This is a genomic window from Winogradskyella sp. 3972H.M.0a.05 (assembly GCF_040493455.1).
Classification (GTDB): Bacteria; Bacteroidota; Bacteroidia; order Flavobacteriales; family Flavobacteriaceae; genus Microcosmobacter.
In genome coordinates, this window is sequence record NZ_JANFDA010000008.1 from 57,672 (window position 1) to 115,342 (window position 57,671).

At 35.4% G+C, this 57,671-nt stretch carries 46 protein-coding genes (2 of these 46 cut by a window edge); 17 read left to right on the top strand and 29 right to left on the bottom strand.

Going from position 1 to position 57,671, the window contains the following annotated elements:
- The 3 genes in view from NCE97_RS14270 to NCE97_RS14280 are tightly spaced (at most 45 nt apart) and all read right to left on the bottom strand, a layout consistent with a single transcriptional unit that may run on beyond the window.
- Positions 1-264, bottom strand: partial view of a DUF7935 family protein gene (locus NCE97_RS14270; protein WP_353779959.1) — the 5' portion only. Its footprint begins 258 nt before the window's first position; 264 of the gene's 522 nt are visible here — the first part of the coding sequence; its start codon is at positions 262-264; its stop codon lies beyond the left edge, outside the window.
- Between the two features lie 45 nt (positions 265-309).
- Positions 310-1,875 carry an FMN-binding glutamate synthase family protein gene (locus NCE97_RS14275; protein WP_353779960.1) on the bottom strand — a complete coding sequence of 522 codons (1,566 nt, stop codon included), beginning with the start codon at positions 1,873-1,875 and terminating at the stop codon, positions 310-312.
- 3 nt (positions 1,876-1,878) lie between these two features.
- A complete protein-coding gene (locus NCE97_RS14280) occupies positions 1,879-3,147 on the bottom strand; it encodes an amidohydrolase (RefSeq protein WP_353779961.1) in 1,269 nt (422 codons plus the stop codon).
- 148 nt (positions 3,148-3,295) lie between these two features.
- Here NCE97_RS14280 and NCE97_RS14285 point away from each other — a divergent pair, with 148 nt between their 5' ends.
- Genes NCE97_RS14285 through NCE97_RS14310 form a run of 6 tightly spaced genes read left to right on the top strand, consistent with a single transcriptional unit; the run spans position 3,296 to position 9,345 of the window.
- Positions 3,296-5,614: an ATP-dependent helicase gene (locus NCE97_RS14285; protein ID WP_353779962.1), complete on the top strand. Its 2,319-nt coding sequence runs from the start codon at positions 3,296-3,298 to the stop codon at positions 5,612-5,614.
- Positions 5,615-5,625: 11 nt separating this feature from the next.
- Positions 5,626-6,354, top strand: a complete 729-nt coding sequence (kdsB, locus tag NCE97_RS14290; protein ID WP_353779963.1) for a 3-deoxy-manno-octulosonate cytidylyltransferase — start codon at positions 5,626-5,628, stop codon at positions 6,352-6,354.
- Positions 6,345-7,055: an HAD family hydrolase gene (locus NCE97_RS14295; protein WP_353779964.1), complete on the top strand. Its 711-nt coding sequence runs from the start codon at positions 6,345-6,347 to the stop codon at positions 7,053-7,055. Before kdsB ends, NCE97_RS14295 begins: the two co-directional genes overlap by 10 nt.
- The gene (locus NCE97_RS14300; RefSeq protein WP_353779965.1) at positions 7,052-7,675 is read left to right on the top strand and encodes a CatA-like O-acetyltransferase; all 624 of its coding nucleotides are present in this window, start codon (positions 7,052-7,054) and stop codon (positions 7,673-7,675) included. The genes NCE97_RS14295 and NCE97_RS14300 overlap by 4 nt, the downstream gene beginning before the upstream one ends.
- Before the next feature lie 39 nt (positions 7,676-7,714).
- Positions 7,715-8,797, top strand: a complete 1,083-nt coding sequence (locus tag NCE97_RS14305) for an iron-containing alcohol dehydrogenase family protein (protein WP_353779966.1) — start codon at positions 7,715-7,717, stop codon at positions 8,795-8,797.
- Positions 8,797-9,345, top strand: a complete 549-nt coding sequence (locus NCE97_RS14310) for a 1-acyl-sn-glycerol-3-phosphate acyltransferase (protein WP_353779967.1) — start codon at positions 8,797-8,799, stop codon at positions 9,343-9,345. The genes NCE97_RS14305 and NCE97_RS14310 overlap by 1 nt, the downstream gene beginning before the upstream one ends.
- On the opposite strand, the gene NCE97_RS14315 is transcribed toward NCE97_RS14310, so the two are convergent.
- The 5 genes from NCE97_RS14315 to NCE97_RS14335 form a co-directional block, all read right to left on the bottom strand.
- A complete protein-coding gene (locus NCE97_RS14315; RefSeq protein ID WP_353779968.1) occupies positions 9,342-9,947 on the bottom strand; it encodes a peroxidase-related enzyme in 606 nt (201 codons plus the stop codon). The two genes, NCE97_RS14310 and NCE97_RS14315, sit on opposite strands and share 4 nt — an antisense overlap.
- A complete protein-coding gene (locus NCE97_RS14320) occupies positions 9,947-10,363 on the bottom strand; it encodes a DUF3052 domain-containing protein (RefSeq protein WP_353779969.1) in 417 nt (138 codons plus the stop codon). Before NCE97_RS14320 ends, NCE97_RS14315 begins: the two co-directional genes overlap by 1 nt.
- 217 nt (positions 10,364-10,580) lie before the next feature.
- Complete coding sequence (locus NCE97_RS14325) at positions 10,581-11,081, bottom strand: hypothetical protein (RefSeq protein ID WP_353779970.1); 501 nt, start codon at positions 11,079-11,081, stop codon at positions 10,581-10,583.
- Between the two features lie 105 nt (positions 11,082-11,186).
- Positions 11,187-13,787 (bottom strand): zinc-dependent metalloprotease, encoded by a 2,601-nt coding sequence (locus NCE97_RS14330; RefSeq protein WP_353779971.1) that lies wholly within the window; start codon positions 13,785-13,787, stop codon positions 11,187-11,189.
- Between the two features lie 130 nt (positions 13,788-13,917).
- Entirely contained in the window at positions 13,918-14,388 is a 471-nt protein-coding gene (locus tag NCE97_RS14335; RefSeq protein WP_353779972.1) for a nuclear transport factor 2 family protein, read from the bottom strand.
- Between the two features lie 41 nt (positions 14,389-14,429).
- On the opposite strand from NCE97_RS14335, the gene NCE97_RS14340 reads away from it, so the two are divergent.
- A complete protein-coding gene (locus NCE97_RS14340; protein ID WP_353779973.1) occupies positions 14,430-15,104 on the top strand; it encodes a uracil-DNA glycosylase in 675 nt (224 codons plus the stop codon).
- 242 nt (positions 15,105-15,346) lie between these two features.
- Here the strand turns inward: NCE97_RS14340 and NCE97_RS14345 are convergent, their stop codons facing one another.
- From NCE97_RS14345 to NCE97_RS14365, 5 genes are read right to left on the bottom strand one after another with little or no spacing between them, the layout of a single operon-like run.
- Positions 15,347-16,204, bottom strand: coding sequence for a substrate-binding domain-containing protein (locus NCE97_RS14345; RefSeq protein ID WP_353779974.1), 858 nt, complete (start codon positions 16,202-16,204; stop codon positions 15,347-15,349).
- Between the two features lie 3 nt (positions 16,205-16,207).
- Positions 16,208-17,080, bottom strand: a complete 873-nt coding sequence (locus tag NCE97_RS14350) for a nucleoside phosphorylase (protein WP_353779975.1) — start codon at positions 17,078-17,080, stop codon at positions 16,208-16,210.
- Positions 17,070-18,014, bottom strand: a complete 945-nt coding sequence (locus NCE97_RS14355; RefSeq protein WP_353779976.1) for a DUF1835 domain-containing protein — start codon at positions 18,012-18,014, stop codon at positions 17,070-17,072. The genes NCE97_RS14350 and NCE97_RS14355 overlap by 11 nt, the downstream gene beginning before the upstream one ends.
- Positions 18,011-18,340, bottom strand: a complete 330-nt coding sequence (locus NCE97_RS14360; RefSeq protein WP_353779977.1) for a translation initiation factor — start codon at positions 18,338-18,340, stop codon at positions 18,011-18,013. Before NCE97_RS14360 ends, NCE97_RS14355 begins: the two co-directional genes overlap by 4 nt.
- Positions 18,340-19,290 carry an isopenicillin N synthase family dioxygenase gene (locus tag NCE97_RS14365; protein WP_353779978.1) on the bottom strand — a complete coding sequence of 317 codons (951 nt, stop codon included), beginning with the start codon at positions 19,288-19,290 and terminating at the stop codon, positions 18,340-18,342. Before NCE97_RS14365 ends, NCE97_RS14360 begins: the two co-directional genes overlap by 1 nt.
- Positions 19,291-19,409: 119 nt before the next feature.
- On the opposite strand from NCE97_RS14365, the gene NCE97_RS14370 reads away from it, so the two are divergent.
- Positions 19,410-21,410, top strand: a complete 2,001-nt coding sequence (locus NCE97_RS14370) for an alpha-ketoacid dehydrogenase subunit alpha/beta (protein WP_353780042.1) — start codon at positions 19,410-19,412, stop codon at positions 21,408-21,410.
- A 366-nt stretch (positions 21,411-21,776) separates the two neighbouring features.
- Here the strand turns inward: NCE97_RS14370 and NCE97_RS14375 are convergent, their stop codons facing one another.
- On the bottom strand, positions 21,777-22,337 hold the full coding sequence (locus NCE97_RS14375) for an ExbD/TolR family protein (RefSeq protein WP_353779979.1): 561 nt from the start codon (positions 22,335-22,337) through the stop codon (positions 21,777-21,779).
- Positions 22,338-22,482: 145 nt separating this feature from the next.
- On the opposite strand from NCE97_RS14375, the gene NCE97_RS14380 reads away from it, so the two are divergent.
- The 4 genes from NCE97_RS14380 to NCE97_RS14395 all read left to right on the top strand — a co-directional run bounded on the left by NCE97_RS14380 (position 22,483) and on the right by NCE97_RS14395 (position 33,906).
- Positions 22,483-23,997, top strand: coding sequence for a DEAD/DEAH box helicase (locus tag NCE97_RS14380; protein WP_353779980.1), 1,515 nt, complete (start codon positions 22,483-22,485; stop codon positions 23,995-23,997).
- Positions 23,998-24,114: 117 nt separating this feature from the next.
- Positions 24,115-24,810 carry a hypothetical protein gene (locus NCE97_RS14385; RefSeq protein ID WP_353779981.1) on the top strand — a complete coding sequence of 232 codons (696 nt, stop codon included), beginning with the start codon at positions 24,115-24,117 and terminating at the stop codon, positions 24,808-24,810.
- Positions 24,811-25,164: 354 nt separating this feature from the next.
- Positions 25,165-33,003 carry an HYR domain-containing protein gene (locus NCE97_RS14390; protein WP_353779982.1) on the top strand — a complete coding sequence of 2,613 codons (7,839 nt, stop codon included), beginning with the start codon at positions 25,165-25,167 and terminating at the stop codon, positions 33,001-33,003.
- 96 nt (positions 33,004-33,099) lie between these two features.
- The gene (locus NCE97_RS14395) at positions 33,100-33,906 is read left to right on the top strand and encodes a hypothetical protein (RefSeq protein WP_353779983.1); all 807 of its coding nucleotides are present in this window, start codon (positions 33,100-33,102) and stop codon (positions 33,904-33,906) included.
- A gap of 455 nt (positions 33,907-34,361) precedes the next feature.
- On the opposite strand, the gene NCE97_RS14400 is transcribed toward NCE97_RS14395, so the two are convergent.
- Positions 34,362-37,409: an Eco57I restriction-modification methylase domain-containing protein gene (locus NCE97_RS14400; RefSeq protein WP_353779984.1), complete on the bottom strand. Its 3,048-nt coding sequence runs from the start codon at positions 37,407-37,409 to the stop codon at positions 34,362-34,364.
- A 139-nt stretch (positions 37,410-37,548) separates the two neighbouring features.
- Here NCE97_RS14400 and NCE97_RS14405 point away from each other — a divergent pair, with 139 nt between their 5' ends.
- Together NCE97_RS14405 and NCE97_RS14410 are read left to right on the top strand one after the other, a co-directional pair.
- Positions 37,549-38,547: a hypothetical protein gene (locus NCE97_RS14405; protein WP_353779985.1), complete on the top strand. Its 999-nt coding sequence runs from the start codon at positions 37,549-37,551 to the stop codon at positions 38,545-38,547.
- Between the two features lie 160 nt (positions 38,548-38,707).
- The gene (locus NCE97_RS14410) at positions 38,708-41,965 is read left to right on the top strand and encodes a VPS10 domain-containing protein (RefSeq protein WP_353779986.1); all 3,258 of its coding nucleotides are present in this window, start codon (positions 38,708-38,710) and stop codon (positions 41,963-41,965) included.
- On the opposite strand, the gene NCE97_RS14415 is transcribed toward NCE97_RS14410, so the two are convergent.
- The 7 genes from NCE97_RS14415 to NCE97_RS14445 form a co-directional block, all read right to left on the bottom strand.
- On the bottom strand, positions 41,962-43,098 hold the full coding sequence (locus tag NCE97_RS14415; RefSeq protein ID WP_353779987.1) for a hypothetical protein: 1,137 nt from the start codon (positions 43,096-43,098) through the stop codon (positions 41,962-41,964). The genes NCE97_RS14410 and NCE97_RS14415 overlap by 4 nt on opposite strands.
- A 188-nt stretch (positions 43,099-43,286) precedes the next feature.
- Positions 43,287-45,503, bottom strand: coding sequence for a DUF5916 domain-containing protein (locus NCE97_RS14420; RefSeq protein ID WP_353779988.1), 2,217 nt, complete (start codon positions 45,501-45,503; stop codon positions 43,287-43,289).
- A gap of 85 nt (positions 45,504-45,588) precedes the next feature.
- Positions 45,589-46,371: a LytR/AlgR family response regulator transcription factor gene (locus NCE97_RS14425; protein WP_353779989.1), complete on the bottom strand. Its 783-nt coding sequence runs from the start codon at positions 46,369-46,371 to the stop codon at positions 45,589-45,591.
- 162 nt (positions 46,372-46,533) lie between these two features.
- Entirely contained in the window at positions 46,534-47,559 is a 1,026-nt protein-coding gene (locus NCE97_RS14430) for a hypothetical protein (RefSeq protein WP_353779990.1), read from the bottom strand.
- 45 nt (positions 47,560-47,604) lie between these two features.
- Complete coding sequence (locus NCE97_RS14435) at positions 47,605-49,164, bottom strand: FAD-binding protein (RefSeq protein WP_353779991.1); 1,560 nt, start codon at positions 49,162-49,164, stop codon at positions 47,605-47,607.
- 6 nt (positions 49,165-49,170) lie between these two features.
- On the bottom strand, positions 49,171-49,518 hold the full coding sequence (locus NCE97_RS14440; RefSeq protein WP_353779992.1) for a hypothetical protein: 348 nt from the start codon (positions 49,516-49,518) through the stop codon (positions 49,171-49,173).
- Positions 49,519-49,733: 215 nt separating this feature from the next.
- A complete protein-coding gene (locus NCE97_RS14445) occupies positions 49,734-49,964 on the bottom strand; it encodes a hypothetical protein (RefSeq protein ID WP_353779993.1) in 231 nt (76 codons plus the stop codon).
- Positions 49,965-50,103: 139 nt separating this feature from the next.
- On the opposite strand from NCE97_RS14445, the gene NCE97_RS14450 reads away from it, so the two are divergent.
- Positions 50,104-50,919 carry an AraC family transcriptional regulator gene (locus NCE97_RS14450; RefSeq protein ID WP_353779994.1) on the top strand — a complete coding sequence of 272 codons (816 nt, stop codon included), beginning with the start codon at positions 50,104-50,106 and terminating at the stop codon, positions 50,917-50,919.
- 63 nt (positions 50,920-50,982) lie between these two features.
- Positions 50,983-51,390, top strand: a complete 408-nt coding sequence (locus tag NCE97_RS14455; protein ID WP_353779995.1) for a DUF1761 domain-containing protein — start codon at positions 50,983-50,985, stop codon at positions 51,388-51,390.
- 77 nt (positions 51,391-51,467) lie between these two features.
- Here NCE97_RS14455 and NCE97_RS14460 read toward each other — a convergent pair whose 3' ends face one another.
- The 7 genes from NCE97_RS14460 to NCE97_RS14490 form a co-directional block, all read right to left on the bottom strand.
- A complete protein-coding gene (locus NCE97_RS14460; RefSeq protein ID WP_353779996.1) occupies positions 51,468-53,252 on the bottom strand; it encodes an adenylate/guanylate cyclase domain-containing protein in 1,785 nt (594 codons plus the stop codon).
- A gap of 85 nt (positions 53,253-53,337) precedes the next feature.
- Entirely contained in the window at positions 53,338-53,772 is a 435-nt protein-coding gene (locus NCE97_RS14465; RefSeq protein WP_353779997.1) for a hypothetical protein, read from the bottom strand.
- Between the two features lie 19 nt (positions 53,773-53,791).
- Positions 53,792-54,226: a hypothetical protein gene (locus tag NCE97_RS14470; RefSeq protein WP_353779998.1), complete on the bottom strand. Its 435-nt coding sequence runs from the start codon at positions 54,224-54,226 to the stop codon at positions 53,792-53,794.
- Positions 54,227-54,243: 17 nt separating this feature from the next.
- On the bottom strand, positions 54,244-54,654 hold the full coding sequence (locus tag NCE97_RS14475) for a DUF8788 domain-containing protein (RefSeq protein ID WP_353779999.1): 411 nt from the start codon (positions 54,652-54,654) through the stop codon (positions 54,244-54,246).
- A 28-nt stretch (positions 54,655-54,682) separates the two neighbouring features.
- Complete coding sequence (locus NCE97_RS14480) at positions 54,683-55,195, bottom strand: hypothetical protein (RefSeq protein ID WP_353780000.1); 513 nt, start codon at positions 55,193-55,195, stop codon at positions 54,683-54,685.
- Between the two features lie 245 nt (positions 55,196-55,440).
- A complete protein-coding gene (locus NCE97_RS14485; protein WP_353780001.1) occupies positions 55,441-55,956 on the bottom strand; it encodes a hypothetical protein in 516 nt (171 codons plus the stop codon).
- Positions 55,957-56,102: 146 nt separating this feature from the next.
- Positions 56,103-56,963 (bottom strand): winged helix-turn-helix domain-containing protein, encoded by an 861-nt coding sequence (locus NCE97_RS14490; protein WP_353780002.1) that lies wholly within the window; start codon positions 56,961-56,963, stop codon positions 56,103-56,105.
- A gap of 128 nt (positions 56,964-57,091) precedes the next feature.
- On the opposite strand from NCE97_RS14490, the gene NCE97_RS14495 reads away from it, so the two are divergent.
- Positions 57,092-57,671, top strand: partial view of a YceI family protein gene (locus NCE97_RS14495; RefSeq protein WP_353780003.1) — the 5' portion only. It continues 5 nt past the right edge of the window; the window shows 580 of its 585 coding nt (coding positions 1-580); it begins with the start codon at positions 57,092-57,094; its stop codon lies off the right edge, out of view.

Sequence of the window (57,671 nt, forward strand, 5' to 3'; positions counted from 1 at the left end):
TTCATAATCATCTTTATTAGAGGAGTTTGGCTTAACTCTTATTAATAGCTTGGCAGGAGTAATTCGCTCTAAAAATAACGCCATACGTTCATAGGCCTGAAGCCTCAATGGTAACGCTTCTTTTTGCATATCGCGTTGTAACATGAAGCGTCTTCTATTGAATTCATTTTGAATATGTTCTTTGAAGAAATAGTACGCGATTCCACCAGTTATCAAAGCAGGTATCGCATAAAAAAAGAGTTCAGCTATTTTTGCAGCATCCATATAAGTAGTATTAGTTCTTAGTAAACAAACTTAAATTGTTTTTACTTATTGTACAACTTTTGTTTTTCCGCCAAGATGTTGACAATCGTATAACGTTTGCATAGACTCAAAAGGTACCTTAGACTTATTATACATGTAGGTTCTAGCCAATTCTTTGGATAAGTTATGATCATCAACATTGACTTCGACATCTTTCATTGTAAACTGACATGGATGTTCATAACCAGCAGCATGAGTAATCTCTAAAAGCTCTTTTTTGAATGTCTTAAAATATTGCGCCAAACGCACAGATTTTAATGTAGGATCAATACCATTCTGTAACCATTTGCTCTGAGTTGCTACACCACTTGGGCATCTGTTTGTATGACATATCTGCGCCTGAATACAGCCAATACTGAGCATTGCTTCACGAGCCACATTGATACAATCTGCTCCCATGGCAAAGGCCATAGCTGCTTTAGCTGGGAAACCTAACTTCCCACTACCAATCCAAACAACACGATCAGCAAGTCCTTTATTTTGAAATAACTTATACAAATCACTAAAACCATACACCCAAGGCAAGGACACATGGTCGGCAAAGCTTGGAGGAGCAGCTCCGGTTCCACCTTCACCACCATCAACAGTTATGAAATCTGGGCCTTTATTCGTTTTTAGCATGATGTCGGCTAGCTCTTGCCATTGATCTAGTTTTCCTATTGCAGCTTTAATTCCGACAGGTAGCCCAGTTTCTTCTGCAATAGCTTCAATAAAATCAACCAATTCAGGAACGTTAGAAAACGCCTTATGGTTAGGAGGAGAGAGCACATCTTTACCAACTTCAACACCACGTATTTTAGCAATTTCTGGAGTAATTTTCTTTCCAGGTAAGACACCACCTTTTCCGGGTTTTGCACCTTGTGATAGTTTCACTTCAATAGCTCTTATAAATGGATTCTCTTTTACTAATGCCTTCATTTTTTCCATAGAAAATCCGCCATCATCAGCTCTCACACCAAAGTATCCAGTTCCAAAATGAAATACAACATCGCCACCATAGCTGTGATACGGCGACAAACCACCTTCTCCTGTATTGTGATAAGCGTCTGCCATATGCACGCCTTTATTGAGTGATTCTACTGCTTTTGCAGATAAAGAGCCAAAACTCATAGCAGAAATATTAATCACAGATGCAGGTCTATATGGTCGACGTCGCTTATTATAATCACCAATAACCTTAGCACAAGGTAGAAAAGACATGTCCTTAGTGTTTGGATGCGCTTTCCCAATTTGATAAGGCATCATAGCATTATTGATAAAAATATGCTGATGCGCATAGATATCTCTATCTGTACCAAACCCTTCGTAATTGTTTTCTTTCTTAGCTGAAGCATATATCCAACCACGTTCAATTCTATTGAAAGGCAATTCCTCTCGGTTATTGGCAACAAAATATTGTCGTATCTCTGGACCAATACTCTCAAATAAATATCTGATATGTCCAATAATAGGGAAGTTGTGCGTTATAGTGTGCTTTCTCTGTATAACATCTCTTAGCGCCAAAATAGCTAAAGCTATAAGTATCCACATCCACCAGGATATTTGGCCTAAAACATCTAGTACTGCATCCATTAATTAATTGTTTAAGAAATCGAAAGTAATTTGTGTCATTGCTTTTACACCAAGTAACATGCCTTTATCATCTATTTTGAAATCTGGTGTATGGTGCGGATAAGGTTCAGTGTTTCCTGGTGTCATTCCACCTAAAAAGAAAAAGAACCCTGGAACAATTTCCTGATAATACGAAAAATCCTCACCACCTGTAGTTGCTTTCCTTAGCCTTACATTTTTAGCGCCAGCAACCTTTTGAAGACTCGGAAGCATTTGGTCCACTAAGTCATGATCATTGTATGTGATTGTTGTATTATTTTGAAACTCAATAGTAGCTTCACCACCATAAGCCTTAGCAATAGTTTTGGTCATTTCGGTCATTCTACGAATAATCAAGGCTTTCATATCAGGATCCAAAGTCCGAACAGTACCGATCAATTCAGCACTTTCAGGAATAACATTAAATCGTGTTCCAGCAGTGATTTTTCCAACAGTAATTACTGCAGCCTCGTCTACTAATTTAGACTCTCTGCTCACTATGGTTTGTAAACCATCAATAATTTTTGCTGAAATCAAAATAGGATCAACACCAAGCCAAGGTCTTCCACCATGAGTCTGCTTACCCTTCACGTTAATCACAAAACGTTCTACAGAAGCCATAATGCCACCTTTTTTATAGTAGATAGTACCAACGTCGTAATTCGATCTTATATGAAGTCCAAATATTGCATCAGGCTTAGGATTTTCTAAAACACCTTCTTTGATCATCAATTTAGCGCCACCTTCTTCTCCAGGAGGAGGGCCTTCCTCAGCAGGTTGAAAAATAAACTTTACAGTCCCTTTAATTTTATCCTTGTGCTTAGATAATACTTCAGCAACACCCATCAATATTGCAGTATGCGTATCGTGTCCACAAGCATGCATAACGCCAGTTTCTGTATTCAAAAAAGTAGTCCTTACTTCAGATTTAAAAGGTAAATCATTACGTTCAGTTACTGGTAAAGCATCAATGTCTGCTCTAAGTGCTATCACTTTTCCAGGCTGATCTCCTCTGAGTATTGCAACAACACCAGTTTTAGCAATACCAGTTTGCACTTCTAAATCTAAGCTTCTTAAGTGCTCCGCTATTTTCTCAGCAGTTTTGTATTCTCTATTGGAAAGCTCAGGATATTGGTGAAAATGATGTCGCCATTCTATCACTTTTTGTTCTATATCAATAATATCTTGCTCAACACTGGTTTGAGAATAACAAAGCGTTGAGATAAAAACCAAAGGCAGAAGTAAAGATTTCATGATGAATAAATAAGCGTTGAAAAATTCAGCTAAAGATAACCAAATTTGAGTATCAAAAAAGGTTTCTAATTGTTTATAAATATTCAAAAATCTGAACCCTAAAACAATTAACATTAGTTATTTTTAAGCCTTCAAAATTTATTACGACTTGGAAAAGTACTTAAGCCAACTAAATGACGCACAATTAGCTCCAACTTTACAAAAGGATGGGCCTATGATTGTGATCGCAGGTGCAGGATCTGGAAAAACTAGAGTGCTTACCTACAGAATTGCTTATTTAATGAGTCAAGGTGTAGATGCATTCAATATTTTGGCACTAACATTTACTAACAAAGCAGCTCGCGAAATGAAAGAGCGTATTGCTCAAATTGTTGGTGATGGTGAAGCAAAAAACCTGTGGATGGGAACATTCCACTCTGTGTTTGCTAAAATCCTTCGTTTTGAAGCAGATCGTTTGGGTTATCCAAGCAATTTTACCATTTACGATACTCAAGATTCTGATCGACTTATATCTTCCATTATCAAGGAAATGAACCTAGATAAAGATGTATATAAGTATAAACAAATTCGATCTAGAATCTCTTCATATAAGAATAGCTTAATAACTGTTAAGGCCTATTTCAATAATCCAGAGCTTATAGAAGCAGATACTGCTGCGCGTCGTCCTCAGATGGGGAACATCTATAAAAACTATGTGGATCGATGCTTTAAAGCTGGAGCAATGGATTTTGATGATTTACTTTTGAAAACCAATGAGCTTCTGACACGCTTTCCAGATGTGTTAGCAAAATATCAAGATAAGTTTAGATACATTTTGGTTGATGAGTATCAAGATACCAATCACTCTCAGTATTTAATTGTAAGAGCTTTGTCGGATCGTTTCCAAAACATTTGTGTTGTTGGAGATGATGCACAAAGTATTTATGCATTTAGAGGTGCGAATATTAATAACATCCTGAATTTCCAACGCGATTATGACGACGTGAAAGTCTTTAGACTGGAACAAAACTATCGTTCCACCAAAAACATTGTCAAAGCTGCTAATTCAGTCATAGATAAAAACCAAACCAAGCTTGATAAAGTAGTTTGGACTGCAAATGAAATAGGAGAGAAGATCAAAGTACATCGTTCTCCAACCGATGGTGATGAAGGGCGTTATGTCGCAAGTACAATTTTTGAAGCTAAGATGCAAAAGCAACTCAAGAATAGTGATTTCGCAGTGCTTTACAGAACTAATGCGCAATCGAGAGCTATAGAAGATGCACTTAGAAAACGTGACATTAAGTATAGAATTTATGGAGGATTGTCTTTCTACCAAAGGAAGGAAATCAAAGATGTATTATCATATCTAAGATTGATTATCAATTCTGCTGATGAAGAAGCTCTAAAACGTGTTATTAATTTCCCTGCTAGAGGTATAGGACAAACGACTATCGATAGGCTTGTTGTTGCTGCAAATGGTTACAATCGCTCCATTTATGAAGTGATGCAGAACATCGATAAAATTGATATCAAAATCAATTCTGGAACTAAAGCAAAACTTCAGGACTTTGTAACGATGATAGAAAGTTTCAAAGTGATGAACCAATCTGCTAATGCTTTTGAACTGGCAGAGCATGTTACTAAAGTGTCTGGTTTGATTAAAGAGTTTGGTAAAGATGGAACTCCTGAAGGTATTACCCGAATGGAGAACATCGAAGAACTACTCAATGGTATCAAGGATTTCGTAGAAGGACAGATAGAAATAGCTGATGCCGAAGGCTCACTCACAGAATTCTTAGAAGACGTAGCTTTAGCAACAGACTTAGACAATGAAAAAGGAGATCCAAACCATGTGGCTTTAATGACTATACATTTAGCAAAAGGATTGGAGTTCCCTTATGTATTCATAGTTGGATTAGAGGAAGATTTGTTCCCAAGTGCAATGAGTATGAATACCAGAAGCGAGTTAGAAGAAGAGCGACGCTTATTCTATGTAGCGCTAACCAGAGCTGAAAAACAAGCTTATCTCACATACACACTGTCTCGTTATCGCTGGGGAAAACTTATTGATGCTGAACCAAGTCGCTTTATAGAAGAAATAGATGATGAATTTTTAGATATCATCACACCAATTGAAGAACGTCGTTTCAATCCGATGCTCGATGCAGATATTTTCGGAGATGTCGAACCCAATAAAGTAAGGTTCAAAAAACCTACACCTCGCAATACAGCTAAACAGCGTGCTGAAAAGTTTAAAATAAGCACACCTAAGAATCTTAAGAAGATTTCAGATACGAAAACAAACACTAACCTATTTGATAGCAAGTTAACAGTAGGTAATGTTGTTAACCATCAGCGATTTGGTAGAGGAGAGGTAATTAAGATTGAAGGTAAAGGTTCGGATATTAAAGCCGAGATAAAATTTGAAAACGGAGGAAATAAAAAGCTACTGCTTCGATTTGCAAAACTTGAAGTGATTAGCTAAACAATAATGATATGAAAGTTATTTCGATGATACCTGCACGTTACAGTGCATCTCGCTTCCCGGGCAAATTAATGCAAAACTTGGCAGGTAAGTCTGTGATCTTACGTACTTATGAAGCGACTGTAGCGACCAATCTTTTTAGTGAAGTCTATGTGGTTACTGATAGTAATATCATCTATGATGAGATTGTAAATAATGGAGGTAAAGCCATTATGAGTATTAAAGAGCATGAGTCTGGTAGTGATCGAATAGCTGAAGCAGTTGCAACTATTGATTGTGATATCGTAGTCAATGTACAGGGTGATGAGCCATTTACAGAACGTGAAAGCCTAGAGAAAGTACTCAGTGTCTTTCATGATGATCCCAATAAGGATATAGATTTAGCTTCTTTAATGGTTCAAATTACGGATTGGGATGAAATCAAGAATCCAAATACGGTTAAGGTTATCGTAGATCAAGAAAACTTTGCGCTATATTTCTCTAGGAACCCAATTCCATACCCAAGAGATGAAAATGCTAATGCAAAATATTTCAAGCATAAAGGCATATATGCTTTCAGAAAAGAAGCTTTATTAGAGTTTACAGAATTACCAATGCAGTTTTTAGAAGCTAGTGAAAAGATTGAATGCCTACGCTATCTAGAATATGGTAAGCGTATAAAAATGGTAGAAACCAACGTACAAGGTGTAGAAATTGATACTCCTGAAGATTTGGAACGCGCTAAAAAATTATGGAAGTAATGAGTGATTTCAATAACATAAAAGTCATAGGATTTGATGCTGATGATACGCTTTGGGTCAATGAAACCTATTTCAGAGATGCTGAAGTAGAATTCGCCAAGTTATTGTCATCTTATGAGACCATGAACAAAATCGATCAGGAATTGTTCAAGATGGAAATGAAAAACCTTCCATTATATGGTTATGGTGTAAAAGGGTTTATGCTATCCATGGTAGAAATGGCCATAGAATTATCTAATGGCAACGTTTCAAACTCAACCATAGAAGCGATTCTAAATATTGGTAAAGACATGATCAATAAGCCTGTAGAATTGCTTGATGGCGTTACGGAAGTTTTAGAAACATTGCATGGAAAATATAGACTTATAGTGGCTACAAAAGGTGATTTACTGGATCAGGAACGTAAGTTAGATAAATCCAACCTCGACAAATATTTTCATCATATAGAAGTCCTTAGCGATAAGAAAGAGGATAATTACGAGAAGTTATTAAAGCATTTAGATATAAAGCCGTCCGAGTTTTTGATGATAGGAAACTCCTTAAAGAGTGATATTTTACCATTGATTAATATAGGCGCTAGCGCTATTCATGTTCCGTTTCATACCACATGGGCACATGAAACTGTAGATGAAGATGCGATTAAGGACAAGGGTTATAAGACTGTAAAACAAATAAAAGAGATTCTACCACTTTTAGTATGAAAGTTTTAGATATAGATAACTGGAGTAGAAAACAGCTTTACGAGCACTTTACACGTTTAGCAGATCCTACATTTGCTGTTACAGTGAAAGTAGATGTTACTGCTGCTTACGATTATGCCAAGGCTAAGAAGGTTAGCTTTTTTGGTAAATATTTGCACGATTGCATAAAAGCGATAAATGCTGTTGAAAATTTAAGGTATCGAATTATAGATGATAAAGTTGTTTTGTATGATACTATTCATGCTTCAGCGACAATCATGAGAGAAGACAAAACATTTGGCTTTTCATTTATAAATTATGATGAGGATTTATTAGTCTTTTTAAATAACCTTAAGCTTGAAAAAGAGCGCATCCTATCAACAACGGACTTATATCCGCCAGTAAATAGCTTAGATTGCATACATTGCTCTGCAATACCTTGGATAGCATTTACGGGACATAAAGAACCTAGGTCTGGACAAGTAGAATCTGTACCAGAATTGGCATTCTCTAAAGTAGAATTAGTCGATGGAAAGCGAATGATGAATGTCGCAATTAGTGTAAACCATGCATTAGTAGATGGTTATCATGTTGGGTTATTTTTTGAAAAGTTTCAAAATAATCTTAATTCATTAGAATAAAAGAACGAAGTTTTTATTTTTGTTAAAGAAATAATTTAGATGACGTATAAAAATTATCCTATGGTGTCCAGAGTTGTTTTTGGACGCGGAAGTTTTAATCAGCTTGGAGATATTTTAGAACCTAAGCGATTAAATGAAAGGGCACCATTTATTTTCCTGGTGGATGATGTTTTTAAAGGCAACTCTTGGCTAACGTCTCGTATCCCATTAGCATATGATGATCAGATTCTATATATCTCTGCAGATGAGGAACCTAAGACGTCTCAAGTAGATGAATTGGTAGAACAAATTATTTTATCTCACAAAGACAGACCTTCTGGAATTATAGGCATAGGAGGAGGGACTATTTTAGACTTAGCCAAAGCTATTTCTATAATGCTCACTAACGAAGGTGAAGCTAAAGACTACCAAGGGTGGGATTTAGTAAAGTATCCTGCTGTTTATCATGTTGGAGTACCAACAATATCTGGTACTGGCGCTGAAGTATCAAGGACGACTGTACTTACTGGGCCAGAAAAGAAATTAGGTATCAATTCTGATTATACGCCTTTCGATCAGGTGATTTTAGATCCAGAACTGACTAAGGATGTTCCAAAAGACCAATGGTTCTACACAGGAATGGATTGCTATATCCATTGTATAGAATCACTAAATGGAACTTACTTAAACGCCTTTAGTCAAAGTTATGGAGAGAAAGCTTTCCAATTGTGTAAAGAGATTTTCATGGATAATGATTTATCCGAAAAGGAAATGCAGGATAAATTAATGATGGCCTCTTGGCATGGTGGAATGAGTATTGCTTATTCTCAGGTTGGTGTAGCTCACGCTATGAGCTATGGACTATCGTACTTATTGGGTACCAAGCATGGTATTGGTAATTGTATCGTTTTTGATCATTTAGAAGAATTTTATCCTGAAGGTGTAAAGCTTTTCAAAGTCATGAAAGCCAAACACAATATTCAACTTCCACAAGGTATTTGTAATGAACTTGATGATAATGAATTTGATATCATGATTGATATTGCATTGAGTTTAGAGCCACTTTGGGAAAATGCACTTGGTAAAGGATGGAAACAAAAAATTAGTCGCGAAAAGCTATTATCTTTATATAAAAAGATGTAATGCGTTGGCTGGCTAAATTTATCTACTACAAACTTCTTGGCTGGAAAATTACGGGGAATTCAAATTTCTCAAAAGATACTATAAAAAAATGTGTCATCATTGCCGTGCCTCATACGAGCTGGCACGACTTCTATATTGGAGTTTTATTGCGAAAAGTAGTTGGCGTTAAAACGAATTTTATTGCCAAGAAAGAATTATTTGTGTGGCCATTGGGCTGGTACTTCAGAGCTATTGGTGGCGCATCAATCGACAGAACTTCTGGACAGAATAAAGTTGAAACTATAGCTAATCTTTTTCGCGATAAAGAGGAGTTTAGATTAGCTTTAGCTCCCGAAGGTACTCGCAAGAAAGTGGAGCAGTGGAAGACAGGATTCTATTATATCGCTAAGGCTGCTAAGGTTCCTATTATTATGTTCACTTTAGATTTTCAAAATAAGCAAAACCACATCTCAGAGCCGTTTTATCCAACTGATAATACAGAGGAAGATTTTGAGTTTATGCATGCTTTCTATAAAGGTGTAAAAGGAAAAGTCCCTGAATATTCTTAATGATGACTCCAGGAATCTTCATCATCTTTGTTCATGGGAGATAGTCCCAATATTTCATTATCAGTATTCACTCCCAATCCTAACACAGTTCTATTTGCATAATTAAAATAGGAGACGACTTGATTTACTTCTAATATTTCCCCATCAGAAATTCCCTTTTCCTTGAGTAAGTCAATATCACTTTTATTTATTTCTGAAGCTTGTAATGTGAGCTTTTTTGCATAATTGCTTAAGGCTAGTTGTTTATCATCTAATACCTTATGAAGCGTATCTTGTTCTATACATTGCTGAATTTGTGCTGCTTTGGAATCATTTTGTAAAAAACGTTTCATTCCTGAAAAATGATGTAAATAGCAATAGTCACACTTATTAATATAACTGGTATAAGTTCCCAAAAGCTCTAAGAACCAATTGGGGAATGTATTATTCGCATGATGTAAAGTATTCTTATAAATACTCATATGCCCAGTAAGTGTATGAGGTCTAAGACTGTGAATGCTTAGTACATTATCTATTTGTCCATTTGGACCTTTAATTTTCTCATAAATCGTTCTTAGCTTACCTGTAGCTTCTTCAAAAGGAATTACTTTAATCCAACTCATTATGTTCTGTCTTTTAAACGATAAACAAACTTTAATCCGCTCCAGTCTTCATCTACAGCAGCAACTTTTATATCTACTAATCCTATAGATAATAAATGTTCTCTAACGGGTTCTCGCTTTAAGTCTGTAACGATTTTAGAGCTTCCTTTTGGCCAGCTTATCCATAATGCTCCATTTTGCTTTAGAGAAGATTTATATGTTTCTGCTATGCTTGTTAACTCTTCTTTTGTTTTGCAAAATATGTGAATGAAATCAGCAGATTCTGGTGTTAACTCATCCAATTCTACCAGATTTTCTGGAATAATGCTAAACAAGTTAAAATAATGCTTTGGTGCATTATACAGTAGTATTTTGAAATCAGGTTTTATGCCCAACTTTTTTTCTAATGGAGTTCCAGAGTATCCAGGGTTTGTCATAGGTGAAGAGCTTTCGCCTAAGGTACAATTTTTTCGTTATAGCGCTTTATCCTTAAAGGGTTATGGCATAGATATTGTATATAATATAATGAGTAAATGTAGAATGAAACATAAAGTAAACTATAATAGTCCCTAAAAAGAAACATTCACACTTGCTATTAATCAAGAGCTACTCCTTACGTCAGTATTTGAGTAGCTTTTTGATTTGATGAAGGTGTCAAAACTTTCGCTTTTCAAATTTATCTTTTTCATCATCTTCGTCATCTTCGCTTAAATTACCTGGAAAAACTAAAGAGGTACTTGCAAACGTGGTTCCGAAGTTGACATTAGCATAGTACACTTGACTTATTGCGTCTTGTACTTGTTCTTCAGTCAACTCCCGTAAAGGATGAATAAATGTCGACCATAGAATGTTATCCGAAATCGCATACTTTACATCTAATGCAGTATGAAAATTTGCGACCAAAGCCGCTTGCATTAAATCTTTATCTAGACGTTCAATTTCTATAATTGGAGAAATGATTCGCATTCTATTGTTTGTAGAATCTGTTAACGATATCATGGTTACATCTTTAATCTTTAACTGCCAAGCGCCAGGTTGCCCTTGGATAGTATCGCTTACTGAGCTAAAAATCTCATTTAGTTTTTCATTTGTCATATTTTGAGAAGTAATAATTGGTGTTACAAACAGGCTAAGGATGAAGAGAACTTTTTTCATAATTATCAGATTTATATGTTAAGTCGATAGTATTAACCATACTTACAAAAAAAGAGCTGCTAATGTTATATTAACAGCTCTTAGTATATCACTTAGAAAGAAATATTATTTTACTTCTTTTAATGCATTGTCAATTAAAGTTCTTAAGTGTTGTTTATGCGCTTTTGAAGCTACATTCCCTGAAGGTGCAGCCATAGCTCTAACTCGCTTAAGATTGTATAATGCCATAGACTTAGCATTATTAGTATATCTAGCACTCTGTCTTCCGGTTAGCATTCCGATTAACATATTCGTGTATTCTAACTGTAAATTTTGTCTAAATGAATTTACATTTCCATAAATATCGGCATTGAAGATAGCTGCATTTAAATCAGACATATACTGAGATAGCGTATATTCATTTCCATAAAGCTCTGAATCTGTGATACGCTGCAGTGTATTATTATGTAAGATGTGTCTAAGGACATTTCTCTGGTACGATAATACTTGAGCATGAATTTTTGGATCTTCTGGAGCTCTAAAGAAATTGTAGCCTCTACGTTGTAGTGCTAAATAATTATAAAGATCACTTGGAGCACTATACGCATCTGGAGCAAAACAATACTTCGCTAAAGCGTTCATAGCACGTTTTTGATCTTCACGACTAACAGGAGTATAAGGTTGTTTTCCGCCTGGTTGTCCAACCATAGCTCTATCAACATAAACACCTCCAATAAATCTTGAAATAACACCTGTTGCAATACTACGCTGTCCACTCAAAATGTAGTAAGCTCTTCTTAGCTCTTGGTAAGACTCACCAGATTTAGAGAATTTATTTTTGACGTCACCCATCAATTCATTAACCATTTCTATGCGATCGATAGAATAACCAATTTGATCATTAGATAAATCACCTATCATTACTCTTGGGTCAATAGCTTTACCTGGAGCTCTCATATCATCAGCATCATTTCCAAAAATAAGTTCTGGCTGTGTTGACTTGCTTAGTAAAGCATTACGTTCAGCATTTGTTCTAAAAGGCGTATATCCGAACTGTATCGCCCAAACATCGTAAGGTCCAACAGAAGTATCATAAAACTGTCCTTGTTTGCTTCTGTCCTTAGTTAAGTTAATACCTGCATAATCCATTACTGAACCTGTAAGGCACTTTCCTTCAATCAAGTTAGCATTGGCTAACTCTTCAGGAGACCAAAGCTGACTAGCTTTCATATTATGGTTTAATCCAAGTGTATGTCCAACTTCATGCATGATTAAAGCTAACATAGCTTCTTTTTTCATACGCTCCATTTCTAAGTCATCTGCATTGGCAGCCGCTAATACAGCTTGACCAAACATAGTATTTTCGTGCATTACTTCACCAGCAGAACAGAATAATGTATTATTTCTTAAGTAATCATCAGGGTTGAACTCTTTAGCATCTGCTGATAAATCGAATAGTTTATCATACATTACACGATTAGTAAAGTGAACATATTCTAACATGATATCAGCTCCCAGTATTTGTCCAGTTCTTGGGTTAACAAAACTTGGACCATAGCCACCAAATGGAGGGTTAGGAGAAGACGTCCATCTCAATACATTGTAACGAATATCTCCAGCGTCCCAATCTGCATCATCTGGTTGCATTTTTACAACCATGGCATTTCTGAATCCAGCTTTTTCAAAAGCTTTATTCCATTCTAGTACACCTTGTCTTATCGTTTCTCTCCATTCAACAGGTGTAGAGTTTTCCATCCACCAAACTATTGGTTCTACAGGCTCTGAAATTGCTGCGCTTGGGTCTTTTTTCTTTAAATGCCAGCGGTGTACTAAATCTCTGTAAGGTACAGAGCCCGTTGCAGTTTGGTCTGTAACTTGAGTCATAAAGTACCCAACTCTAGGGTCATCCAAACGAATTTCATAATCGTTATCTGGCATTGCAATTAAACTATGGTAAACTGTTACACTTACATTTCTACCATCTGTAACAGCAGCTGAACCACCATTGAGTACAGAAGGCTTAGAGTATACATAATCTACAGCTAAATCTGTATTCTCAGGGTAGTTTCTAATATTATTAACCTTTGTCTTAAACTTGTCTAAATTTCCTAATGTAAAAGATACTGGAGATTGCCCAGGAAAGCGAGGAGGCTTAACTTGAGATAATGTCTCTTTTAAAAAGATACCATCTGCCTTTATCAGATACAATCCTTTCTCTTTATCATGAGCTTCTATTTTGGCACTTGCCATGATGCCCTCAGAAATATTAGCATCTTTAGATTTTGAAATCGCATTATCTGGGTCAAAATAAAATGACGTATTCTGTGTAGCAAATTCTATCTTATCGAAATACTTCTTCACTTTGAAGACTTTCGATCCTCTATACGAACCTCTAAATGCGCCAGCATCTACAACACCATTGGCAATTTGGCTAAAGTGTATAAACTCTTTACCTAATTGGTCTTCGGAAATGACCATTTGAAGACTTCCATTAACAGTATCTTGGTAAATCGTGAATAACCCTTCAATTTTTTTGCTCTTTTTAACTAGATCGGCTATGCTTTTGCCTTTATTCTTCTTTGGAGGAGGAGCGGGAGCTTCAGTCTTAGCGTCTTTTTTTCTTTTCTTCTTTTTCCTTTGGGCTTCAGCTTGTTGTGGCATCATAAAGGCGCACAATAATAGCATTAAAAAGATTTGCCTCAAAGCAATCATTCGTTTGGTTTTCATAGTAAAAAAATTATTTAGTAGTACTTTAAATCTTAGCTTGTAAGTTAGGAAATAGTATAGGAGCAATATCACTAAAAAATGTTAAATATAGTTTTAGAACTCTAGAGCCAGAGTTTTATTGCAAAAAGATCTAAGAATTAGATTCAAATTTATCTAATAAATGATTGGTTTGTTGTTGCAATTTGGATTTAAAAAAAGAAGTGCCGCCAAGTAACCAGCCTTTAAAACCTATGGCTTGACTTGCCCATTTATGCAGACTGAAGGTATCTATATGCTTTACTATCTTTCCATCTTTGAAAGTAAAAACAGCATCTATCTTGTTATGAACTTTTCGCCCTGTTTTGCTGAAATTATAATGGGCTTCCCAATGTGCAGAAGCTATATTACCATCTTCAGTAATATCTGAAACTTCTATTTTGAAAGGCTTTCCTTTTTGTGCATTAGACAACATCCTCCACATATTCTTTGCGCGCTCTCCATGTAAAGTCCCAAAAGCTGGATCTTCAAAAACTATATCATCATGATAGAAAGACACCATAGTATCAGCATCTCTATCATTAAAAGCCTTGTAAAAATTTTCTATAACTGTTTTCATTGTCATAAATATAATGTTTTGTCTTTATAATTGATATTTTTGGGTTCATGAATGTAGATATCGATCAAAGCTGGAAACTTCATTTACAAGAAGAATTTGATAAACCTTATTTTGAGGAACTAGTCAGTTTCGTAAAATCAGAATATACAAGCACAAAATGTTTTCCTCCTGGAAAGCAAATTTTTAATGCATTTAATCATGCTCAATTCGACAATGTTAAAGTAGTTATTATAGGGCAGGATCCATATCATGGTTATGGACAGGCTAATGGTTTATGCTTTTCAGTAGCGGATGGTATAGCACATCCTCCTTCACTAATTAATATACTAAAAGAGCTGGAATATGATTTAGGCCATGCATATCCAAAAAGCGGTAATCTAGAATCATGGGCAAAACAAGGCGTATTATTGCTAAATGCTACACTAACTGTTCGAGCCCATCAAGCGGGAAGTCACCAAGGTAAAGGATGGGAACGCTTTACGGATTCTGTAATACGGACAATATCTGAGAAAAAACAGAATGTAGTTTTTGTACTTTGGGGTGGTTTTGCCAAAAAGAAAAAACAATTAATAGATACTAATAAGCATTCTATTTTAGAATCTGGACATCCATCTCCATTAAGTGCAAACAGAGGGTATTGGTTTGGAAACAAACATTTTAGTAAGATTAACTACCAGTTGGAGCAAGCTGGCTTGACGCCAATTGCCTGGAAGCTAGAGTAGCCTTCTTTGTTCTTACTACATGAGGTTTCTTCGTAGGTCTTTTAGTCGTTTTGTTGCAACTAAATATAAGGAGTAAGAAATTTAGGGCAACTAAAGACGCTAAGATTAGAGTAATTGTCATTATCATATTAGCACATTTATTAGAGTAAAACTCTTACATTGGGTTATAACAAATGTAACTAAATTTTTGACATATAGAAATTTAAGCTAAAAAATAATCGTTTGGTAATGAATGGTTAAGGCTAAATTAACTTATGAACAAGGTCTGAGAATTCTGCTTTTTTTGGGATAATATTTAACTCAAATAATGTCTTTTGAACATTTTTAATTGTGGTTTTATCAATATTCGATTGAGACCATTCTGTAATAGAAAGCCACTCCTGTACATCTTCTAATTCTTGGTCATAGCGATTAGCAATAGTACGGTCAATGCTAGGAATACTCTTAAACTCAGACGTTGTGTTATTTATAATATCTAAGATGATTTTTAAATCTTCTGGTTGATTTTCAATAAACTCGTTTCTCACCGCTATTACAAAACATGGCCATGGGGTAGGACATTCATCAATTCGTCTAAAGACGCCATCATCTACGATAGGTTTTGTGGTGAATTTTTCCCACATAAAATAATCAGCTTTTCCATTGGTAAGCCCTTCTACAGCACCATTTAGGTTCTTAATAACTTCAAAATTCAGGTCTTTTTCTAAATTCCAAGCATGGTTTTCTGCATTGATATAAGCCATTAAATGAGACCCGGAACCATATCGGCTTATAGCTGCTTTCTTTCCTTTAACGTCATTAATAGTTTTATAATCGGAATCTGCAGCAACATGAATGCCCCAAATTAGAGGGGATTGTACAAATGTCTGTACTATTTTACTAGGGTTACCATCTATAATATCTTTGATAATACCCTCTGTAAGAATAACAGCGAGGTCAATTTCACCGCTTCTTAAAGCTTTGCACATCGCTCCAGTTCCACCATAGTAATCTTTCCATCGCAAATTGATGCCTTCATCTTTGTACTCACCATTCTTTAATGTCAAATACCAAGCTAGATTAAAATGTTCTGGAACGCCTCCAATGTTTACAATCTTCATGTGCTAATTCTCCAATATTTTTTCAAGTGTATATTCTATAAGCTTGTCTACAGCATCTTTAGGGTTACTGCTAAATTCTCCTAAAGCTCTATTAGCAATAATGGCATTCATTGATAATGCATTATGTCCTAAAAGCTTAGATAAGCCATAAATCCCAGCAGTTTCCATTTCAAGATTAGTAATGGACAAATCATTGTAATTAAAACTAGCAAGTTTGTCGTTAAAATCAGAATCCTTTACATCTAAACGCAAAACTCTACTTTGAGGACCATAAAAGCCAACGTTCGTAGCTGTAAAACCTGTTATGGTCCTATCTGAACTAATTTGCTGTAGAAGATTGTGTCCACAAGACACCACATAAGGATCGGACTTCTTAACATCCCAATCAAGATGTGTTTTGAGCGCATTAGATATCTCAAATTGTTGTACATGATTACTTTGGTAGAAATGAAGTAAACTATCAAAACCACAACCATATTCACTAATCAAAAATGAATCTAGTGGAATGGAATCTTGAATAGCTCCAGAGGTTCCAATCCTGATTATATCCAATGCGGTAAGATTATCTTTTATTTCTCTTCGTTCTAAGTCAATGTTGACAAGAGCATCCAACTCATTCAAAACGATATCGATATTATCGGTACCAATTCCAGTTGAAATTACAGTTAGTCTCTTATTTCCAATGGTTCCAGTCTGTGTATGAAACTCTCGCTTTTTGATCTTTAATTCAATAGTATCAAAATGCTTAGTGACAGAATCTACACGATCTGGGTCACCAACAGTAATTATGGTATTAGAAATATGTTCTGGTCGTAAATTGAGATGATAGACACTTCCATCTTCATTTAAGATTAACTCGGAAGCTTTAATAGGCATTTATAACGGTTTTTATAAGCTTGTTTTCAGATTTACTAAACTGGTAGTCTAATCGTTGAATACCTCCATAGTAAAGATTATTATTTACTTCTGAAGTAACATTGTAATGCGATAACAGGGCTTCATGACCTTTTCTATTCAGTGTTATAGCACCTTCATTCTCATCAAAGAAAATAGATACTTTGTTGATGATACGATCGAGTTGAAGGTCTCCATAGCCATAATAGCCTTGATAGTTAAGGATATAGCCCAACAAATGATGCCTAGACTTCACCTCATTATCTCTTAGAATAGCCAGAATATTTGCTTCGATACTTCCTAAACCACTTGCCGAATCTGGAAAACGCTTGAGGTGCGCTTTCAAGCAATTACTAAGATATTTAAAGGATGAGTTTTTAGTAATATAAGGTCGTAGAAGATTATGGTCTTTACCACAATAAATCCTCCAAATGGTAACTGCCAAATCTACATCATCGGCACTTAGTAAAGCTTTTTGCTTGTAATGTTCTAATAATTGTTCTGGAGTCAATTCAGCAAGTCCTTTTAAATCTTTTTCACCTTCAATTCTTCCGCTACACACCAAGTACAATGGAAGTTCAACTCTTTTCGATTTCAATAGACTAAGAACTCCAATGAGGTTGATGTGACAAAATAAGTCATATTCAAACCATAACACTATTTCTGAATAGTCTTCAATATTATTGAGTTTTTCAAGCTCACTATCATATTCATCTCTATCAATTTCAATATCATAGTATGTGTTGAAAAATGACTTTCGTATATCAAAAAAGGCCTCAGAATCAATATTTGAAATTGTAGGCCCTTCACAAAGCATTTCTTGCCAAGTAATAAAATCTCCCTGAATATCTAACTCAGTTAAATAATCTGTAAGGCTATTGCCATTAGTAATATGAAGTGATTTTTTGGTATTCATCCTCCAACGCGTTTTACATTAAACCCTTTTTCTTTTAAAATAGTCATGATTTGATCTCTATAATCCCCTTGGATTATGATCTTTTCGTCCTTGAAACTACCTCCAACACTGAGTTTAGTCTTTAACTCTTTAGCTAAAGCCTTAAAGTCTTCTGTAGCTCCATTATAACCTTCAAGAATAGTAGTAGGCTTACCTTTACGCTTTTCGTATTTACAAATGATAGGCTCATCTTGTAACCAAACGTTAGAAGAATTTGGGATATTGTTAGTGTCTTCTGATTCTACATGATCAGGAAACAAGTTTTTGAGCTGATCTTTTAAATCCATTATTTCTTAATAAGACCTAATTCTACAAGTCTCTCATTCAAAAACTCTCCTGCAGTGATATCTTCATAAAGTTTTGGATTGTCTTCATCCACGCAGCTATCTAAAACATCTAATTTCATACTGCTAATTGGATGCATGAAAAATGGTATTGAATATCTGGAAGTTCCCCAAAGTTCGCGCGGTGGATTTATTACTCTATGTATCGTAGATTTTAGTTTGTTATTGGTATGTCTAGATAACATATCTCCAACATTAATCATAAGCTCATCTGGCTCAGCAATAGCATCTATCCAGTCTCCTTGATGGTTTTGCACCTGTAGTCCTCTTCCTTGAGCCCCCATTAATAATGTAATAAGGTTGATGTCGCCATGAGCAGCAGCTCTAACAGCGTTTTTTGGTTCTTCTATAATAGGTGGATAATGAATTGGTCTAAGTATAGAATTACCATTATGAATGTATTCATCAAAATAAGTTTCTTCTAAACCTACGTATAGTGCTAAAGCTCTTAAAACATATCTAGCAGTTTTTTCGAGCATTCTATACGTTTCTTTACCAACTTTATTAAACTCTGGTAATTCTTCAACTGCAACATTATCAGGATACTCAGCTTCTAATTCAGGGTTGTTTTCTACATATTGTCCAAAATGCCAGAACTCTTTTAAATCACCTTCTTTCTTTCCTTTTGCACTTTCTTTCCCAAAGGAAACATAGCCACGCTGACCTCCAATACCAGGAATCTCATATTTGCGCTTTACATCAACTGGGAGCTTAAAAAAGTTTCTTACCTCTCCATAAAGCCTATCAACTAAATCATCATCTAAAAAGTGTCCTTTTAGTGCTACAAAGCCAATTTCTTCATAGGCTTTACCAATATCATTTATAAATTTTTGTTTTCTATTGTCGTCTCCAGATAAGAAGTCTCGAAGATCGACACTTGGTATTCTGTCCATTATGATTCGAATTATTAGGTGTAAGGATTACAAATGTACAAAAGTTTACTTATGTGCATAAAGCTTATGGTAATCCTATTTTTTAATTACATTTGAAGCGTAAAATGAATAACCCTTATATGGTGGCATCAACCAAGAATAATATAACCTACGATAAAAGAAGCCTAAGCAATAAAGTTTTGCTCAAACTTTATGAAAACATGCTTAAACCTCGCTTGATTGAAGAGAAAATGCTTGTCCTTCTTAGACAAGGAAAAATCTCTAAGTGGTTTTCAGGTATTGGACAAGAAGCTATTTCTGTTGGCGTGACAATGGCGCTCAAAGACGATGAGTACATTTTACCAATGCACAGAAATTTAGGTGTATTTACTACCCGAAAGATTCCTTTAAATAGATTGTTTGCGCAATGGCAAGGCAAAGCCAGTGGATTTACTAACGGAAGAGATCGATCGTTTCACTTTGGAACTCAAGAGTATAATATCGTGGGGATGATTTCTCACCTTGGACCTCAACTAGGTGTTGCAGACGGTATTGCCTTAGCTAACGTTCTACAAGGAAATAAAAGTGTAACTGCTGTTTTTACAGGAGAAGGAGGGACTAGTGAAGGTGACTTTCATGAAGCCTTAAATGTAGCTTCTGTATGGCAATTGCCTGTTATTTTTTGTATTGAAAACAATGGCTATGGCTTGTCTACGCCAACTTCAGAACAATATAACTGTAAGCATTTGGCAGATAGAGGTAAAGGTTATGGTATTGAATCCTTCATCCTAGATGGTAATAATATTATTGAGGTATACCATAAGGTGAAAAAACTAGCCGAAAGCATAAGAAAGCGTCCAAGACCAATACTTATTGAGTTCAAAACCTTTAGGCGTCGCGGACATGAAGAGGCTAGTGGAACTAAATATGTTCCTGCTGAACTGATGAAAGCCTGGGAAGCAAAAGATCCTATTGAAAACTACAAGCAATACCTCTTTGAGCATAAAATCTTATCTGAGTCGGAAAATCAAGAATTAGAGAAGAAGATTAAGGAGGAAATTAATGATAACTTGAAGAAAGCATTTAATGAAGAGGAAATCACACCAGATTTGACTAAAGAATTAAATGATGTGTTCAAAGAGTTTGATTATAAAGAAGTTAAACCAAAACAGAAAGATCAAGAAGTAAGATTGATCGATGCTATTTCTGATAGTTTACGCTTGTCCATGAAGCGCCATAAAGACCTTGTAATTATGGGGCAAGATATTGCTGAATATGGAGGTGTTTTTAAGATTACTGAAGGTTTTGTAGAACAATTTGGGAGAGAGCGTGTACGTAATACACCTATTTGCGAATCTGCTATTGTAGAGGCAGGTATGGGCTTATCTATAGCTGGAATGAAAGCTGTGGTTGAGATGCAATTTGCGGACTTTGTAAGTTCTGGTTTTAATCCAATAGTAAATTATTTAGCCAAATCATATTATCGCTGGCAACAGAATGCTGACGTGGTGGTAAGAATGCCTTGTGGTGCTGGTGTTGCTGCTGGTCCATTTCATTCGCAAACCAACGAAGCTTGGTTTACCAAAACTCCAGGTTTAAAAGTTGTCTATCCTGCATTTCCTTATGATGCAAAAGGATTATTAGCTACCGCGATTAATGACCCTAATCCTGTATTGTTCTTTGAGCACAAAGCTCTGTATAGAAGCATACGACAAGAGGTGCCGTTAGATTACTATACATTGCCTTTCGGAAAAGCTGCTACGCTGAGAGAAGGCAATGATATTACGATCATCACTTATGGTGCTGGAGTACATTGGGCTTTAGAGGTATTGGACAAGAATAATAATATTAGTGCAGATCTTATTGACCTTAGAACCCTACAACCATTAGATAAAGAAGCGATACTAAATTCTACCAAGAAAACAGGAAAAGTAATTATTCTACAAGAAGATTCTTTGTTTGGCGGTATAGCTTCAGATATTTCTGCAATGCTTATGGAAGAATGTTTTCAGTTCCTTGATGCTCCAGTAAAACGAGTAGGAAGTTTGGAAACACCAATACCATTTGCTAAACAATTAGAAGATCAATATTTATCTAAAAGTAGATTTGAGGAGGCCTTATTGGAATTAGCGGCATATTAAAAAAGCCAACACATATCTGTATTGGCTTAATCAAGATAATTTTAATTCGAACCTCATAACTTAATGGTTTCTAAATCGTCTTCCATACTGTTGGAAGAATCGATAATTTTGGATAACGCTTTCATAATATTCGTTTTTTGATTGATGATATTATTACCTATAGCGTCTTTTACTGTTCCAAGAATAAGTTCTAGTTCCTTGACTTGTGCTCGATAATTGATTGTTGTCTAAAGTTCTCATAATTTGTTGTTTTTTAATTGATTTACACTTGATAGACGACAGAAAAAAGAAAATGTTACAGTACTATGCAAAACATAGTAGTAATTTAACTTTTTTTAACACAAATCACATAGGAGAGAGGCTAAATTATCTTGTTTTTGCTTCAGATAGTATAAAGGGATACGCAGCTTTTATCTGTTTCATTTCTTCCTTAGTTAACTCTGAAGGCGCTTTATTAAACACTTTATTGGCATAGTCCTCCCTAAGCTCATAATAAGCTTTAGTAATTTCATCTTGTACATTTATAAAAATCTCATATCGCAATTCTGAAGCATGCTGTAAAGACACAACAGCTTTTTTAGGATTATCGGAATAGTCCGCTTTAGAAATACCATTACAGTAAGTACAGCTTTTATCTCCGTTATTATCAATAAAGTCCTTAATGATGTCTTTTATATCATTAATAGCAACTAGATTATCTTCTATCATAATCTCTTCTTTATGATTAATATAAACCCTCAGAATGTTACGTTCTCGTATTTCTGTTTCACATGTTTGTCCATCTGGGCATGGAGCAGGAAGCTTTCGTAGAATTCCCTTATCGGTTGAAATGGTTGTTGTCACTAAAAAAAAGATTAGTAATAAAAAGGCAATGTCTGCCATAGAGCCTGTGTTTACAGAGACTCTGTGAATGCGATTTTTTCTCATAATATTAAAGTTTTATAATGGCCTATACTAATTGTCACAAAAACGGTACCAAGAACAAAAAATAAATTAGTTGTTAATTCTTGTTAACAATATTGCCGAAATACTTCTATGATGTGTTAATTTTGCAGAGTTTTTATAACTGCATATGTCTGAAAGAATAGTAACTACTGTACAAGAAGATTCGAGAAAGCGACTCTATAATTATCAGCTGGCTGATTTAAAGCGCATTTTCGATGTATTGGAAAGTGCTCCAGACAATTATAATCTGCTTTATCAATTACCAACAGGAGGAGGGAAAACGGTTATTTTCTCTGAGATAGTTAGAAGGTATATAAAGTATTATAAGAAGAAAGTCGTTATTCTTACCCATAGAATAGAGCTTTGTAAGCAAACGTCTAAGATGCTTTCTGGGTTTGGCGTTAATAATAAAGTCATTAACAGTAAAGTAAAAGACTTACCAGACCAGGATGATTATGAGTGCTTTGTAGCTATGGTTGAAACACTCAACAATAGACTTAATGATGATCAATTAGAACTAAATAATATTGGTCTAGTTATTATTGATGAAGCCCATTACAATTCTTTTAGAAAGCTGTTTAAGTTTTTTGATCACTGTTTTATTCTTGGCGTTACTGCAACACCTTTGAGTTCTAACATAAAGCTGCCTATGCACGATAACTACAAGAAGCTTATCGTAGGTGATGATATTTCTACATTAATAAAAAATGGATTTTTGGCTAAGGCCGAAACGTTTAGCTATGATGTAGAATTGAACACATTAAAGGTTGGTATCAATGGTGATTATACAGTAAAGTCTTCAGAAGCATTATACACAAACTCATTAATGATAAGTAAGCTTCTTTTTGCTTATGAAGAAGTTTCAAAAGGTAAAAAGACATTAATCTTTAACAACGGTATCAATACCTCTAAGGAAGTATACTATTCATTTAAAAAGGCAGGCTATAACGTTAAGCATTTAGACAATACAGCTACAAAACAGGAACGAAAAGATACCTTAAAGTGGTTTAAAGAAACGCCAGACGGGATTTTAACCTCTGTGAGTATCTTGACTACAGGTTTCGATGAACCTACGGTAGAATCCATTATTCTCAATAGAGCAACCCGATCTTTAACACTATACTTTCAGATGATCGGTCGTGGTTCCAGAATACTTGAAGACAAATCTAGTTTCCAGGTAGTAGATCTTGGAAATAACATAGCACGATTTGGACCTTGGGATCAGCACGTAGATTGGCAACATATCTTTAGATATCCAGATATGTATCTTGAAAACCTTAGAGATGATGAAGCTATTGAAAGAGAGTTTGTTTATAAAATGCCGGATGTCCTTAAAGAACAATTCAATAAATCAGACTCCTTAGATTTTGATGTTCGTGCAAACTATAAAGAAGTTATAGCTTCTGGTCAAAAGTCTATGGTTGTTATTGAACGTTCCATAGCACAGCACTCCAAGATTTGTATTGAAAATAGTGAAGACATCTATGATGCAAGAGCTCTAGCCAAACTATTGCGTGATGAAATAAGATACAGAGTAAAACAATACTCTTATTGCATCATGAATAGTACAGAAAACTACAGAGATTGGTTGTTTGAAGAATACAATCGTAGGCTTAGAGTAAGTTTTAATGGTAAGTTTTAACGTTTCTTTTCTACTACTTCATTAAAAAATACGTTTTCTTTGATTTAGGTACGGTTTTTGAAACTATGAATCATAAAAAATCGTATCTTTAATAATGATTGTAAGTCGTTGATTGCTATGAGATTTATATTCACATTTTTCATATTCACTATATTTTGCTTTGGTCTTAATGCGCAAATAGACAAGAGTGAAAAGAAATCTATACGCATACCAGCAATCGAGAGTAAAGAGAAAAAAGACTCCACAAAATCCAACCTTAATAAAGAGATCAAATCTAAAACAGGTCTTGACAAAGGAAAAAATAAAATTACTGGTTTGTCTGTAAAGCGAACCAATATTGATTTCTCTAAACCTAAGAAAGAGTTTTCAATGTTCGATGATAACAAACTCAAACACTCTGGGGAGATTTACGAAAAGCGTTGGAATAAACAAGCAGTCGAAGTAGGTATCAAACAACCTTCAATGTCTGATCAGTTTCTTGGAGAATTCAATGTCAAAGTCGAATTTGTAAATATTATTTGTCGCGACCATGAGTACCCAGACGGAGATTTAGTTAGGATATACATCAATGAAGACATTATTGTTCCAAGCTTATTGTTAACAAATGGTTACAGACGAGTTAAAGTAGACTTAGCCGATGGTCTCAATAAATTAGACTTTGAAGCCCTAAATCAAGGGGAGTCTGGACCAAACACGGCACAGTTCCTGGTCTACGACGATAAAGGAAATCTTATATCCTCCAAAGAATGGAATTTACTTACAGGAGTTAAAGCTACCGTGGTTTTCCTAAATGAAAAACCTGACACGAATTAATCATTTTCTTACATTAATCCTATTATTTTAACAGTATTATTAATGACTTATTAATTTACGACAACGTTTTCGTAAAATACTCAACCTTCATTTATCTATTTTTTCTTGCAGATTATCGAAAAACACTGTTGATAACTATTTTTTAATCTTGGAAACTTAACCGTTGGTAGATTTTATCATTATTTTTATTACGCTATTAATTAACGAAATAACTGTCCGTTAATTCCCAGAATTTACAATAAACAAAAAAATTAATTTGAAAATTTGAACAGATTTTCTGCTCAAGTTTAATGGTTAGTTGTGGCCTTTATGTGTGGTTAACTAAGAAACTAATTATAACCAATAACCACTAACATGAAGAAAAAATCCTTTTTTCTAGCGTCCCTTTTTCTATTAGTGTTTCTGTTTTCATCATCCCTCTCAGCTCAAAACTCTGGGATATTTGACAGTTTCATTATTTTCGATCAAGATAATACTGGTAATCAGTATTATGACCTACAATCTAGTACTGGTAACCCAGATTTTGACAATGCGTATTTTGGTAACTTAACCTGTTCTAATAGCCTTGTGCTCAATGGTGGCCAGAATAAAACATTCAAATGCCCTCCAGATGATATATTTGATGGCATACTCGCTTACAGAGTCTATGAAACTGGCACTACACCTGGAGCCTTCATAGACATAAATCTTCCTTTTTTAAGTGAAAACGATATACCCTGCGGAGGAAAAGATCAAGTTTGGGAACAAGCTGGTGCAGGAGTAGATATACTCGCTGGTTTGAGTTCTGGGAATTATACCATAGAAGTATTCTCAAGAGCAAACTTTAACTTCGGAACACATTTCAGTAGTAATTTTGGAGCGAACTTCAAAGCAACTTTCGACTATACAGATAACGCACCAACTGCAGTTTGCCAGGATATCACAGTTCAATTAGATGCTAATGGTATGGCAACTATTAATGCTGCAGATGTAGATGGAGGCTCTAGTGATGACTGTGGATCTGTAATTCTAAGTGTAGATATAAATACATTTGACTGTGATGATGTTTCCACAGGTGGTGGAGGGCCAACTATATCTGAATTGTTCATTTCAGAATATATAGAAGGCTCTAGTAATAATAAGTGTATAGAAATCTACAACGGAACTGGAAGTAGCGTAGACCTTTCAGGTTATTCTCTAGAGCGTTATAGCAATGGAGGTACTTCAGGAACTGTAATTGCCTTATCTGGAACCGTTGCAGATGGCGATGTATTTGTAATCTGTAATCCTAGTTCAGCTGCTGGATTCTTAGCAGAAGCAGATGCTACTTCTAGTAATATAAACTTTAATGGTGATGATGCAGTAGCCCTATTTAACGGAAGTACTGCGATAGACGTTTTTGGAAAAATAGGAGAGGATCCAGGCACTGATTGGAGTGTTGGAGGAAATGATACATCTAATCAAACCTTAATCAGAAATGCAGACATATTATCTGGAAATACGGACGATGCAGCAGGCTTTCCTTCTTTGGGAACAGAATGGACAGAACTCTCTCAAGATGATGTTTCCAATCTAGGTTCACATACAGTAAATTCAGGTTCTGGTAGCAGTGGCGTACCTGTAATGCTTACAGTAACTGATACTAATGGTAATAGCTCTACATGTAATGCTAAAGTGACCGTAGAAGATAACTTAGCACCAACTGCAGTCTGTCAGGACATGACAGTTCAGCTAGACGCTAATGGACAAGCTACAATAACAGCTGCGGATGTCGATGGTGGTTCTACAGACAATTGTGGTAGTGTAGAATTAAGCATTAATAAAGATAGTTTTGATTGTTCCCATATAGGACCAAATACAGTGACACTAACTGTAACAGATGCTAGTGGCAACACATCTACTTGTGATGCGACTGTAACTGTTGAGGATAATGAAGATCCAAATGCTGTTTGTCAAGATATTGAAGTGCAATTAGATGCAAATGGTCAAGCAACGATTACAGCGGCCGATGTTGATGGTGGTTCTACAGATAACTGTGGTTCAGTGACATTGAGTATAGACCAAGACACTTTCGACTGTGATGATGTTTCAACAGGTGGAGGAGCGACTATATCAGAATTGTTCATTTCAGAATATATAGAAGGTTCTAGTAATAATAAGTGCATTGAAATCTACAATGGGACCGGAAGTAGCGTAGACCTTTCAGGTTATTCTCTAGAGCGTTATAGCAATGGAGGTACTTCAGGAACTGTAATTGCCTTATCTGGAACCGTTGCAGATGGCGATGTATTTGTAATCTGTAATCCTAGTTCAGCTGCTGGATTCTTAGCAGAAGCAGATGCTACTTCTAGTAATATAAACTTTAATGGTGATGATGCAGTAGCCCTATTTAACGGAAGTACTGCGATAGACGTTTTTGGAAAAATAGGAGAGGATCCAGGCACTGATTGGAGTGTTGGAGGAAATGATACATCTAATCAAACCTTAATCAGAAATGCAGACATATTATCTGGAAATACGGACGATGCAGCAGGCTTTCCTTCTTTGGGAACAGAATGGACAGAACTCTCTCAAGATGATGTTTCCAATCTAGGTTCACATACAGTAAATTCAGGTTCTGGTAGTAGCGGCGTAGACGTTACATTAACGGTCACTGACACTAGTGGTAATAGCTCTACATGCACTGCAACAGTAACAGTAATAGATACTATAGATCCAACTGCAGTCTGTCAAGATATTACTGTTCAACTAGATGGTAGTGGTCAAGCTACAATAACAGCCGCTGATGTTGATGGTGGTTCAACAGATAATTGTGGTAGTGTAGAATTAAGCATTAATAACGATAGTTTTGATTGTACTAATATTGGTCCAAATACAGTAACATTAACTGCTACAGATGCTAGTGGTAATACGTCTACTTGTGATGCTACAGTTACTGTCGAAGATAATATAGCTCCTATAGCATTGTGTCAAGATCTTATCGTTGAATTAGATGCAACAGGAACTGGAACAATTACAGCTTCAGATGTAGATAATGGATCTAATGATCTTTGCGGAGATGTGACTCTTAGTATTGATATTGACACATTCACTTGTGATGATATCAGTGAAGGTGTAACACCAGCTGATCAAGTGTGGATTAATGAATTTCACTATGACAATGATGGTAGTGATACAGGTGAATTTGTAGAAGTCGCAGGAACAGCTGGAGTAGATTTAACTGGCTATAGTGTAGTATTATATAATGGAAGTAATGGCACATCCTATGGGACGATAAACTTATCTGGAATTTTGCCTAATGAAAGTAATGGATTTGGAGCTGCATCGTTTTCTGAATCAGGTATCCAGAACGGAGCACCAGATGGACTAGCTTTAGTAGATCCTTCAAATACTGTGATAGAATTCTTAAGCTACGAAGGTAGTTTTGCAGCTACGAATGGTCCAGCCAATGGATTAACGTCTACAGATATTGGAATTTTTGAAGCAGGAAATACTGATATTGGTGATTCTGTGCAACTTACAGGATCTGGTTCGGAAAGTGCAGATTTTACATGGTCTGGACCTTCTGCTGAATCACCAGGATCATTAAATGTTGGACAAACTTTAGAAGGATCGGGCTCAGGATCTCAAGTTACTTTAACAGTTACAGATGAAAGTGGTAATACCGCAACATGTACAGCAAACATAACGGTTATAGATACTGCTGCACCAACTGCACTGTGTCAGGATATAGAAGTACAACTTGATGAAAATGGTCAAGCAACAATTACAGCTTCAGATGTAGACGGAGGGTCTAATGATGCTTGTGGTGATGTAACCCTAAGTATCGATAGAGATAGTTTCTCTTGTGCTGACATCAGTTCAGGAGAGACACCAGAAGATCAAGTTTGGATCAATGAATTGCATTACGACAATGATGGTGGCGATACAGGTGAGTTTATTGAAGTCGCTGGAACCGCTGGTGTAGATCTTTCAGGATATAGTTTAATACTATATAACGGAAGCGGAGGGGCTGCATACAATACTATTGCACTTTCGGGCGTCATCGATGATGAATCTAACGGTTTTGGAGCAGTTGATTTTCAGTTGGCTGCAAATGGTGTTCAAAATGGATCACCAGATGGTGTAGCTTTAGCTGGACCAGGAGGATTAATTGAATTCCTTAGCTATGAAGGTTCGTTTACCGCTAGTGGTGGAGCTGCTGATGGTGTAACCTCTACAGATATTGGTGTCGCTGAAACAGCAAGCACACCGATTGGTGAATCAGTTCAACTTAAGGGTACTGGTTCAGAAAGTGCCAATTTCTCTTGGACTGCGCCAAGTGCAGAATCTCCAGGTGATCTTAATGATGGTCAGACATTAAATGCAGTAGGCTCTGGAACACAAGTAGTGTTAACAGTAACAGACGAAAGCGGAAATACTGCTACATGTACAGCCAATGTCACTGTTGTAGATACTGCTGCACCAATAGCCTTATGTCAAGATATTGAAGTTGTGTTAGATGAAAACGGACAAGCTTCAATCACAGCTGCAGATGTAGACAATGGTTCAAGTGATGCTTGTAGTAATGTTACGCTAAGTATAGATCAAGACACGTTCGATTGTACTGATACAACAGCTGAAACTATTTTAGAAATCAATGAATTATTCATTTCAGAATATATTGAAGGAAGTTCAAATAATAAATGTATAGAAATCTATAATGGCACAGGTGCAGATGTAGATTTAGCATCAGAAGCCTACAGTATTTTTGTATCTAGAAATGGGGGCTCTTCTACTAGTACCATAAATCTTAGTGGTACGCTTGCAGATGGTGATGTTTATGTAATCTGTAATCCAAGTGCAGGATCTGACTTCCTTGCTGAGGCAGATGACACTTCAGGAAATATCAATTTCAACGGAGATGATGCCTTAGTGTTACAACGCAATGGCAATGCAATAGATATTTTTGGAAAAGTAGGAGAGGACCCAGGTGCTTTATGGAGCGCTGGTGGTAATAACACTCAGAACCAAACCTTAGTAAGAGCAGAAAATGTCATCGCTGGTAATACAGATGATGCATCAGGATTCCCTTCATTAGCAACAGAATGGGTTCAATCTGATGTTGATACAGTATCTAGCTTAGGAGTACACTCAGTAACAACGACGCTTACTGGAGTAGAAGTAACGCTAACCGTTACTGATGAAGCAGGAAATAGTGCAACATGCACAGCCTTTGTATCTGTTAAGGATGAAACGGCTCCAACTGTAACCTGCCCAGAAGATGCTGAGTTAGAATCTGATCCAGGGCTTTGTGGAGCAGTCTTTACATTTGATGTGCCTTTCGATGATAACTGCGATGGAGCTACAATAGAGCAAACAGAAGGTTTACCATCTGGCTCGTTATTCCCAATAGGAGAGACTGAAGTTGTTTTTGTAGCCACTGATGCTTCAGGAAATACTACAGAATGTGCATTCTCAGTTATTGTTGAAGACACTGAAGATCCGACAGTGGCTTGTCCTGCAGATACAGCAATTGATAATGATCCAGGTTCTTGTGGTGCGGTTTTCACTTATGATGTACCATTTGATGATAATTGTGAAGGGACTTCAATATCGCAAACAGCAGGCTTACCTTCAGGAGCAATGTTCCCATTGGGTGATACTATAAATACATTTGAAGTAACAGATGCAGCCGGAAACACAAGCTCTTGTAGCTTTACAGTGACTGTTAATGATACAGAAGATCCGACATTAACGTGTCCAGTCGATGTCACTCTAAATAATGATACAGGAAACTGTTCTGCAATTGTAATATACACTGTTCCGTTTGCAGATAATTGCCCAGGTGTAACACTGGAGCAAACAGCTGGTTTGCCTTCTGGAGACCCATTCCCAATAGGTACAACGACAAACACGTTTGTAGCAACGGATGCTTCAGGAAATACTACCGAATGTAGTTTTACGGTGACTGTTATTGATACTGAAATGCCAGTGCTTAACTGTCCAGAAGATATCGAATTAACCAATGCAGGAGGTTCTTGTGATGCAATAGTAGAGTATGAGGTTCAAACATCAGATAACTGTCCTGGTTCTGTAGTAACACAATTAGAAGGACTACCTTCAGGATCGTCATTCCCAGTAGGAGAAACGGTCAATACTTTTATGGTTACTGATGCTTCAGGAAACAGTCAAACATGTAGTTTCTTAGTTACGGTTACAGATGAAGAAAAACCAGAATTGGAGTGTCCAGCAGATATCACTGTAAATAATGATCCTGGAAATTGTTCAGCAATCGTTAACTATGCAATTGTAGCTTCAGATAACTGTCCAGGAGACGTCTTAACACAAACAGCAGGATTACCATCTGGAGCAGCATTCCCAATAGGAGAGACCCTTGTATCCTACACATTGACAGATGCAGCAGGACTCACAGCACATTGTAGTTTTATAGTTACTGTAATTGATTCAGAATTACCACAGATTACCTGTCCAGGAGATATTTCAGTTGGTACTGATGATGCACTTTGTGGAGCAGTAGTAGATTTCGATATTATTGCTTCTGATAATTGTCCAGATTTTGAAGTGATTCAACATACTGGATTACCATCAGGTAGTGAATTCCCAGTAGGAGAGACCTACATCATTTTTGAAGTCTTAGATGCTTCAGGTAATAGCGTGATGTGTGATTTCTTCGTAACTGTTGAAGATACTGATGCTCCAGAAATTACTGGTTGTCCAGAAGATGTGTCACTCTGTGGTGCACAAACTGTAGACTGGACACCACCAACGGTTACTGACTCTTGTCCTACCACAGTGACAAGTAGTCATAATCCAGGTGATTTCTTTGACGTTGGAACCACAACGGTAGTATATACTGCTACAGATGACTCTGGTAATACTTCGGAATGTAGCTTTGATGTTACTATCTATGGCGAACCACAAATTGAAATTGTAGAGTCTGCTTTAGATGATTTCTGTCAAGGTTTAGCAGAGCTCACTGTTGTCATCAGTAATGAGTCAGACTTGGATGAGCCTGTTACGATTAATTGGTCTACAGGTAGTACTGAAGATTCAATCATTGTAACGCACAATGATACATTTACAGTTACAGTATCAACTGCTACTGGCTGCGAAGCTGAAGCGAGTTATACTACAAATATAGATGCTACTGATGTCCTTTCTGGATATACCATGATTGGTAAACGCGGTGTGAATCTCTACGGAACTTATGTAAGTGGAGGCGTAGGCGTATTAGATCCAAACAAGCTAGCCTTTATCGGCGCATTTAGCTATATAAATGGCTTTGTGAAGTCCGATTATATCTGGGGAACATGGTGGAGCTATGTGGCTAATCCTATATACGATAATGCGGATGTTACCTTACCGACATTCTATGAGAATAATGCAGATGACGATTGTGGTAATAATGTTACTGTGCATCCATATCAAACGGTGACCATTACTGGCGAAATCTATGACAATATCAAAGTTAAGTATGGTGGTACCTTAATTATTGATTCACCAGAGGTATACATCGATAAACTATCTACAGAATCTAATGCAAAGATTGAGTTTAATCAGCCGTCGGCAGTAATGATTGATGAGACCATGAAAATAGGTCGAAACAATACTATTGCTAGCAATGGAAACAACTCTGTATTCTATGTTGAAAAAGATGTACGTATTAGCGCTAGAGCTGATGTTAACGTAAATATTTATACGAAACGTAACCTTATTGTAAGAGCTTCTAGCTGGTGGAAACACACAAGAATGAAAGGATTGTTCATTGCTTTAGATGAAGTCTATTCGTCTTGGAATGTAAAATGGTTACCAGGAAAAACTTGTGGAAGTATTCCAACACCAGATGGACCACCAGCAGGTTGTGAAGATAACGATGATGATGATTATGCATGGAATTGGGGATGGGATGATGACGATAAAGCAGCAAATCCTGCTTCTTTAGAAGTCACAAAAGATGATGTAAAACTGTATCCAGTGCCAACAAGACATACACTGAATGTAGACTTTACAAGTCCAATAGCCACAGATGTAGCGTATAGTATCGTTTCTATAAAAGGAGATATGCCAATTCGCAATAAGTGGACTGTATCCGAAGGTAAAAATACGACGAAGGTAGATGTCTCTAGACTGGCCGAAGGGCAGTATTACTTAATCTTTGAATATGGCGATCAATCGATAAGTAAACAATTTATTATTGTCTCAGGACGATAACATTTGATTTATTTTAAATGTGAAAAGCAGCTCAATTCTGGGCTGCTTTTTTTATTATGCATATCTTTATATAGCTAACAATCAATCACATCACTCATGAAAAAGCTATTAACCCTCGTTTTCATTTTACCTTTTTTTGTATGTAGCCAGAATGTAGAAACTATGTTTCTCGGGTTTTACGAAACAGGAGCAACCCTCGAAAATTATAATATAGAGGATCAGCTCAGAACTGAATTCTCTAAACAGAAAGCACGCTACATAGGCACTTATGTAAAGCTTTATAACAATGATTATAATGTTAAGGATCAAAACTTCAAGATAAAACTGAGCTATTTTGATAGTGCTGTAAAGAAGTTTGGAGAAACTGAAATAAATGTATCGCTTAGCAAAAACACAAAAATGAAAGGTTTTTATAGAGGTTTTGGATATAAAGATCCGAATCTATGGAAAGCAGATACGTTTTCTGTTGTAGCTACCATAGATGGTAAGGTCGTTGGTAGCAGTAGTTTTAAGATTGTAAATCGATCGACTAGTATCTCTAAAGTTATTAGCATGAAATTTTTTGAGTGGAGCGGAACAGGAACACCACCAAAAGATCGTACACATTCACAACGTTTTAAATCCGATACAGCACGTTTTATTTATACTGATGTGAATATCGATAATCCCAATTATAATAAGTTTGAATGGCGTGCTAAGATGACATTGAAATATTATTATCCTGATGGATCTTTATTACTAGCACCAGAAATCGACATGAAGATTCCAATAACTTATAAAGGCGCAATACTGTATCATGGTGCTAGTGTTGCCAAAGATTATACGTGGCCAAAAGGAAACTATAGAGTTGAAGCCTGGCACGATGGTAAACTCATGTCAACCAATTTCTTTACTATGGAGTAGTACCAATTTGTTTGTATCATGAATAACTAAAATATTCTATTTTACATAATATAAATTATAGTGCATTTATAATCAATGGCGTATAGCTATGCTATTTGATATAATATCAGATATAACTTCGTATAAGCGAATTATATCGTTAGATATTATGTCAAAGCCATTTTACGATTAATCTGTGCTTACGTTTCTTTTTAATATTCTGTACTTAGCTCAAGAAAATTTCAAATACGCGATTTTCACGGCTTGCCACTAGAGTATAAAATTTCTCTGGGAGCAAATTTTTATACACTTGTTGTATGTAGAAAGAACTTCTATTATTTTTTTTAGAGATCCTAATATTATGTAAAATAGAATTGTTGAGAATGCTTATTGGTAAATCCCTAAGATATTGCCGTACACTCACATATTGTTTTGACCAAAATTTTTATGAGGCCGAAATTAAACTCATAGATTATTTACACAATTTCAATTACTGCAATTTCATCTTCATTTAAATCATATAAATTATAAACAGAAGTATTTATTTGGCTCTCTAAATTTTTAATTTTCCTATCATAAAAATCTTCATCTGATGATGTAGTTGATTCTTGTCGAAGTTTAACAGTTTCAATTATTTTTTTAACCAAATCTTCAAGCTCTTTAACTTTAAGTTTATCATCTGCATTTCTTAATTTAAGATTTGGTATTGGAAATTGTCTAAATACTTTTACTCCAATATCAACTCCTATTCCACGCTTTTTACCAAAAATATTAAACCAATATTCTGCAAATTTTGAGTTCATTAAACCAAGTAAAAATTCTAAAGAATATTTTTTGTTTTTCTGAATGATAGTCGAAAATGAAAAACCACAATAAATTTTGGATTTGTCTAAATGAAATTCTGGTTTCAGAAACATTCCTTTGCAAATTAGTTTTGGTTCTTCAAAAAATATTTCTTTCCGCGGTCTATGTATTCCATAAGGTTTATTAGATGAACTAATATAATTTGCCAACTTATCTAAATGTACTTTTAGATTAGGATAATTATTATCAGCAATTTTATCTTTGGCAATTTTATCTGCGTAAATTAAATATTCATTAATTTCTTTAATACCATATTTTATAACATCAGTTGAGCTTACATAAGGCTTTACAATCTTTAGCTCTTCTTCTGCTAAATTTAGTTTATCTAACTCTTCTTTTGTTAATACAAAAACACCTGTATTTACAGGAAATGCTGTTGGGAATTTTTCAAATTGTTTTTTTGAAACTTTGTCTGTAGACTCTTGAACACCAACTGAAGTATCATAAAAATCATCTAAAACTTGATATTTTCTAAAATTAATGGAACTCTTTACGGTTTTAATTTTATCATTTGAATCGAATAAATCCTTTACAGATATTTTAAACTTTTCAAATTCCTCAATTGCTTCAGGATGCTTTATATCTATAATTTTGGAAATTTCAGTTTTATATTCTTTGGTTCTACCTTTTTTAAAAATGCTTATATTATGTTTTCCGCTGACATCTTTAAACACTTTTGCATTTTCAAAATCTACTAAATTAACAACTTGTAAATCTTCTTTTATATGCTTTCGCAATAAAGATGCTCCATCGCTTCGCATCCAATAGCTATTTGTTATATAAGCTACATACCCTTTTTCTTTTACAATATTTGCAGCTTTGTGTACAAAATAATACCAAAAGTCCATTTTGCCTTTGTGATATTTTTTACCAATTTCGGATTTTTCAACTGGTGCAAAAACTTCTTGGTTTCCAAGCTCTTTTAAGTAAGGTGGATTGCCAACAATGGCATCAAAACCGCCATTTTTAAACACTTTTGGAAATGAGGTTTTATAATCAAAAGGGTTTATTTCTTTTTGTTGTTCGAGTGTGTAACTATCATCTTCTGTAATATCCCAACCAACTAATGAATTTCCTGAACGTATATTTTGGGTTAAATCAGGTAACACCTTACTAAAGGCAGTTATTTGACCCGATTTTGTAGTTGTTCCAAAATTTTCGTCTTCTAACAACTTTAAAAACAATGATAATTGTGATACTTCAACTGCTTGATTATCAATATCAACACCAAAAACATTATTTAATAGAATTTCTTGTTTTCTTTTTAGTGTTAAAACCCAAGCACCATCAACAAACATAGCATTACCATCATCATCACTTCTACCATCAATTTCAGTTTTATCTTGTAACTTATCTTGATAATAGTTTTTATGATAATCTATTAAATACTCGTAAACACCTATTAAAAAACTACCACTACCACAGGAAATATCTGCAAAAGAAAATTCATTAATTTCTTTTGGTGTTTTGCCCTTAATAAGTTTTCCAACTGAATTTTTAATTATATAATCTACGACATATTTTGGTGTGTAAAATACACCTCCAGCTTTTCTTACTTCAGGCTTAAATTCTATATCTACAATTCCATTATTTACTGTTACTATTTTACCCAAAAAACGTTCATAAATACTACCTAAAATATGTACAGGAATGACATTAAAATTATACGGTGATTCTTTTGAAGAAATATCTTGACATAAATCATAAAAAATATCATCATCTGCGCCTTTAAAATTAGGCTTGTCAATTATACTTTCCTTAAATACAATTCCATTGTATTTTCCGTCAAATGTATGTGATAATTGCACAAAACTTTTCCAATCTTTTAACTCATTGATATAATCTTCAAACTCAATTTGTTTGTCTTCTAAAAAACGAATAAAAACTAATCTATCAATAGTTTTTTGAGTTGCTTCAGTAAGTTGTTTTGGTGTTAATCCTGGATTGTTATTATAAAATGCTCTTGCAAGTTCTAAACGTAATTGGTCTATGTACTCAAGAAAATCATCATCAACAGCTTTATAACCGCCACCAAAAAGTTTTAGCTGTCGTTCTTTTAATTTTCTTTTAGGTATTTGAGTTTCTACAAAATGATTTATACTATCATCATCAACAGCTTCTCTTGAAAATAGATAGTAAATTTCTCTAAAAACTTCTTCATCTTTATAATCTCTAAAATTATAAGATTTTATTGCGGCATTAGCAGAATACTTTGGATGTGGTTTTGCTCTACAATCAATTACTATAAACTCCTCAAAATCGGTTAAAATAGATAATGGTGTTTGGGAGTTCCAACCATATTTATGGGTTTGCAAATAGTACTGTGTATTATCTTGAAGTAAAACAGCAGGTTTTTTTGCTTCAACAAAAAATACTGGATTTTTATAATCTGGATTTAAGTAAAAAGCGTAATCAGCAAACTTTTTTCCTTTTGAACCTTCTTGCTTTTGTGTTTTTTCAACTTTTACTTCCTGTTTATAAGGATTTTTTTGGTACTCGTGATTAACATCCCAACCTAAAGCAATTAAAAAAGGGTCTAAAAAGTCCTTTCTAACTTCTGCTTCTTGGTACTTCGGACTTTTATAGTAAGTGTAATTATTTTCAAAATTATCAACTAACTTTTTTACATTTTCAAATGCTTCATTAAAAGATGTTTGCATAAATTATTCTATCACTTTTGTTTAAAAGATTTGGAATTTTAAAAATAGAACTTATAATTAAATAATGTCAAATTTTACTATTAATATTTGAATTGTAATTTCTTATAATTTTAATATATTTCTAAATAATTTTATTTCTATGACTTTAGAACAATACAATGCCATTCAAGCAACTACAATTGCTGATTTACCTTTTAAAGAGGCAGATATATTTAATCCAGAAGGAAGTCCTATGCTTGAAGAGATTTTAAAGTCATTTGATTTTTACCATAAAACTTTGATTAATGAATGTGGCCATTATGGTATTGCACAACATTACATTTTATTTTCTTCTGGAACTACCAAAAATGCTGCCGCAGGAACTATAGATGGAAAATATGTAATCCTATTGAATATAGGTTTAATAAACTGGTTGATTTCTAATTTTCAATTAGGTCATAATATTAATGTAAATTCGGATTTAGAGGCTTTGAATAAACTTCAAAATAAGTTAGATATAAGCATTAATGAATTTTACTATCAATTAGCTTCACATTTTACTTTTTATCATGAGCTTGGGCACTTAATACAAAAGTCTGATTTTCTTAATGATAGAATTCAAGAAAGCTCTTTAAATAACCATGGTGGTTTCAATTTTGAAAAGCACATACTTGAATTTGACGCAGATTGTTACAGTTCTCTTTGTCTTGCAAATCACGTTGTAGATTATTATGAACGTCTATTTGTAGATGATTTTGATAAAGAAGTAATAGAAGCTCTTACAATTCTGTCAGGAACAGCAATTTGCCAGTATATATTAACCTTTGTTAACGATATTGAAGATCTTTATTTTAAGGATCGTTCTCACCCACATCCAGCAATACGTTTATTATATTCTCTAATGACTTTTTGTACTTATCTTAAAGATACATGGAGTAATAAGGGAGTAAATATTCATTTTGAAACTGTTTTCATGAATATTTTTTATGAATCTATTAACCTTGAAAAAGATTTTTTAGGAAGTGACAATACTGCAAAACTTTTGGAAATTATTAAAAAAGAAAGACCCTCTTTGTTAAGATATATTGCTGAATTACAATCAGAAGCTTCAGGGCGTGAAGATTTAGCTGTATATAAACGCAATCAAACTTTATTGTAATCTCATTATATTGCCATTCCACACACATTCCCCTTCCCTCCCACACTTCGACTCCGCTCAATGCAAGCTCGTGTAAAAAAGCACTAAAAATAGTCAGACTTACTTCATTTAAAAATTAACCAGATTTTGGTTAACTTTATAAGCTAACAACCACTTAAAAATGAAAACATTTTCCCGCATTTTTTGCACCCTTATTCTTGCACTCCTAATAACGTTTACTACTACAGCTCAAGAAGAGAAAGATTCTAAAAAGAATCCTTTTAATGGTCTTGAACTTCGTAGTATTGGCCCTGCCTTTATGAGCGGACGAATTGCTGATATTGCCATTCATCCTCATAATGAAAACATTTGGTATGTTGCTGTAGGTTCAGGTGGCGTCTGGAAAACCATAAATTCTGGGACTACCTGGACACCATTATTCGATAAACAAAGCTCCTACTCTATCGGAACCGTATCTATAGATCCAAACAATCCGGAAACCATTTGGGTTGGTACAGGTGAAGATGTTGGTGGACGCCATGTTGGATTTGGTGATGGTGTGTATCGTAGTGATAATGGAGGGAAAACATGGACTAATATGGGGCTGAAAGACACACAGCATATTTCGCGTGTGATTGTTCATCCAGAAAATAGTAATATCGTTTGGGTAACTGCACAAGGACCACTTTGGAATAAAGGTGGTCAGCGTGGTTTGTACAAAACTATAGATGGTGGTAAAACCTGGAAAAAAACACTAGGTGACGATGCTTGGACAGGTGTAACTGAGTTAGTATATGACCCAACTAATCCTAATCGTATGTATGCTGCCACATGGCAGCGTCACAGAACTGTTGCGGCATATATAGGCAACGGTCCAGGTACAGCCTTATACCGTAGTGATGATGCTGGTGATACTTGGGAAAAACTGACTAATGGTTTGCCTAAAACATCAATGGGTAAAACTGGCTTAGCGATTTCTCCACATAACCCAAATGTGTTATATGCTGCTATTGAATTAGATCGTAGAAAAGGAGCTGTATACCGTAGTGATGATGGTGGAAGTTCTTGGTCTAAACAATCGAATACCATTACTGGCGGAACTGGGCCACACTACTATCAGGAATTATTTGCATCGCCACACCAAAAGGATCGATTATATCTTATGGATAATACGATGCAAATTTCTGAAGATGGTGGAAAAACCTTCTACAGGATGAATAGAAAAAATAAACATGGCGATAATCATGCGATAGCATTCAGAAAACATGATCCTAATTATTTACTTGTAGGTACAGATGGTGGATTGTATGAGTCTTTTGATTTAACAAAAACTTGGAAATATATTGAGAATTTACCTGTAACTCAGTTTTATAAATTAGCTGTAGACGATGCAGAACCTTTTTATAATATCTATGGTGGAACTCAAGATAATAGTACGGAAAGAGGTCCATCACGTACAGATAATCTTCATGGGATTCAAAATAGTGATTGGAGTGTAGTTCTTAATTGGGATGGCCACCAACCAGCCACAGAACCAGGAAATCCAAATATTGTATATGCAGAACGCCAAGAAGGTACATTGTCACGTTTGGATATGAAAACGGGAGAAGCTGTTGATATACAACCACAGCCCGCTGTAGGTGACGATATTGAACGTTTTAATTGGGATGCACCAATCTTAGTGAGCCCACATAAGCCATCTACAATTTACTTTGCATCACAACGCGTTTGGAAATCTGAAAATCGTGGTGACTCATGGACCGCAATATCTAAAGACTTAACAAAAAATGAGGAACGTATTACATTACCTATTATGGGCAGACAGCAATCGTGGGACAATGCTTGGGATGTGTATGCTATGTCTAATTACAATACGATTACATCGCTTTCAGAATCTCCTAAACAAGAAGGCCTACTCTATGTAGGAACTGATGATGGTTTAATTAATGTTACTGAAGATGGTGGAGCCAATTGGAGGAAAATTAAAGTGAGTCAATTGCCTGGTGTACCAGCAACAGCATTTGTTAATGATATTAAAGCTGATTTACATGATGTCAATACCGTTTATGTAGCTTTAGATAATCATAAATATGGTGATTTTAAGCCTTATTTATATAAGAGCACCAATAAAGGGCAATCTTGGGAATCTCTAACTAAATCTATTCCAGCAAATCATTTGGTTTGGCGTATAGTACAAGATCATGTATCCCCTTACCTATTATTTATAGGTACTGAGTTTGGATTGTTCTTTTCGGTTAATGGTGGAAAGCAATGGACCGCTTTAAAAGGAAATGTACCAACGATATCGTTTAGAGATTTAGCCATACAGAAGCGTGAAAACGATTTGGTAGCAGCATCTTTTGGTCGTGGATTTTATGTGCTCGATGACTATTCTGCTCTAAGAGAAGCCTCTTCTGAGGATTTGAATGCAGAAGCAAAGTTATTTCCTGTACGTGATGCTTGGTGGTATATACAGCGATCTCAATTAAGTTTTGAAGCCAATAAAGGAAGTCAGGGAGATTCGCATTTTGTAGCGCCTAATCCAGACTTTGGAGCTGTATTTACACATTATCTAAAGGCAGTTCCAGAAATGCAAAAAGAACTGCGTAAAACAAAAGAAAAGAATCTAAAAAATCAGAACATTCCTTTCCCTGGATGGACAGCTTTAGAAGATGAAAAGTTAGAGGAAAAGCCACAATTAGTTTTTGTAGTGAAGAACCAAGCTGGTGAAGTGATACGCAATATTTTTAAAGATGCTAAAGCTGGAGTTAATAGAACATCTTGGGATTTGCGTTATCCAAATCCGAGCCCAATTGCTCTAGGCGAAACCAAAGTCTCAGGTGGTTTTGGAGGCACTAAAGGGCTATTAGCTCCACCAGGAACCTATAGTGTAACAATGTATTTATCGAATAACGGCTCTATAAAACAACTAGATGCTCCAGTAGAATTCAAAGTTAAGCCGCTTTACGAAAGCACGCTTAAAGGACCTTCATTAGAAATTGCTTCGGATTTTTGGCGTAGTTATGAGGAGGCTTCTCGTACATCATCTAAAATTGATAAATCCATAGTAAAGGCTGATAAAAAAGTAGTGGCATTGCACAAAGCATTGATGAACAGCACAGCAAATTCAGAATCTGGATTGAGGCAACTAAAGGCAATAAAAGATCAAATCAATACTTTAAAATCTGATTACTATGGCAATCAGGCTAGATCAGAAATTGGTGAAAAGAATCCTCCATCTGTAAGTGATAAATTGTTCACTATTTATTTGAGTTTAGAACGTTCTACTTACGGTCCAACTGAGACTAACAAAACTCAAATGCAGGTAATTAATAACATGCTTAATAAAGCTGAAAACAAATTAAAAGCTATTGAAAGTGCTATGAACCAATTTGAAGCCTTATTGAAAGCTTCTGGCGCGCCATATATTGATGATTAGTTAATTTCTACAATATAAAAAGGTGCTTGATGTGGAAGCCTTTTGATATTAGTATTACCTGTGGAAATTGTTTTTGATTCACGGTCATCATCACAAATAATGAAAATAGTGTTGTCATCTATAAAAGTGAATCCCTCCGCTTTGTTGTCTAATAATAAAGGGGTTCCGTCTTTACCTGTTACTAGTGATGGTGGTTTGTTGCTTAAAAATGATTTATAAGGTAATTTCCATATGTATGCTCCCAATTCTATATTAGAATTATTCTCGTATTCAAAAGATGTAATTATATAAAAAGCTTCATTAGTGTGATTATACTCTATACTGGAGATTCCTATGTTTTTCTTTGGAAGTTTAGCGTCATCTATGTTATATTCATAAGCATGTGAGAAATTTTCATCTAAAAGGAATTTTTTCTCCATATAAGCATAATTTGTAGAAATCAACAAGAGCTTAAATTCTGGAGTTTTATAACTATTGCCTATCTCCCTTGCTCCAAAAATTATAGTGTTATTTGGAGCTGTTGTCATTCCTTCTATTTTATAATAAGATGGCCCATTAGGATAACTAGTAGACTTAAGAGTCTTTTTAAAGTATGGCCTCAAACCTTTAGAGCTCTTAATACCTTTATTGTCAGATTTTAATACATATTTTACCCAATCCTTATTACGGTTCCAATAGAGTAAAGAATTAAATCCATCAAAATCATTTGAACCACTTTTTATACGATCGAAAGCTGTAGAAACCAATATTAAATCACTATCTAATGATTTAGTGAATGCCTCTATTTTCTCAACATTTCTAAATGGTGCCTTATCTATATAGCTGATAGATTTTGTATCAATAACTGAGGGAAATTGTTTTGGTTTTTTAAATTCAAAAACTGATGATCTATTTTTCCCTGGTATATCTTTATCACTAGCAATAATTAACATTCCGTTATGGTAAATAACTCCAGAAGCTTCACAAAAAACTGGTTTTCCATCTTTGTCTAATAAACCGTTTTCAAAACACTCAATGATTCCTTTTTTAACAACTTTTCCAATGGTCTTAGACTGCCTATTGTTATTATTATTTGACGTCTTACAAGATGAAACAAGAAGTAATAGTATTAACAGTGTAAATGTTTTTTTCATTATTGAATAGTGTTTTTAAAAAATGACAAGAATATAAAGATAAGAAAGCACTATTAAACGAAGGAAATACTTTTAAAGCCCATATCAAAACTATGAAGAAAATAGTTTTAGAATTATGCTGCCAAATACGGCTATACCTATTATAAAACCAGTCTAAATGATGATTTAAAAAGGTCAGAATTGTACTATTACTTAGAAAATGTATACAGATATTTTACAGTAATAATCTGGTTGTTATATCGAGGTAATTGTGGTGTGAAAAGATGTGCATCCAAATTATAATCCTGGTTATACACCAAGTATAAATCATGTCCATCTTTGAAGTTGTAACGCAATCGTGCACTCGTTAATATTTGGTCACTTAGTGAGTTGTACTGCCCTATGATGCTTCCAGATAAATGTAAGTTATAAGCCAAGTTAAACTTCGTTTGAGCGATGTGAATCCATTCCTTTTGGTTGCGCCTCTTGAAACGGATTCTATTCGCTCTGTAAGACGATTGTATCGTGAGATGTTTTCCAAAATTGAATTCTGGGTTCAGGTTGAATCGAAAGTTGGTACCATCAAAATAGCTGCCATATTCTATACCAATTGGGATTTTAACCTTATGCTGAACCGCTGGTGAGTAGGATGCTCCGAAATAATAAAAATCGTATTGGCCTTCGGGTACAAATAAGTTTGTATCTAAAGTGATTTCAGAATTTACATTCTCATACTGCGCTTGTGCAAATAGTATAAAGGAATCGCCACTAAACAAACGTCCACGCCAAAAGCTTCGATTGTACCAGGTAATGACTTTAGAGAAATCCGTATCAGTATAGGTATCAGAATTGAACAGAGTAAAGCGCTGATATTGAAATATGTGCTTGGTCTTATCTGTATTGAATGTTCCATACGTTAACGCACCATACATATTGTGATGTCGCTCTCGTAATAAGAAGCCCATAGCTGGATTATAGTCCTCTCCAGAAAACTCGTAAGCCGCTCTATAGTACCAACCACTCTCCTTTCGTTTATCCAAATACACAGAAAATCTAGAGTTATCAATGAAGCTGTAATCTGGATTATCCTTGTCTATAGAGGTTGACGCTGAAGACACTAAAAACACATCATTAGGCAGACTAATCACATTATCAAAACCTATTGCTGTATTGTAATAGCCTTTTCGCAAGCGATTTGTAGCCATAAACCCGATAAAGGATTTGTTATTGATGATGGATCTACGCAAACGCAGCACACTAAAATTTTCAGAAGCTATGCTATTGGTTTCACTTAGCCTGATGCCTTCTGTTTGCAATGACAATAATCCGATATCAGTGTTGCCGACTTGTCCTGTTAAGCGGACGCCACCAAGTATTGGTGTTAGTTGTCCATTATTAATGCCTATTTGCCTGCTGTAGAATAATTGCGAGAATATCCCAGCATTAAAATCGAACAAGCCTGCTTGCTCTTGAAAGAACTTGCGTTTTTCTGGGAGGAAGATATTAACGCGATCATTGACATTAACGATTTGGTCATCAATTTCAACCTGTGAGAAATCCGTATTCACTGTGACATCCAGAGTAAGGCTTGGCGAAATACCATAACGTATATCCAGTCCTGCATCGAGTTCATCAGTATTTGTTTTTGTATAACTGGTTTCTTCGGAATTTAAAGCGTATCTGTTGCCTAGAGATGCTGTGACGTAAGGTGTGATTTGCAATTGCTTTTTTGGTGTTAACTCCTGAAAGATTACAGGATACTTCAAGGACGGTTTTTCAATGGCATTGGTAACCTCTTGAGGCACTTCGGGAAATGTGGTACTCTTCCCTAGATAGTTTTGACTCCGTAAACCTGAAATCGCCGCAATGATATTGCCATCACTATCTCGTTTGAATCGCAAATTTGAAATCGGAATCTTGAGTTCTGCACTCCAACCTTCTTCGTCGCGATGCACTTTGGCATCCCAAATCATGTCGTAGGACACATTAAAGGTTGAATTCCCCAAAGGCACAGCATCATTAGAGACTGCCATATCAAAACGACTGCCTGGTGGATATACGGAAAACACAAATCCGTTTTGGTCTGTGTCATTTGGGTCTATATGAAAAGAGACATAGTCATCACCATACCATTTGTCTCGCAACAAGCAGCGTGAAATGATTTGGTCTGGAGCTGCATCCTTAGCGATAAAACCGATAATGAGGTTATCGGTATCATAGGTCACGTACATGGTCGTTAAGCTATCGGTCACGCCTGCATTGGGTCTGTATTCAGAAAATCGTAAGGGTTCTATTTCAAACCAAAAGGGTTCTGTTAATTGTCCATCCAAAACCAAAGTGCCATTCGTTTTGGGGATAACAATTGGGTTTTGTGCATGGAGATGATAACAAAGGATCACTACTAAACCGATAACAACTGTGCGCATACTTTTTTCAGCAAACAAAGCGTATTCACAGAGGTATTAAAAATAAAGCAGTGTAAGTTGCGGAAAACAAATGGTAAGTCGCGGCTTAGTTTAGCAACTGATCTTTAAAGCTTCTACTAAATTTTAGTTTGCTTTGGTCATTGAGATACACATAGCCATCGCCACTCGTATTTTTTTGTATGCTCTCTATGCAATCGGAATTCACCGCATAGGAACGATGAATACGTTTGAACTGTGGTAAGTTATGCTCTGACAAAAAGGATTTTAGACTTTGGTACTTTACAAACTTACCTTTGGTGGTATTAAAGATGATGCAATTATTAGACACCTCAATAAAACTAATGTCAACCGTATTGACAATGTTTTGTCTGTTGTGAGACGATAAGACTAAAGACGTTGTTGGTTGCTCAACTGGCGCCATAGTATCGTTTGTAGCACTAGTCTGGGTTCTATGTGACTCTACAAGCATTAAGATTAACAAGGCATAGCAAAACAGATTGAGGGCGAGATTATTGGTTAAACTCGCATTGAGGAATGTAAAACTTGGTGAGGATGTACAGTTATACACATAGATCATCGCAAAGATGATCGCCACCTGAGAAATAAGGATGTTGATTCCCGTTACCGAAATCCCCAAGCCTGCTTGGATGAGCATGTTCTTTTTGCTTTGCAGTGGATTCCATTGTTTAGAAGCACGCTCTAGTATGGGTTTGATGGCATAGAAAAACAAAAAGCTGGTACCACCAATAATTAAGAGTTCGGACTGGCAGACAAGTTCTAAGCTTTCTTGAAACAGTCGTCCAATAAGAATATTGGCCAACACAAATGCCAAAACGATGTATACATATTTGGATTTCAATCTGCTCACAAGACTAGACTATAGAATACCCAAATATCGTAAAATCCTTATGAACTTGTTTGTAAAGGATTCTTAATTTTTTGGTGATTAATCATATTCCTAAGATTGAAATAAAGTAGAACAGGAATGGAAAACACTTTCTAGAAAAAGTTCAAAACCCCTATTTAAAATTTATCTACTACATCCACCTGCTTCAGATATAATCACCTCAGCTCTTCTATTTAAATATTCACTAGTTTCGTCTTGTTGTTGTTTCTCTGTAGCTCCTTCTAAGTTTGTTTCTTTAAATATTCGTGCCTTTACCATTTCATCATATTCAAGCAAACTCCATTGATGCACTTCTATTTTTATTTTAGCGAGATGTGGCAAATGCTTTTCTTTCTCACTTTTGAATGCCTCTATTTTATTAGCAATTACGCTAGCTCTCTTATTAGCTAACTTTATATCTTCATGCTTTTTATCAATATCATTTTGATATTCACTAGCAAAACCTATTATTTTTAATTCCACTAAGTCTTTAGGAGATTGTAAACAGCCTTTTAACGCTTTCAATAAATTTATCAAAGTTTCACTTTCATCTTTACCGAAAGCATCAATATTTGTCTTTTCATGTTCAAAACTAAATATCAACTTAAAATCGCTTGGATTACCTTCCCAAACTGGAGGATTTTTTTCGATTGAATGATTAAAAAAGTAATAGTAATTACTGGGCTTACTGGAAGTAGCGATATTCTTTTTATCAGCAAAGGCAAGATAAGCTAGCCATCCTGCTAAAGATATAATAATGAAATAGATGGAAATCCTGAAAGCATACCTATGCATTACGTTTTGATCAATAAATCTATTAATCTCTCTTCCTCTACTTTTTTTCGTTAAAAACACCCACTTAGATTCAGAAAAATCATTCGGTGAAATATCATCAGTTAACAAATACTCAATGAGATCATCTGCTTTTCCAGAAAGAATGTTTTTGAAAGCCATAATTGCAAAAGTGGATATTGTGCCATATTCTAATACATGGACAATATCTGCTAAATTTTCCCATAACTTTTCTTTTAAATCTATTTCAACAAAGTACACTATCAGAAAAACTAAGATTGCTGAAATAACTAAAAAAATTAATAAATGTGCTAAGCGAGAAATTGCAACCAAAAGCCTTATTGAATTTGATCCAATTCTATATTTTTTTTCATCCATATCTATCATTTATATAATATCACAATGGGCTTACTGAAATACCAATTACCCCAACCCAACCGTCTTTAAAAATTTATTAGAAAACAGGGTTTGCATGGCAGGTGATAATAGCTGTGTACGTTGTGTTTTCCAATCGTTGGCTTTAGTGCCAAACATGTGGTCAACCAAGCCTGGGAATTCCCAATCGCTGTTTTTACCCCAATGCAAGGTAAACGGGATATTGTTTTGCTGTAGCACTTCAATCATACGCCTAGAGTATTCCGTAAGGCTCATAATCTTTCGGGTCTTCTTCCAAAGCACACCATCAATTTCTATCATACAAGTAATAGGAAACTTAGTAAAGCCAAGCGTCGCTTTGGTCTGCTTTACAAAGCGTAAGGCAAAGATGCCTGGGATTGGGCCTTCGTCGCGTGTAAGCTTACCCAATAAGTTCATCGCTTGTTCAGAATGGCTATGATCAATCCCAAATGAGCAAGCAAAGGCTGGACCTTGGTATGGTGCGTCCCAAAAAATTTCTTTCAGCATACCAGTCGTTTCTTCATTGACTTCAGGCAAAATGGTATTGCGTAGCCGTTTCACGAGCCATGGAATACTCTTTGGGAACTTCTCAGCGAGCTTTACAAAGAGATAGATCAAATCCCTATAAATGGATTCCTTTATCACAGGAAACGGATCTGGATAAGGCTCTTGATAGGGTTTCTTGTACATCACTTCCACAATACAATTGGGATCATCGCTATACTGATTGATGAATATCTTATAATGAAATGGTGTATTGCCTTTACCCTGTGCATCAGTTTCCCCAGGAATGGTAAAGCTAGAGTTCTTAAAATCCATCGTATTCGCTAACTCAAACGCCAAGGACTTTTTAATCTTTTTGACATAGCGGTTGATTAAAAATATAGGTTCTGCCTCGATGACCACACCGTGTATAAATCCAAAGCCACCTAGTCCTACTAAAGCCGCATAAAACATATCGTCGTCTCTAATGACTCTAGAGTTTAAGGTACTTATAAAGGCATCGCTCAGGGCTGGTTTGGATTGGGGTTCTATATAGACGATATCATTGGGGTCTGGACCGATAATAAGATTGAGCCCGACGACATAATCTTGTACGGAGCCAATATCGAGTCCTGCACCATGTACGCCTGTAGAGATACAGCCTGCAATGGTTTGGCCATTACTGGCGCCACTGGTTTTGAGTGATTTTCCGTTTTCGGCTAAGGTTTCGGAAACTTCTTTGATGGTATTCCCACATTGAAACAGAAATAGGTTTGTGGGATCGTAGGCATTATTTTGATGGCATTCACTAGGATGAATTGGCATAGATAAGTTCATAGGGCCGTTGTGGTGCATGCGGTCTTTATGGCTTGCGATATTGTTCATGGACCATGCTGAACCGTAGGCACGAAACCCCTCGCCTGCTTGTTGGGTTTCTTTAATAAGCCGTTGTATTTCTTTGGCAGCATCGTTGTAGCGGTCAATCTTTTTGGGCATGAGGCGTTCGCCTTCAAGTTTGGTTTGGTATAGGAGCTTCAATGGGAATGGACCGTTGTTATGTAGCGTGTCCCATTGGCTTAAGAGTTTGGATTTTGTTGTTGCCATAGCGTTTTAGTTTCGAGGTTTTTCACAGACGTACTTGATTTTCACTTTACGTTTTCTTCCAAACGTTACAGCACTGAGCAGTACACTGCCAAAGGTGTTTCGATATTCTACCATATTCAACTTACCAGATTCGCAGAGTTCTTCTTCTTTAATGAGATAGGTGAAATCCTTGGAAGTCAGTTTCATGTTGATGACAGTGTCTTTTTCAACCACAGCCATACCACGATAATAATCATCTCTATCGGAAAATGGATCGAGTTGTGGCGCGCCATTGACGTTTCGCAATCGCACCGAATAACAGGACGTAAGCATACTTACAAGGAGTGTAAGCACTAACAATTTGAGCAGTTTCATAACCGTTGTCTTTAAGGTTTCGTTTTATTAGGTATTAAAGGATTGGTACTGTAACGCACATCGATTGTGAGCACATGAGTTATCTCAAATACAGTACTTATGGGGATTAATTAAAAAAGCGATTTTTAATTCTAAGGAGAACTTAAATATACGAAATATATAAAGGACAAACACTAAGTACTTTAAATAATCCTTTTAGTGTTCGCCCTTAAATCTTAAGCACACAATGAGTCAAGTGCACTGATAAGAACCTTTAAAGCATCTCTCCATTTTTTTGGGATCAAAGGAATATTAGCAATTAATCTAACGATACTGCTTATCTTTTTCCATATTTCACATATTTTGGACGTTACGTCTAAGGCTTCCCGCTTTGAATATAGTTCTAATTCATTAAGGTCTAAAGCTTCAATTTCCTTGTTTACTGATTCAAAAGTTAATTCTGACATTTTTAATGATTTTAAGGTTAATATGTGGATCAAAGTATAAATCGTTATTAGTCAGAACAATACCGTATACAGGGTATATTTATTAATTCTAGTGTACAAATAATTTAACTACTTTTGAATATCACTCAAACACGCTTCCTTGATCCATTTAGCCCATACACCCAAAGACAATTTATCGAAATATCTCGTGACTATCGTTTACAATAAGGATTATTACCCTGAACACGAGATCGATAAATACTTGCCCGATGGAACCATCAATATTATTTTTGAGCTGACTGGCAATCCAAAGTACATACATGATAATATCACTCACGAAAAGACAATTGAATACAAAGATGTTTGGCTTTCTGGTGTGCTTACGGATTACATTACCATAACTGCACATTGCGAGGAGATGATGGTCGTGGTCTTTAAGCCTGGTGCTGGTTATCCACTGACTCATAAACCTGCACATACGTTTACTAATACTGTAGTCCCAGCTAAAGACGTTTTTGGAGATTCTGTATTGAAGCTCCTAGAGCAATTGAAAGAACCTACGACACCAGAAGAAAAATTTCAGGAGATAGAACACTGGTTAGAGAATCAATTTAAGAAAGATGATTTCTACACAGATATTATTGAGTATGCGATTCATGAAATTCAAACCTCGTCGTCACAAATCAATATTTCTAAGTTAGCCGAACGTTCAGGATATTCTCAAAAGCAGTTTATTGAATTGTTTAAAAAATATGTTGGCATTACACCTAAGCAATTTCATCGTATTACCAGATTCAATGAAATACTAGCTGCTGTTGAAAACAAAGAAAAAATCTCTTGGGCACGCATAGCTTCGGAATGTGGTTATTTTGATCAGGCACACTTTATAAAGGACTTTCAGTCGTTCTCTGGTTTGAATCCTTCAAAATACTTGAGTGATATTGGAGACTATCCCAACTTCTTCCCTGTAAAGTAAATTTTTTACAATTTTTCTCTTCTGCAAACGCGTTAATTTGTTCTCATAACATTTAAAGAGATTATGGAACAAGTAATAATCAATCATTGGGCGGTTTTAGCATGTGCAATTTTCAATATGGTTTTAGGTGCCATATGGTATTCTCCTGCATTATTTTACAAAGCTTGGAAAAGAGAAAACAACTTAACCGACGAACAGTTGAAAGCAGCTAGTCCCATGAAAACTTATGGCATCAGTTTTTTATTGGCTTATCTAATGGCTTATAACATGGCCTTCTTCTTAGGCGATAATAGTACTGATGTTGTTTGGGGACTTACTGCTGGGTTCTTAACAGGTTTTGGATGGGCAGCTGCAATCTTCACAGTAATAGGGCTTTTTGAACAAAAAAGTTGGTCCTATATCTTTATAAATAGCGGTTACATTATCATCTTTTTTACTGTGATTGGTGCCATTCTAGGCGCTTGGAGATAATTTCATGGAGAATATAGTTTGGTAGTAAAAGATGCACAGGCGAATACAGCTAGTGCATCTTTTTATGTTGTTAGTTGCTATGCATTAACAAAATACATCTTCATCTGACCACGATTCTTGACTGCAATTTCACCGCGATATTCACAATCAAAATCAGATTTGATGTGCTGATAGGTTTCTTCTGAAATATTGATGCGTCCAGGTTCTGAATTACTTTCCATGCGCGAGGCTATATTGACAGTATCGCCCCAAATATCATAAGCAAATTTTTTGGAGCCTACCACACCAGCTACTACTGGCCCTGTATTAATCCCTATCCTAATATCGAAGGTAGCACCTGTCTTATCATCGTGTTTGGCTTTGGCTACAAACTCAGCCATCTCTCTTGCTGCTAAAATCATCTTATTGGCATGATCTTCAGTTTCGAAGGGTAAGCCACCTGCTGCCATATAAGCATCACCAACTGTTTTTATTTTTTCGAGATTATACTTTTCCATAATAAGATCGAACTCAGAGAAATAATGATCGACTGTATTTACCAAATCCTCGGGTGGTAGGTTTTCAGCATAATGGGTAAAGCCTTTAAAGTCTGAAAACAATACTGTTACGGATTCAAATTTTTTAGCCTCTACACTACCTTTGTCTTTAAGCTCTTGTGCGGTTTCTTCTGGTAAAATATTCAGCAGTAAATTGTCAGATCGCTCCTTCTCTGCAGCAATAATTTTATTGGTCTTACGAACAAACTTATTGCGTTTGTATAATTCATAGGCCAATACTCCAATAAGAAATAGTACACCGATTGTGGACCAAAATACGATGCGTTGATTCTTTCGTTTTTGTTCAAGGTTTTCTACTTCAAGATCCTTTTGTTTTACTTCATAGTTGGCTATTTTTTGTACATTCTCCACATTAATGATACTATCTCTGTATGCAATATGGTCTTTGTAACGTGCTAATGCTTCAGTAGGGTTTCCAGCAAGCTCTAGAAGTATCGATATTCGCAGGTTAGCTTCGCTCAATTGGTCTTTTAGATCATAGGTCTTTGCCACATCAAAGCTTCGGTAGGCATAGTCTAGAGCCTTGCTATAATCTTGTTGCTCCTGATAAATGTCTGACATAGCATAGAGATAGACTGAGATTGCATAATAATCTTCTATACCTTCAAGAATTGTAATAGCCTCATAAATATTATTTTTCGCTTCTTCATGCTTGCCTTGTTCGGCATAGACCATACCAATATTTCCTATATTATAGGCTTTCCCGATAGGATAATCTATCATCTCGAAAAGGATTCCAGATTCTTCAAAATTCTTTAATGCCTTTTCAAATTGTTTTGTGTTCAGATATTCATCACCAGCATTCAATAACGCTGAGGCAAGATTTATAGAATCTTTATTCTTTCTAAGCAATACAATAGCTTCATCATAATATTTTTCTGCACTTTCAGAGTTGCCAATCATGGAATAGGTATCTGCAATAGATACCAAAACCCCCGAAGATAATGCTTCATCTCCTTCTCTATCTGAAGCTTCTTTACACTTAAAGTAAGCATCTATGGCTTCATGGAATTCTCCTTGTAACTGAAGCGCATTACCCTTTTGAAGATATGCAGCCGAAAGAAAAAAATCTACTGAGTCTTTTTTGCGATTGCTCTTTACAGATTGAGATTCTATCAGCTCAATTAATTTATTAGAGTAGAATAATTTTTCATCAGGATCTGTTTCATCATGACTGATTACGGCCAAAATTCTTCTAGCATCTTTACTTTCACTATTTTCCTTATAGATTTGTTTTAAGCTATCTACTCTAACTTGATCTAAATCAAGAACTTCTTGAGAATAAACTATTTGTACTTGCAGCAAACACAAGAAACAGTAAAACAGTTTATATCTTTTATTAAAAATGAAGAATACCTTTGTCATTGAATTATAAAGGGATTCGGAAAAGCTAGCTGTTTAGCTTTTTTCGAATTTGTAATTTTGGATCTATAGTATATTTCTTTTTATGATTTCCATTGACATAAAACCTTATTGAATATTCTGAATCAATATCTTGATAATAACCAACATCTTTTGCTATAGCAAACCATTCTCCACTTCCATCTACTAATTCCCCTGGAGGATCTTGAAAAGGGTCTGGTTGGCCTTTATTGATATAAATAAGATCAATATGAATAGTATCAACGCCATTCATAGATTGTGCTTTCCAATATATTTTTGAGTGGCTATCAGCAACGGTGTCGAAAGTAGAAGAATCTCCCGGTACATCATCTCTATCATTTAGGTTATCTAAAATATTGACGCTGTTTTTTACAACTGGATCTGACTCTAAAGAGTTTACATCTACAGTCATGGTAATTGTTACTTCAGGTAATTTGTCCATAATTATAGTATTTAGTTTTTTAGTTATTAGCTCCTAATTTTTTACGAATTTGTAGCTTTGGATCAATAATAAACTTATGATCGCCACGAACACCATCATCGAAAGTAATGGTGTATTTGCATTCCATGTTATGGTTTGAATTGTTTTCGCCTAAAACCGCAACCCACGAATCATCACTGACTTGGTACGGTGCTTTATAGAAAAAGCCTTCAGGGACATTCTCAAATTGCAAATCAGTAATAATGACCAGATTGCCAGTTCCCATGTCTTGTCCAGCCCAAGTCACCCAAGTATTTGAATCTGCTATAGAATCGAAAGTAGCTTTATTGTTTGGATTATCTAAACGACCACCTTGGTTGTCAGATATAGTGCAGTACTTAAGCTCGTTATTGGGGTCATTATGTAGACCTCTAACATCAACTGTTAGCATGATGTTCAATGATGTGTATGCCATAATTTTTATTGGATTGATTAACTATTTAATTTTTTTCTTATCTGAAGCTTAGGATCTTGTGTATAGTTTTTCCCATTCACAGTATAAGTAATGGTATACTCGATTATTGCCTGCACATAGCTATCTGGCATTTGAACTTCTGCAGCCCAAGATCCAAGTCCATCATTAGTTGGGGCCGGAGGTATTTTGAATACAGGCAGTAATACATCCTTATCGAGAATACGTGTCTTGAGTTCTTTTATATCTACAATACCAGTAATGTTTGACCCTGTATTGATCACCCATTTTACGATATCTCCATTAACTAATTCAGTTTTTAATTCTCTAATTTTATCATCAACAACTGCCATGTGTCCTTCGTCATCAACGATACTCAATGGATAAGGGCGTTGATTAGTTGCGTAAATCCAAATTACGTGTGTTGCCATACTATTTTAGTTTTTGGTTTAAAATTGTTCAGTTTGATAATCGCTTACGAATTTGAAGCTTAGGGTCTATAGGTAAAACAGGTGAAGACTCTCTGCCTTTAGAGACATAGAAATGAATAGTATAGTCTTCTTCTTTGCCATCTAAATTTATTTTGTCTACTACTTTGCCATAGATGTTACCATCACGTTCTGGTCTTAAGACTTTTTGGGTGAAGAAGCTTTCTGCACTATCTTGTGTAATATCTACCAGATGGACTTTATAGTCTTTATCTTTTCCAGAAGGATCTGCCAAAGCAATCTCCCAGATCATGTTATAGTCCATGTAAATGATGGTCGTAAAGTTTCTATTATTGTCGCCATAGGCACTTTCCAAACCTTCATCGTCTAGCAACGATGTACAATTATCTATAACCTTATCTCGCTCTGTAGGATTTTGGTAATGCGAATTGAATAATTGATTGGCTTTTACAATAATGGTGAGGTTTCTGTTTTTAGGGCCAACGTCGAGATTTGGATAACCGTGTTGTTCTTTAGTTTCCATGTAGTTGATGAATTGATTAATAGCTTACCATACCAAGTAGTAAAGCCAACAAATGTCATCATCAGTTCAAAAAACTCTTAAACCAATCTACGCCACAGTTATTAAGTAAAAAAGGGGAACACATTACAGAAATGCAATGCTATGTTCTAAATATACGAAATTTTTAAAAGATTGTAATAAAGAGAAAAGCAGTATGGTAGTATCTATACTGCTTTTTAAATAAAATTTTATAACTAAAATACCAACTAACTGGTTGATTTTCTACGAATCTGCAATTTAGGGTCTAGTACATAAACTGTGCTATCTCCACTTACTTTATAAGTAATATCATATTTTGCAGTACCAGATTGTACATCGTCCATATCAGCAGTCCAATCACCATTAGTTTCTTCTTCAGGTAGTTTCGCAAAGAGACTCTGACCAGAATCAATAGCAATAGATATAGAGTCTAAACCAGTACCCAATTCCCATGTTACGTTCCCTTCTGGGTATATTTCTGTTGTAAAGTCTTCTGGTTTACTTGGATCATAAGGATTATTCTGATTGTCTTTCAACATCAGTTTCTGGTTTTCATAATAAATTGTTATTACAACATCTTCATAAGGATCGTTAGATCTTTCCAGAATTCCTTTGTCTTTAATTTTTTGATTTTCAACATTAGATTCTTCAGCATTACTACATGAGTAAGCGATAAAAGTCATTAATAAAAAGCCAAATATCCCATAAAAGATTTTGGTTGCATTCAACTGTTTTTGCTTCATAATTTTAGTATTAATAATTATACAATCCGTTTGTGCATATCTCTATAACACAAATCATTATTTAGCAATTATATTATATTAAGGGAAGAAACTAAATATACAAAATACATATAAGTATTGTGTTACTAGTCTGTTAAAAAAGGTAGTCAATTCACTTCCAACTTGTAGCCAACACCATGGACATTTGTAAGCTTTATGGTATTATCGTCCTGCAGTTTTTTACGCAGTTTAGAGACATAGGTATCCAGACTTCTTCCCACAATGACACCATTATCTTCCCATACGCGTTTGGTAAGCTCGTCGCGCTTCACGACTTGGTTAGAGTGGTCAACAAAAATGGCAAGTAGTTCGCATTCTTTTTTGGAAAGGTTAATTTCTACTGCTTCTCTGACCAGTTTATTTTGTTCTGGATAAAATTTAAAACTCCCTAAGGATTCATAGTCTTCTGTAGTAATGTCTTGAGTCTTCATTGTGCTACTGAATCCATAATCCATTAAAACGATAATCAGCAATGTTGCAAGAAGATACAAAGGTGTATTGCTTCTGCTATTCTGAGTGACTCCTTTAATGAACTGTACATCTATGGTATAACAGCTTTCTGGTAATAATCGACCAAGGCAAGGCACGATATCTTCTTCTTTATTGAACTGTACCTCATAGCTATATGCAACTTCATCATCTACACATTGCTTCACTTCCACTCTATATTGCTCTGGGAGTTGTGCCTTTTTCAAACTTCTTTGTACTGTGGACACTAAACTATCGGGGTGTATTTCTAATTGACTTTGAAATGCCAATTGATACTTAGCATCACTCAATTGCTTTATTGGTAAAACTAAAGATGTAGAATCGTTGCTTGCTAGTAATAATTGATTTCCTGTATCGCGAAGGGCAATTTTTGCTGCTTCAGGAAAGTCTTCTTGCTGTATTTCGGGTTTTGAAAATAACCACCAAAGCACTGTAATAATTCCCAGAATACTATATATGTAGATCTTTCTTTTGTTCATTGGTTCTGTAAATAACATACAAAATCATGACTTTTTACAATCGTTGACACTTATTTTACACTCTTTTGACACTTTCGGTCTCGTGGCGCAATAGTTTTAATCCAAAATTAAATCTAAAAACGAAAGTCATGAAAAAAAACATCCTATTTATTGCATTTACTATGTGTACACTTATTGCTCTAAATGCACAAACTACGATTATTGATACTTCTGAAAAACTAGATATCGATATCACTAAAAGTCAACTGAAATGGATTGGTGAATATACGTTCTATTTTGGAGGTCACGAAGGTATTGTAGATTTTAAAGAAGGGTATTTTATTAAGAACGGAGATGTTATCACTGGCGGAAAATTTGTAATCGACATGCACAGTATTGCTTGTACAGATAATGGTGAAATTGACCGAGACTCTGGGCTTGTAGATCATTTGAAAGACGAAGACTTCTTTGAAGTCAATAACTTTCCTGAAGCCACTATGGTGATTACCAACGTAAGCTACGAAAATAACACGCGCTTAAAAATCTTTGCCAACCTCACTATAAAAGGCATCACACACGCTATCAATTTTAGAGCTGAAGTCGATTATGAAAAGGAAGAACTAATTGCAAAATTTAAAATCGATAGGCAACGCTGGGGGATTGATTACAATAGTAAACTGCGCGATGGCGCTATTTCTGATGCTATTGGTTTTGAAGCTACCGTTCGTT

What these genes read in the sequence shown, in the direction of transcription:
- NCE97_RS14275 (WP_353779960.1), bottom strand. Translation starts at nt 1,875, where the DNA reads ATGGATGCAGTACTAGATGTTTTAGGCCAAATATCCTGGTGGATGTGG.
- NCE97_RS14280 (WP_353779961.1), bottom strand. Translation starts at nt 3,147, where the DNA reads ATGAAATCTTTACTTCTGCCTTTGGTTTTTATCTCAACGCTTTGTTAT.
- kdsB (WP_353779963.1), top strand. Translation starts at nt 5,626, where the DNA reads ATGAAAGTTATTTCGATGATACCTGCACGTTACAGTGCATCTCGCTTC.
- NCE97_RS14295 (WP_353779964.1), top strand. Translation starts at nt 6,345, where the DNA reads ATGGAAGTAATGAGTGATTTCAATAACATAAAAGTCATAGGATTTGAT.
- NCE97_RS14300 (WP_353779965.1), top strand. Translation starts at nt 7,052, where the DNA reads ATGAAAGTTTTAGATATAGATAACTGGAGTAGAAAACAGCTTTACGAG.
- NCE97_RS14305 (WP_353779966.1), top strand. Translation starts at nt 7,715, where the DNA reads ATGACGTATAAAAATTATCCTATGGTGTCCAGAGTTGTTTTTGGACGC.
- NCE97_RS14310 (WP_353779967.1), top strand. Translation starts at nt 8,797, where the DNA reads ATGCGTTGGCTGGCTAAATTTATCTACTACAAACTTCTTGGCTGGAAA.
- NCE97_RS14315 (WP_353779968.1), bottom strand. Translation starts at nt 9,947, where the DNA reads ATGAGTTGGATTAAAGTAATTCCTTTTGAAGAAGCTACAGGTAAGCTA.
- NCE97_RS14320 (WP_353779969.1), bottom strand. Translation starts at nt 10,363, where the DNA reads ATGACAAACCCTGGATACTCTGGAACTCCATTAGAAAAAAAGTTGGGC.
- NCE97_RS14325 (WP_353779970.1), bottom strand. Translation starts at nt 11,081, where the DNA reads ATGAAAAAAGTTCTCTTCATCCTTAGCCTGTTTGTAACACCAATTATT.
- NCE97_RS14330 (WP_353779971.1), bottom strand. Translation starts at nt 13,787, where the DNA reads ATGAAAACCAAACGAATGATTGCTTTGAGGCAAATCTTTTTAATGCTA.
- NCE97_RS14335 (WP_353779972.1), bottom strand. Translation starts at nt 14,388, where the DNA reads ATGACAATGAAAACAGTTATAGAAAATTTTTACAAGGCTTTTAATGAT.
- NCE97_RS14340 (WP_353779973.1), top strand. Translation starts at nt 14,430, where the DNA reads ATGAATGTAGATATCGATCAAAGCTGGAAACTTCATTTACAAGAAGAA.
- NCE97_RS14345 (WP_353779974.1), bottom strand. Translation starts at nt 16,204, where the DNA reads ATGAAGATTGTAAACATTGGAGGCGTTCCAGAACATTTTAATCTAGCT.
- NCE97_RS14350 (WP_353779975.1), bottom strand. Translation starts at nt 17,080, where the DNA reads ATGCCTATTAAAGCTTCCGAGTTAATCTTAAATGAAGATGGAAGTGTC.
- NCE97_RS14355 (WP_353779976.1), bottom strand. Translation starts at nt 18,014, where the DNA reads ATGAATACCAAAAAATCACTTCATATTACTAATGGCAATAGCCTTACA.
- NCE97_RS14360 (WP_353779977.1), bottom strand. Translation starts at nt 18,340, where the DNA reads ATGGATTTAAAAGATCAGCTCAAAAACTTGTTTCCTGATCATGTAGAA.
- NCE97_RS14365 (WP_353779978.1), bottom strand. Translation starts at nt 19,290, where the DNA reads ATGGACAGAATACCAAGTGTCGATCTTCGAGACTTCTTATCTGGAGAC.
- NCE97_RS14370 (WP_353780042.1), top strand. Translation starts at nt 19,410, where the DNA reads ATGGTGGCATCAACCAAGAATAATATAACCTACGATAAAAGAAGCCTA.
- NCE97_RS14375 (WP_353779979.1), bottom strand. Translation starts at nt 22,337, where the DNA reads ATGAGAAAAAATCGCATTCACAGAGTCTCTGTAAACACAGGCTCTATG.
- NCE97_RS14380 (WP_353779980.1), top strand. Translation starts at nt 22,483, where the DNA reads ATGTCTGAAAGAATAGTAACTACTGTACAAGAAGATTCGAGAAAGCGA.
- NCE97_RS14385 (WP_353779981.1), top strand. Translation starts at nt 24,115, where the DNA reads ATGAGATTTATATTCACATTTTTCATATTCACTATATTTTGCTTTGGT.
- NCE97_RS14390 (WP_353779982.1), top strand. Translation starts at nt 25,165, where the DNA reads ATGAAGAAAAAATCCTTTTTTCTAGCGTCCCTTTTTCTATTAGTGTTT.
- NCE97_RS14395 (WP_353779983.1), top strand. Translation starts at nt 33,100, where the DNA reads ATGAAAAAGCTATTAACCCTCGTTTTCATTTTACCTTTTTTTGTATGT.
- NCE97_RS14400 (WP_353779984.1), bottom strand. Translation starts at nt 37,409, where the DNA reads ATGCAAACATCTTTTAATGAAGCATTTGAAAATGTAAAAAAGTTAGTT.
- NCE97_RS14405 (WP_353779985.1), top strand. Translation starts at nt 37,549, where the DNA reads ATGACTTTAGAACAATACAATGCCATTCAAGCAACTACAATTGCTGAT.
- NCE97_RS14410 (WP_353779986.1), top strand. Translation starts at nt 38,708, where the DNA reads ATGAAAACATTTTCCCGCATTTTTTGCACCCTTATTCTTGCACTCCTA.
- NCE97_RS14415 (WP_353779987.1), bottom strand. Translation starts at nt 43,098, where the DNA reads ATGAAAAAAACATTTACACTGTTAATACTATTACTTCTTGTTTCATCT.
- NCE97_RS14420 (WP_353779988.1), bottom strand. Translation starts at nt 45,503, where the DNA reads ATGCGCACAGTTGTTATCGGTTTAGTAGTGATCCTTTGTTATCATCTC.
- NCE97_RS14430 (WP_353779990.1), bottom strand. Translation starts at nt 47,559, where the DNA reads ATGGATGAAAAAAAATATAGAATTGGATCAAATTCAATAAGGCTTTTG.
- NCE97_RS14435 (WP_353779991.1), bottom strand. Translation starts at nt 49,164, where the DNA reads ATGGCAACAACAAAATCCAAACTCTTAAGCCAATGGGACACGCTACAT.
- NCE97_RS14440 (WP_353779992.1), bottom strand. Translation starts at nt 49,518, where the DNA reads ATGAAACTGCTCAAATTGTTAGTGCTTACACTCCTTGTAAGTATGCTT.
- NCE97_RS14445 (WP_353779993.1), bottom strand. Translation starts at nt 49,964, where the DNA reads ATGTCAGAATTAACTTTTGAATCAGTAAACAAGGAAATTGAAGCTTTA.
- NCE97_RS14455 (WP_353779995.1), top strand. Translation starts at nt 50,983, where the DNA reads ATGGAACAAGTAATAATCAATCATTGGGCGGTTTTAGCATGTGCAATT.
- NCE97_RS14465 (WP_353779997.1), bottom strand. Translation starts at nt 53,772, where the DNA reads ATGGACAAATTACCTGAAGTAACAATTACCATGACTGTAGATGTAAAC.
- NCE97_RS14470 (WP_353779998.1), bottom strand. Translation starts at nt 54,226, where the DNA reads ATGGCATACACATCATTGAACATCATGCTAACAGTTGATGTTAGAGGT.
- NCE97_RS14475 (WP_353779999.1), bottom strand. Translation starts at nt 54,654, where the DNA reads ATGGCAACACACGTAATTTGGATTTACGCAACTAATCAACGCCCTTAT.
- NCE97_RS14480 (WP_353780000.1), bottom strand. Translation starts at nt 55,195, where the DNA reads ATGGAAACTAAAGAACAACACGGTTATCCAAATCTCGACGTTGGCCCT.
- NCE97_RS14485 (WP_353780001.1), bottom strand. Translation starts at nt 55,956, where the DNA reads ATGAAGCAAAAACAGTTGAATGCAACCAAAATCTTTTATGGGATATTT.
- NCE97_RS14490 (WP_353780002.1), bottom strand. Translation starts at nt 56,963, where the DNA reads ATGAACAAAAGAAAGATCTACATATATAGTATTCTGGGAATTATTACA.